Source organism: Peribacillus deserti (genome assembly GCF_002863585.1).
Classification (GTDB): Bacteria; Bacillota; Bacilli; order Bacillales; family DSM-1321; genus Paraperibacillus; species Paraperibacillus deserti_A.
Genome location: NZ_PGUY01000027.1, coordinates 57672 through 115342 on the forward strand (window position 1 = coordinate 57672; position 57671 = coordinate 115342).

Annotated in this window: 50 protein-coding genes, 1 tRNA gene, 1 riboswitch and 1 other annotated feature (2 of these 53 cut by a window edge); of the genes, 2 read left to right on the top strand and 49 right to left on the bottom strand. The window is 42.7% G+C overall.

Annotation, left to right across the window (positions count from 1 at the left end; all coding sequences use genetic code 11):
* The 8 genes from CUU66_RS09035 to hemA all read right to left on the bottom strand — a co-directional run.
* On the bottom strand, positions 1 to 798 hold the 5' portion of the coding sequence (locus CUU66_RS09035) for an ABC transporter ATP-binding protein (RefSeq protein ID WP_101641360.1). Its footprint begins 171 nt before the window's first position; the window shows 798 of its 969 coding nt (coding positions 1-798); its start codon is at positions 796 to 798; the stop codon falls past the left edge of the window.
* On the bottom strand, positions 779 to 1789 hold the full coding sequence (locus CUU66_RS09040) for an ABC transporter ATP-binding protein (protein ID WP_101641361.1): 1011 nt from the start codon (positions 1787 to 1789) through the stop codon (positions 779 to 781). Before CUU66_RS09040 ends, CUU66_RS09035 begins: the two co-directional genes overlap by 20 nt.
* A 192-nt stretch (positions 1790 to 1981) precedes the next feature.
* Positions 1982 to 3271 (bottom strand): glutamate-1-semialdehyde 2,1-aminomutase, encoded by a 1290-nt coding sequence (gene hemL / locus CUU66_RS09045; RefSeq protein WP_101641362.1) that lies wholly within the window; start codon positions 3269 to 3271, stop codon positions 1982 to 1984.
* 34 nt (positions 3272 to 3305) lie between these two features.
* A complete protein-coding gene (hemB, locus tag CUU66_RS09050; protein ID WP_101641363.1) occupies positions 3306 to 4295 on the bottom strand; it encodes a porphobilinogen synthase in 990 nt (329 codons plus the stop codon).
* Positions 4295 to 5074 (bottom strand): uroporphyrinogen-III synthase, encoded by a 780-nt coding sequence (locus tag CUU66_RS09055; RefSeq protein WP_101641364.1) that lies wholly within the window; start codon positions 5072 to 5074, stop codon positions 4295 to 4297. Before CUU66_RS09055 ends, hemB begins: the two co-directional genes overlap by 1 nt.
* Positions 5074 to 6006 (bottom strand): hydroxymethylbilane synthase, encoded by a 933-nt coding sequence (gene hemC / locus CUU66_RS09060; protein WP_101641365.1) that lies wholly within the window; start codon positions 6004 to 6006, stop codon positions 5074 to 5076. Before hemC ends, CUU66_RS09055 begins: the two co-directional genes overlap by 1 nt.
* A 12-nt stretch (positions 6007 to 6018) precedes the next feature.
* On the bottom strand, positions 6019 to 6852 hold the full coding sequence (locus CUU66_RS09065; protein WP_101641366.1) for a cytochrome C assembly family protein: 834 nt from the start codon (positions 6850 to 6852) through the stop codon (positions 6019 to 6021).
* Positions 6853 to 6865: 13 nt separating this feature from the next.
* Positions 6866 to 8206, bottom strand: coding sequence for a glutamyl-tRNA reductase (gene hemA, locus CUU66_RS09070; RefSeq protein WP_101641367.1), 1341 nt, complete (start codon positions 8204 to 8206; stop codon positions 6866 to 6868).
* Between the two features lie 188 nt (positions 8207 to 8394).
* Between hemA and CUU66_RS09075 the strand changes: the two genes are divergently transcribed.
* A complete protein-coding gene (locus CUU66_RS09075; RefSeq protein WP_101641368.1) occupies positions 8395 to 8883 on the top strand; it encodes a LiaF transmembrane domain-containing protein in 489 nt (162 codons plus the stop codon).
* A 357-nt stretch (positions 8884 to 9240) separates the two neighbouring features.
* Here the strand turns inward: CUU66_RS09075 and yihA are convergent, their stop codons facing one another.
* The 30 genes from yihA to CUU66_RS09220 all read right to left on the bottom strand — a co-directional run bounded on the left by yihA (position 9241) and on the right by CUU66_RS09220 (position 42540).
* Positions 9241 to 9822, bottom strand: a complete 582-nt coding sequence (yihA, locus tag CUU66_RS09080; RefSeq protein WP_101641369.1) for a ribosome biogenesis GTP-binding protein YihA/YsxC — start codon at positions 9820 to 9822, stop codon at positions 9241 to 9243.
* Positions 9823 to 12144, bottom strand: coding sequence for an endopeptidase La (gene lon / locus CUU66_RS09085; protein ID WP_101641370.1), 2322 nt, complete (start codon positions 12142 to 12144; stop codon positions 9823 to 9825). It lies immediately after the preceding gene.
* 342 nt (positions 12145 to 12486) lie between these two features.
* Positions 12487 to 14151, bottom strand: coding sequence for an ATP-dependent protease LonB (gene lonB, locus CUU66_RS09090; protein ID WP_101641371.1), 1665 nt, complete (start codon positions 14149 to 14151; stop codon positions 12487 to 12489).
* Between the two features lie 633 nt (positions 14152 to 14784).
* Positions 14785 to 14919 (bottom strand): hypothetical protein, encoded by a 135-nt coding sequence (locus CUU66_RS24780; RefSeq protein ID WP_257967941.1) that lies wholly within the window; start codon positions 14917 to 14919, stop codon positions 14785 to 14787.
* Between the two features lie 435 nt (positions 14920 to 15354).
* The gene (locus CUU66_RS09095) at positions 15355 to 15999 is read right to left on the bottom strand and encodes a response regulator (RefSeq protein WP_101641372.1); all 645 of its coding nucleotides are present in this window, start codon (positions 15997 to 15999) and stop codon (positions 15355 to 15357) included.
* Positions 15989 to 17128, bottom strand: a complete 1140-nt coding sequence (locus tag CUU66_RS09100; protein ID WP_101641373.1) for a GAF domain-containing sensor histidine kinase — start codon at positions 17126 to 17128, stop codon at positions 15989 to 15991. Before CUU66_RS09100 ends, CUU66_RS09095 begins: the two co-directional genes overlap by 11 nt.
* 412 nt (positions 17129 to 17540) lie before the next feature.
* Entirely contained in the window at positions 17541 to 18809 is a 1269-nt protein-coding gene (gene clpX / locus CUU66_RS09105; RefSeq protein ID WP_101641374.1) for an ATP-dependent protease ATP-binding subunit ClpX, read from the bottom strand.
* A gap of 422 nt (positions 18810 to 19231) precedes the next feature.
* Entirely contained in the window at positions 19232 to 20515 is a 1284-nt protein-coding gene (gene tig / locus CUU66_RS09110; RefSeq protein ID WP_101641375.1) for a trigger factor, read from the bottom strand.
* A 157-nt stretch (positions 20516 to 20672) separates the two neighbouring features.
* Complete coding sequence (locus CUU66_RS09115) at positions 20673 to 21704, bottom strand: tetratricopeptide repeat protein (RefSeq protein ID WP_101641376.1); 1032 nt, start codon at positions 21702 to 21704, stop codon at positions 20673 to 20675.
* A 445-nt stretch (positions 21705 to 22149) separates the two neighbouring features.
* On the bottom strand, positions 22150 to 22734 hold the full coding sequence (gene leuD, locus CUU66_RS09120; RefSeq protein WP_101641377.1) for a 3-isopropylmalate dehydratase small subunit: 585 nt from the start codon (positions 22732 to 22734) through the stop codon (positions 22150 to 22152).
* Between the two features lie 24 nt (positions 22735 to 22758).
* Positions 22759 to 24183 carry a 3-isopropylmalate dehydratase large subunit gene (gene leuC, locus CUU66_RS09125; protein ID WP_101641378.1) on the bottom strand — a complete coding sequence of 475 codons (1425 nt, stop codon included), beginning with the start codon at positions 24181 to 24183 and terminating at the stop codon, positions 22759 to 22761.
* Positions 24184 to 24411: 228 nt separating this feature from the next.
* Positions 24412 to 25524: a 3-isopropylmalate dehydrogenase gene (gene leuB / locus CUU66_RS09130; RefSeq protein ID WP_101641379.1), complete on the bottom strand. Its 1113-nt coding sequence runs from the start codon at positions 25522 to 25524 to the stop codon at positions 24412 to 24414.
* 26 nt (positions 25525 to 25550) lie between these two features.
* A complete protein-coding gene (locus CUU66_RS09135; protein ID WP_101641380.1) occupies positions 25551 to 27086 on the bottom strand; it encodes a 2-isopropylmalate synthase in 1536 nt (511 codons plus the stop codon).
* On the bottom strand, positions 27073 to 28104 hold the full coding sequence (gene ilvC, locus CUU66_RS09140) for a ketol-acid reductoisomerase (RefSeq protein WP_101641381.1): 1032 nt from the start codon (positions 28102 to 28104) through the stop codon (positions 27073 to 27075). Before ilvC ends, CUU66_RS09135 begins: the two co-directional genes overlap by 14 nt.
* 40 nt (positions 28105 to 28144) lie before the next feature.
* Positions 28145 to 28660 carry an acetolactate synthase small subunit gene (gene ilvN, locus CUU66_RS09145; RefSeq protein ID WP_101641382.1) on the bottom strand — a complete coding sequence of 172 codons (516 nt, stop codon included), beginning with the start codon at positions 28658 to 28660 and terminating at the stop codon, positions 28145 to 28147.
* A gap of 3 nt (positions 28661 to 28663) precedes the next feature.
* Entirely contained in the window at positions 28664 to 30373 is a 1710-nt protein-coding gene (gene ilvB, locus CUU66_RS09150; RefSeq protein ID WP_101641433.1) for an acetolactate synthase large subunit, read from the bottom strand.
* A gap of 90 nt (positions 30374 to 30463) precedes the next feature.
* Positions 30464 to 30717, bottom strand: a binding site (T-box leader).
* Between the two features lie 213 nt (positions 30718 to 30930).
* Entirely contained in the window at positions 30931 to 31260 is a 330-nt protein-coding gene (locus CUU66_RS09155) for a hypothetical protein (protein WP_101641383.1), read from the bottom strand.
* Positions 31261 to 31467: 207 nt separating this feature from the next.
* Positions 31468 to 31541, bottom strand: a tRNA-Arg gene (locus CUU66_RS09160).
* A 151-nt stretch (positions 31542 to 31692) separates the two neighbouring features.
* Positions 31693 to 32202 (bottom strand): metallophosphoesterase, encoded by a 510-nt coding sequence (locus tag CUU66_RS09165; RefSeq protein ID WP_101641384.1) that lies wholly within the window; start codon positions 32200 to 32202, stop codon positions 31693 to 31695.
* Entirely contained in the window at positions 32199 to 32810 is a 612-nt protein-coding gene (locus CUU66_RS09170) for an XTP/dITP diphosphatase (RefSeq protein ID WP_101641385.1), read from the bottom strand. Before CUU66_RS09170 ends, CUU66_RS09165 begins: the two co-directional genes overlap by 4 nt.
* A gap of 6 nt (positions 32811 to 32816) precedes the next feature.
* Positions 32817 to 33560: a ribonuclease PH gene (gene rph, locus CUU66_RS09175; RefSeq protein WP_101641386.1), complete on the bottom strand. Its 744-nt coding sequence runs from the start codon at positions 33558 to 33560 to the stop codon at positions 32817 to 32819.
* A 105-nt stretch (positions 33561 to 33665) separates the two neighbouring features.
* Positions 33666 to 34727, bottom strand: a complete 1062-nt coding sequence (locus CUU66_RS09180) for a GerMN domain-containing protein (protein WP_101641387.1) — start codon at positions 34725 to 34727, stop codon at positions 33666 to 33668.
* A gap of 169 nt (positions 34728 to 34896) precedes the next feature.
* On the bottom strand, positions 34897 to 35697 hold the full coding sequence (gene racE, locus CUU66_RS09185) for a glutamate racemase (RefSeq protein WP_101641388.1): 801 nt from the start codon (positions 35695 to 35697) through the stop codon (positions 34897 to 34899).
* Positions 35698 to 35707: 10 nt separating this feature from the next.
* Entirely contained in the window at positions 35708 to 36157 is a 450-nt protein-coding gene (locus tag CUU66_RS09190; protein WP_101641389.1) for a MarR family winged helix-turn-helix transcriptional regulator, read from the bottom strand.
* Positions 36158 to 37242: 1085 nt separating this feature from the next.
* A complete protein-coding gene (locus CUU66_RS09195; RefSeq protein WP_026693730.1) occupies positions 37243 to 37467 on the bottom strand; it encodes a helix-turn-helix domain-containing protein in 225 nt (74 codons plus the stop codon).
* A 178-nt stretch (positions 37468 to 37645) separates the two neighbouring features.
* Positions 37646 to 38131: an acyl-CoA thioesterase gene (locus CUU66_RS09200; protein WP_101641390.1), complete on the bottom strand. Its 486-nt coding sequence runs from the start codon at positions 38129 to 38131 to the stop codon at positions 37646 to 37648.
* Positions 38132 to 38525: 394 nt separating this feature from the next.
* A complete protein-coding gene (locus CUU66_RS09205; RefSeq protein ID WP_101641392.1) occupies positions 38526 to 39002 on the bottom strand; it encodes a hypothetical protein in 477 nt (158 codons plus the stop codon).
* A gap of 336 nt (positions 39003 to 39338) precedes the next feature.
* Complete coding sequence (sdhB, locus tag CUU66_RS09210) at positions 39339 to 40097, bottom strand: succinate dehydrogenase iron-sulfur subunit (protein ID WP_101641400.1); 759 nt, start codon at positions 40095 to 40097, stop codon at positions 39339 to 39341.
* 3 nt (positions 40098 to 40100) lie between these two features.
* Positions 40101 to 41858 carry a succinate dehydrogenase flavoprotein subunit gene (sdhA, locus tag CUU66_RS09215; RefSeq protein WP_101641403.1) on the bottom strand — a complete coding sequence of 586 codons (1758 nt, stop codon included), beginning with the start codon at positions 41856 to 41858 and terminating at the stop codon, positions 40101 to 40103.
* Positions 41859 to 41931: 73 nt separating this feature from the next.
* Complete coding sequence (locus tag CUU66_RS09220; RefSeq protein ID WP_101641407.1) at positions 41932 to 42540, bottom strand: succinate dehydrogenase cytochrome b558 subunit; 609 nt, start codon at positions 42538 to 42540, stop codon at positions 41932 to 41934.
* Positions 42541 to 42880: 340 nt separating this feature from the next.
* On the opposite strand from CUU66_RS09220, the gene CUU66_RS09225 reads away from it, so the two are divergent.
* On the top strand, positions 42881 to 43390 hold the full coding sequence (locus CUU66_RS09225; RefSeq protein ID WP_257967942.1) for a YslB family protein: 510 nt from the start codon (positions 42881 to 42883) through the stop codon (positions 43388 to 43390).
* A gap of 150 nt (positions 43391 to 43540) precedes the next feature.
* On the opposite strand, the gene CUU66_RS09230 is transcribed toward CUU66_RS09225, so the two are convergent.
* From CUU66_RS09230 to polX, 11 genes are all read right to left on the bottom strand, one after another.
* The gene (locus tag CUU66_RS09230) at positions 43541 to 44764 is read right to left on the bottom strand and encodes an aspartate kinase (protein ID WP_101641408.1); all 1224 of its coding nucleotides are present in this window, start codon (positions 44762 to 44764) and stop codon (positions 43541 to 43543) included.
* Between the two features lie 123 nt (positions 44765 to 44887).
* Positions 44888 to 45064: riboswitch (Lysine riboswitch) on the bottom strand.
* Positions 45065 to 45128: 64 nt separating this feature from the next.
* Positions 45129 to 46901 carry an excinuclease ABC subunit UvrC gene (uvrC, locus tag CUU66_RS09235; RefSeq protein ID WP_101641409.1) on the bottom strand — a complete coding sequence of 591 codons (1773 nt, stop codon included), beginning with the start codon at positions 46899 to 46901 and terminating at the stop codon, positions 45129 to 45131.
* A 187-nt stretch (positions 46902 to 47088) separates the two neighbouring features.
* On the bottom strand, positions 47089 to 47403 hold the full coding sequence (gene trxA / locus CUU66_RS09240) for a thioredoxin (protein WP_101641410.1): 315 nt from the start codon (positions 47401 to 47403) through the stop codon (positions 47089 to 47091).
* A gap of 371 nt (positions 47404 to 47774) precedes the next feature.
* Entirely contained in the window at positions 47775 to 48755 is a 981-nt protein-coding gene (locus CUU66_RS09245) for an electron transfer flavoprotein subunit alpha/FixB family protein (RefSeq protein ID WP_101641412.1), read from the bottom strand.
* A gap of 37 nt (positions 48756 to 48792) precedes the next feature.
* Positions 48793 to 49566, bottom strand: coding sequence for an electron transfer flavoprotein subunit beta/FixA family protein (locus tag CUU66_RS09250; protein WP_101641414.1), 774 nt, complete (start codon positions 49564 to 49566; stop codon positions 48793 to 48795).
* 58 nt (positions 49567 to 49624) lie between these two features.
* The gene (locus CUU66_RS09255; RefSeq protein WP_101641416.1) at positions 49625 to 50398 is read right to left on the bottom strand and encodes an enoyl-CoA hydratase; all 774 of its coding nucleotides are present in this window, start codon (positions 50396 to 50398) and stop codon (positions 49625 to 49627) included.
* 110 nt (positions 50399 to 50508) lie between these two features.
* Positions 50509 to 51111: a TetR/AcrR family transcriptional regulator gene (locus CUU66_RS09260; protein ID WP_101641418.1), complete on the bottom strand. Its 603-nt coding sequence runs from the start codon at positions 51109 to 51111 to the stop codon at positions 50509 to 50511.
* A gap of 154 nt (positions 51112 to 51265) precedes the next feature.
* The gene (locus tag CUU66_RS09265; protein WP_101641420.1) at positions 51266 to 52963 is read right to left on the bottom strand and encodes an AMP-binding protein; all 1698 of its coding nucleotides are present in this window, start codon (positions 52961 to 52963) and stop codon (positions 51266 to 51268) included.
* A gap of 246 nt (positions 52964 to 53209) precedes the next feature.
* Positions 53210 to 53617, bottom strand: coding sequence for a DUF350 domain-containing protein (locus CUU66_RS09270; RefSeq protein ID WP_101641422.1), 408 nt, complete (start codon positions 53615 to 53617; stop codon positions 53210 to 53212).
* Positions 53618 to 53631: 14 nt separating this feature from the next.
* The gene (locus tag CUU66_RS09275; protein ID WP_101641423.1) at positions 53632 to 55986 is read right to left on the bottom strand and encodes an endonuclease MutS2; all 2355 of its coding nucleotides are present in this window, start codon (positions 55984 to 55986) and stop codon (positions 53632 to 53634) included.
* A 28-nt stretch (positions 55987 to 56014) separates the two neighbouring features.
* Positions 56015 to 57671 carry the 3' portion of a DNA polymerase/3'-5' exonuclease PolX gene (polX, locus tag CUU66_RS09280; protein WP_101641424.1) on the bottom strand. 62 nt of this gene lie beyond the right edge of the window, so the window shows 1657 of its 1719 coding nt (coding positions 63-1719); the start codon falls outside the window, past its right edge; its stop codon occupies positions 56015 to 56017.

Genomic DNA, 57671 nt, shown 5'->3' on the forward strand with positions numbered 1-57671 from the left:
ATGCTCGACATCAGGTATAGGGACCGCCGATAATAACGCTTGTGTATATGGGTGCTTAGGGCTGCTGTAAATGTCTTCACTATCTGCAAGCTCTACAATATGGCCGAGATACATCACACCCACTCGGTCGCTGATATGCCGGACTACTCCCAAGTCATGAGCGATAAAAAGGTATGTCAGGTCGAATTCTTTCTGCAAATCCTGCAAAAGATTCAGGACCTGTGATTGTATAGAAACGTCGAGAGCCGAGACTGGCTCATCTGCAATGATTAATTTGGGGTTTACTGCCAGCGCACGGGCAATCCCGATTCTCTGCCTCTGACCGCCGCTGAACTGATGTGGGTAACGATTGGAATGATAGCTGCTGAGACCTACAATCTCAAGTAATTCATTGACCCGTTTTTTCCGTTCAGCCTTATCCTTCACACCATGAACGATTAATGGTTCCTCGAGTATTTTCCTTACAGTATGCCTTGGGTTTAGCGATGCATATGGATCCTGAAAAACCATCTGCATTTCACGCCGCATCTTTCTCATATCAGCAGCCGGCAGCTCCGTGATATCTGTTCCCTCAAAAAATATTTTCCCTTCACTCGGGTCTAACAGCCTAAGCAGCATCCGGCCGGTTGTAGATTTCCCGCAGCCGCTTTCACCTACAAGTCCAAGCGTCTCACCTTTATTGATAAAAAATGAAATTCCATCAACAGCTTTTACTTCACCAATTGTTTTGCCCAGAAGTCCTCCTCTGATCGGGAAGTGTTTCTTTAAGTTTTCTACCTTAACTAATGGCTGTGTCATTCAGCTTTACTCCTTTTCCATCCTCATACAGCCAGCACCTGACTTTCTGGCCATCGCTTAAACTTTTCAGCGAAGGAGTTTTGGTTACGCACTTGTCCATCGCATGGGCACAGCGGGGTGCAAATGGGCAGCCGGGCTGGGCAGCCCCGGGCTTTGGTACATTGCCGGGTATGGAGTATAATCGTTCTTTTTTATCCCTCATATCAGGTACAGATTGAATCAGCCCGATCGTATAGGGATGTTTTGGATCCTGGAAAATAGTTCTGACATCTGCTTCTTCCACAATTCGCCCTGAATACATCACTGCAACACGTTCACAAATTTCAGCCACTACACCCAGATCATGGGTGATCATCATGATGGCTGTCTCTGTTTCTTTATTTAATTTCTTCATTAGCTCCAGAATTTGTGCCTGTATCGTTACATCGAGTGCGGTTGTTGGTTCATCAGCTATTAATAGTGCCGGGTCGCAGATCATAGCCATGGCTATCATAACACGCTGTCTCATTCCTCCTGAGAGCTGGTGGGGATATTCCCTGATCAGGTCCTCGGCTCTTGGCAGGCCGACAAGCCTAAGCATCTCTACAGCCCTGGCTTCAGCCATTTTTTTATTCCATTTTCTATGTATTCTTATAGATTCGATTAACTGCTCGCCAATTGTAAACACTGGATTTAAGCTGGTCATCGGTTCCTGAAAAATCATTGCAATGTCATTCCCGCGAATCTTTCTCATTCGGGATTCCGGGGCATCAGCAAGGTTTTCTCCCTTAAAAAGAATCTCTCCTTCAACCTTTCCGGAGGGTGAAGGAACAAGGCCCATGATCGATAAGGATGTAACGCTTTTCCCGCATCCGGATTCTCCCACTATACCGAGGATCTCCCCAGGATTAATGTGAAAACTAATTCCGTTGACTACAGGTACTTCGGCTTCATCCGTCCGAAAGCTGGTTTTCAGCTCTTTCACTTCTATGATTGGTTTGTTCAAGGACATAACTCCTTTCTCTTGGGGATATATGTAATTTATAGAATATGATTGAATTATGACATTTTTCTGATTACTTCACAATATTTAATTGGAATAATTTGAAATCTCACCGGTTTTCTTTTAGTCAAAAAACAAAAAAACAGTCGATTCCATAAGGAAATCGACTGCTTTTTTAAGAAATATTTTCCGCCCCAAAAATTATTTATTCAATGCAGAAAAAGCTTTTTCAGCTGCCTGTATCGTATGCTGTATATCCCCATCGGTATGAGCGGTCGATAAGAATAATCCCTCGAATTGTGACGGAGGAAGGAATACACCCTGCTCAGCCATTTCACGGTAATAGGAAGCAAAGAACTCCAGGTTAGAAGTTTTGGCCTTTTCATAGTTGATGACGGTCTCATTAGTAAAAAAGAAACCAATCATAGAGCCGGCACGATTAAATGTTACTGGTATGTTGTATTTTTGGGCAGCCTTGCTGATGCCTTCCTCCAGCAGATCACCTTTGCGGTTGAACTCTTTATAATCCTCAGGAGTCAGCTGGCTCAGTGTCTCGTAGCCTGCTGTCATGGCAAGAGGATTACCAGATAATGTTCCTGCTTGATAGATAGGCCCGCTTGGAGCAATCTGGTTCATAATTTCGGCTTTCCCGCCGTAAGCCCCTACAGGCAGACCGCCGCCGATTACTTTACCCAGACAGGTTAGATCAGGAGTAATACCATAGTACCCTTGGGCACAGTTATAGCCAACCCGGAACCCAGTCATAACTTCATCAAAGATTAGAAGTGCGCCATATTGTTCAGTAATCTCACGCAGGCCTTGAAGGAAGCCTTCAACAGGAGGAACGACCCCCATATTGCCCGCCACAGGTTCAACAATTATTCCTGCAAGATCGTCTCCATACTGTTCGAATGCAAGCTTCACACTGTCAAGATCATTGTAAGGAACAGTAATGGTGTTTTTGGCGACACTTTCAGGCACACCTGGGCTGTCTGGCAGTCCAAGCGTCGCCACACCAGATCCAGCTTTGATTAATAGGGAGTCTCCATGGCCATGGTAACTGCCTTCAAACTTCAGAATCTTATTTCTGCTTGTATATCCTCTTGCAAGGCGGATGGCACTCATCGTGGCTTCCGTTCCTGAGGAAACCATTCTGATGACCTCGATAGATGGAACTCTCTCAATAACAAGATCTGCGAGCTTGTTTTCTAAAAGGGTCGGCGCGCCAAAGCTTGTGCCCGTCTCTGCCACCTTTTTAATGGCCTCCACAACTCTTTCATTCGTATGCCCAAGAATGAGAGGTCCCCATGACAGAACATAATCAATATATTCGTTGCCGTCTAAATCATAGATTTTAGATCCTTTTCCTTTTTCCATGAAAATTGGATCCATATCTACTGATTTAAATGCACGGACCGGACTGTTTACGCCGCCCGGCATCATTTCCTTCGCTGCTTTAAAGGCCTCTCTGGATTTTTCATATGAACGCATCGCTATTCCCCCGTTCGAGAGTGATTGGTTTGTTTTATTGTTCTTCTTTTATCCATCTGGCTGCATCTTTTGCAAAGTAAGTAATAATTAAATCGGCACCCGCACGTTTCATGCTGGTCAATGTCTCCATGACGATACTTTTCTCATCAATCCAGCCGTTGATCGCCGCAGCTTTGATCATGGAGTACTCACCGCTCACATTATAAGCAACAACCGGCAGATTAAAGTTATTTTTCACATCTCGCATGATATCCAGATAGCTTAGAGATGGCTTGACAATCAAGAAGTCAGCTCCCTCTTCCACATCAGATTCTGCTTCACGGATTGCTTCAAGACGGTTAGCCGGATCCATTTGATAGGTCTTTCTATCACCAAATTGAGGAGCGCTGTTTGCAGCATCCCTAAAAGGCCCGTAATAGGCAGAAGAATATTTTACAGCATAAGACATTACGGGTATATCCGTGTAGCCAGCTTCATCAAGTCCAGCGCGGATAGCCGCGACAAATCCATCCATCATATTGGAAGGTGCAATAATATCCGCGCCGGCTTCTGCCTGGCTTACAGCCGTTTTTGCAAGAAGCTCCAATGATTCATCGTTCAAGATTTTTCCATTTTCCACTATACCGCAATGTCCATGGCTTGTATATTCACATAAGCAGGTATCCGCAACAACGATGATCTCTGGATGGCTCTTTTTTACAACACGGGTTGCTTCCTGAACAATTCCATTATGTGAATAAGCACCTGTGCCGCATTCGTCCTTATGATCTTCCTCAGGTACACCGAATAAGATGACAGATTTAATGCCAAGGCTGACCACTTCGTTCATTTCAGCTTCAAGAACATCAAGGGAAATCTGATATACACCCGGCATTGAAGAGATTTCATTCTTAACATTCGTGCCTTCAACTACAAAAATGGGATAAATAAAATCTTCAGTACGAAGAAAGGTCTCTCTCACTAACGCTCTCATATTTTTACTTGTACGCAGGCGGCGGTGCCTGTTAAATTGTAATTCATTCATTATAGCTTCCTCCTGCTCATATCATTTTTGTAAAAAGCAATAATAGCCTGTAACATGCCGTCAACCGTGTAAGTATCCGGGCATATTTGGACAGTCAGCCCCAATGCTTCCGCTTTATTTTTTGCGGCGGGGCCGATACAGGCCACAACACTTTCCTGGATCGCTTCTTCAAGGTTATTTTTACGGACGATTTTCATAAAATTTGCTGCCGTTGAGGCGCTGGTGAACGTAAGTACATCCGCTTTATTCGTTTCAAAGAATTCAATTAACCCGCTTTCACTTGAAGGAGGCATTTTGTTTTCATACATAATGATTTCGGTACATATATGGCCCTCGCTTGTCAGGGTCTCATAGATTATATTCCGTGCAAGATTTCCTTTTGGCAGGAGAACCTTCTCCTGCTGTTTTAATCTGCCGGTAAATTCCCGGACAAAAGCCTCCGCAATAAAACTTTCAGGAATAAAATCAATCCTGAATCCCAATCTCTCGATGGCTTCCTTTGTTTTTTCGCCAATGGCTGCAATTTTAGGATGTCCAAGTGCAGCTAGCCGTTCTTTGGTTAAACAAGCAAACTTAAAAGCATTTGCACTGGTAAAGATGATCCAATCATACTTGCCGTCCGGTAAAGATTTTCCGGTCTTCTTAAAAGAGATCATCGGAATAGAAACAGGAATACCTCCCAGTCTTTCAACACTTTTAATAAGCGGGTCAGCCTGGCCTTCTGCTCTTGTTATTAAAACCTTTATTCCGGCAAGCGGTTTATCGAATCCGGCTGACATCAGCTCTGGTCTAGTTCCTTCTTTACAGCGTCTATCAGGTCTTTTCCGCCTTTTGCCGCTAAGAGGGCAGCTGCTTCAATACCGATTGCAGCAGGATCGTTCCCTGTAAGAGTCTCTTTCAAGATGACAGAGCCATCTGGCTTTGCCACAAGTGCAGTTAATGAAATCTGGCCTGAGGATTCTACTGCATACCCGGCGATAGGCACCTGGCAGCCACCTTCCATCTTATCCAAAAATGCCCGTTCAGCTTTTACCGTGTTTTCGGTTACCGCACAGTTCAGTTTCGCTAGTCCTTCTAACAGCTCGGTATCATCCTCACGGCATTCAATAGAGAGCGCCCCCTGCCCGACAGCAGGAAGACAAAGATCAGGTTCTAGATATTCAGTTACAACCTCAGACTTCCAGCCCATCCTGGCAAGCCCAGCCGCAGCAAGGATGATAGCATCGTACTCTTCATCCTTCAGCTTTTGAAGTCGGGTATCAATGTTTCCTCTGATCCACTTAATCTCAAGATCAGGCCGGCTTGCAAGCAGCTGGGCGCTCCGGCGGAGACTGCTTGTACCTATCACGGCACCAGATGGCAGATCTTTAAGATTGATATTACCTTTGGAAATGAGAGCATCCCTATGGTCTTCACGGGGAGGAACACAGCCTATCGTTAATCCTTCTGGCAGGACTGCAGGCATATCCTTCATACTATGTACAGCCATATCTATTTCTTTATCGAGCAATGCCTGCTCAATTTCCTTGACGAAAAGCCCTTTACCGCCTACTTTCGACAGTGTTACATCAAGAATCTGGTCACCCTTTGTTACAATTTCCTTAACTTCAAATTCGTATGGAACCCCCAGGCTTTTCAGCTGATTGATTACCCAGTTTGTTTGTGTCAGAGCCAATTTGCTCCGTCTAGATCCTACAATAATTTTTCTCATAAAAGCCTCCTGTTACGAATACCAAAAATGGAATCCTGATAAACTGCCGAATAATAAAAAGTTAACAAGAACGATCAAAAAGGAACCCAGGTTCCAGAATGCAAGAGTCCTGCCGTATACCTGTCTTCTAACCTTGCGATATAAGTAAATGCTGTAGGCAATTAATACTATGAAAGAGCCGATAATTTTTGGGTCAGCCCAGGGAATGGCCGGGAGTTTAATATTAGCCCACTGCAGTCCTAGAATCAATGAAAGCAGCAGCAATGGGACCCCTATTACATTTAGAATATACGATGTTTTTTCAAGCTTGGATAAATCCCCTAGACGGGTCAGCCTTTTTCCCCATTTTTTCCGTTTCAATAAATCATACTGAATTAAATAGAGAAGCGAGAAAACGAATGAAAGAGTAAAAGCTCCATAAGAAAGGATGGCCATTGTTATATGAATCAGCAGAAGCTCAGATACTAATCTCTCGGCAAGTGCGTGTGATTCTACCTGTACAGGGGCAAATGTGTGGACAGCCATCACGATGAACCCTAATACATTGGTAAAAAAAACGGTAAAATCAATTCTCAATAGCCTATTAATTCCTAAAGAGAGTGTAATTAATACCCATGCATAAAAATATAATCCCTCAAAAATCGTTAAAACAGGGAATCTGCCAGTTTTGACCACATAAAGGCATAAAAAAATGGTTTGAAGGAGCCAAACAAATGCAAGTAACCAGAAGGCAATTCTGTTTGCCTTCCGGTTATTATTAAGGAAATCTATAAAATATAAGAGCACGCTCAAAGCATATATAACAACGGTGGCCTCGTGAAGCCTGGTCATGGATAATTCAAGCATGGAATTCCCTCACTTACCCTTGAACCGTTATCGGTTTAAGCTCTTTTGAATGTCCCCTGCTTACATCTCTGTCCGTATGTTTCTTTACTTCATCACCAATGTTAAAAATTTTCACGAAACTGTCGAGAGCTTCAGAAGAGTTCTGGCTGCCTGCGAGTTCCTTAGCATAAGAAATTGGATCCTTTAACATCTGGTTGATGATGCTCTTTGTATGCTTATTAAGAAGTTTCACTTCCCTCTCCGACAGGTCAGGAAGCTTTCTCTGGATGCTTTCCATTGTTTCGGACTGAATAGCCAGTGCTTTTTCTCTTAGAGAAGAAATAACCGGGACTACTCCAAGCATATTGATCCATTGATTGAAGCCGGATATTTCCTCTTCAATCATGAGCATGATGGTTTCAGCTGCCGCTTTTCTTTCTTGAAGGTTTGCTTGCACAATTCCTTCCAGGTCATCAATATCATAAAGGAAGACATTTTCGAAATCTGCTATGGCAGGCTCTAAATCCCTAGGTACAGCAATATCCACCATAAATATAGGGCGGCCTTTACGCATTTTTGTTACCTGTTCCATTGTATCCTTAGAAATCACAAAATCCTTTGCGCCCGTAGAGCTGATAAGGATGTCCGCTTCCACCAGGGCACACTGAAGCTCCTGCAGCTGTTTAGCCTCTCCATTGAAACGCCCGGCTAGCGATACCGCCTTTTCAAAGGTACGGTTGATAACCGTGATTTTTGTGGCTCCGCTTCCGTGCAGGTTCTGAATCGCTAATTCACCCATCTTGCCGGCACCAAGAATCAATACATGTTTGTCCTTAAGAGATCCAAATATTTTCTTGGCCAGCTCCACCGCAGCATAGCTTACAGAAACAGCATTCGTATTAATTTCGGTCTCAGCATGCGCCCTTTTAGCCAATGTCAGGGCTTGTTTAAATAAACGGTTAAAAATAGAACCGACTGTTTGTTCCTCCTGTGCGAGCAAAAAGCTTGACCGTACTTGTCCAAGAATCTGGGTTTCCCCAAGCACCATGGAATCAAGTCCGCATGCAACTTTAAATAAATGCTCGATGGCCCCTTCCTGCTCATAAATAAACAAGAAAGGAGAAAACTCTTCTTTCTCTATATTAAACCATTCGGATAAGAATTCTTTTATATAGTAACGGCCAGTATGGATCTGGTCGACTACAGCATATATTTCAGTTCTGTTGCATGTAGAAATAATTACATTTTCTAATATGCTTTTTTTAGTTTTAAGGGCTTTCATCGCCGAATCAAGCTCCGATTCATTGAAGGAAAGTCTTTCTCTTATCTCGACAGGGGCAGTTCTAAAGTTAAGGCCGACTGCTAAAATATGCATGATCCACTTGCACCCCCAAAAAATTTACGTATTTATAATTATTATTAACAATAAACATTATAGCATGTATTAAAAGCTTTATCGCGATATAATTATGAACAGATGATGAAAACTTTGCCTGTTTGTTTTTGCCTGCTCTTTTAAGTTTTCTATTATCATTTATAGACTTATGAATAAGGGGGGGAACCATGAAATCTCAATCGTTATTTCCCGGGTTTATACTAATGGGATTCGGACTATATTTCTTTCTTGAACAATCTAATATCGAACCTTTCCAGGGCTTCTTTACCTGGCCAACGCTGCTCATGATTGTAGGGATCGCTTTTCTTGTACAGGCGTATGGAGCAAGAGATTATGAGGCAATCCTGCCGGGTGTCACTCTCACGGGATTCGGCATTCATTTTCATATTGTCACAAAACTAAAAATATGGCCGGATCATATCGGCATCTTTATTCTTATTATCGGGCTTGGCTTTATCCTTCGAGCGAGGGAGACAAAGTCCGGGATGATTCAGGGAGTATTGTTGCTGCTCATAGCTGTTTTGCTGCTTTTTTATGACAGGATCACATCGTGGATGGGTCTGCTTGAGTCGAGCGCAGCGACTGCCTGGAAATTCTGGCCGTTTTTATTGATTGGATCAGGTCTATTTTTTATGCTTCAGAAAAAAAGAAAGTAATACCTTTCTATTTCCCATACAAATGCAGATTATGTCTGTCTATACACAAATTATGAAAATAAGCAGCAATATTCTTCAGGGCAATTAGCCTCTTTTGTTATAAAACTATGCCCGATTGAATAAAGCTGCAGTTTGTTAACATAGCCTTTTACATAGGCGAAGACTAAAAGCATAATGGGTGAAAATGCCATAAACATAAGCATAATTGGCAAAAGCAGGATAAGGCATAAATGTTTGCAGCTCTTTTTATACCCATACCGGTTCTAAGAAGCTGACACGGTAATTTAGATCAGTTCTAAAATCTTAGAAAAAGGGCGGCTTCATGTCAAAACAGACATCTTAAGCCGCCCTTTCCATTTACATCATGCTTTCTAATATTGTCCAGGCCTCTTCTTTTCCCAGACCTGTTTCTGAAGAAAACAAAACGATGTTATCGTCTGGATCGAAATCCAGTGTTTGCTTCGTAACTTTTAAATGCTTCTGCCATTTCCCTTTAGGGATCTTATCGGCCTTGGTGGCAATGACTACGCATGGGATTTCATAATGCTTGAGAAAGTTATACATCATCACATCATCACTGGTTGGGGGATGACGCAGATCAACAATCAGCAGAACTGCTCTGAGCTGTTCTCTTGTTGTAATGTATGTTTCAATCATTTTACCCCAGGCTTCCCGTTCTGACTTGGAAACCTTCGCATAGCCATATCCCGGAACATCCACAAAATGAAGAGCTTCGTTTAACAGATAAAAGTTCAAAGTCTGCGTTTTACCAGGCTTTGAAGAAATTCTTGCAAGGGCCTTCCGGTTTATCATTTTATTAATAAAAGACGATTTGCCAACATTCGATCTGCCGGCGAGTGCAAACTCTGGCAGATCTCCCTCCGGATATTGAGCTGGCCTAACAGCACTGATGACGATTTCTGAGGAGGTAATATTCATTTACTTTTCACCTGCCAGTGCATGCTTCAGAACCTGGTCAACATGGGAAACAAGTACGAATTCCAGTTGATTTCGGACACTTTCAGGGATATCATCGATGTCTTTTTCATTATCCGCTGGAAGAATGATCTTAGTCAAACCTGCGCGGTGTGCACTTAAGGTTTTTTCCTTCACGCCTCCGATCGGGAGAACCCTCCCTCTTAAGGTGATTTCTCCTGTCATTCCTACTTCGCGCTTGATCGGCCTGCCAGTGAGTGCAGAAACGAGAGCCGTTGCAATCGTGATTCCTGCAGAAGGCCCGTCTTTTGGAACGGCCCCTTCTGGCACGTGTATATGAATATCATTCTTTTCATGGAAGTTTTCATCTATGGATAATCCTTTAGCTTTGGAGCGTACATAGCTGAACGCTGCCTGCGCAGATTCCTTCATCACATCACCGAGCTTACCGGTAAGCACAAGCTTTCCTTTTCCTGGAGCAAGGCTGACCTCAATCTGAAGGGTGTCTCCTCCAACCGTTGTGTAAGCAAGACCGGTAGCTACACCCACTTGATCCTCAAGTTCTGCCTGCCCATAGCGGAATTTCCGTTTGCCCAGGAAGTCCTCCACGTTCTTTTCGCTCACAATGACTTTCTTCTTTTCACCTGAAACGATGATTTTAGCTGTTTTCCTGCAGACCGTCGCAAGCTGCCGCTCAAGGCTTCTTACTCCTGCCTCCCTGGTGTAATACCTGATAATGCTCATCAATGCATCATCTTTCACCTGAAGCTGGGACTTCTTCAGACCGTGTTCTTCCAGCTCTTTCACCAGCAGATGCTCTTTAGCGATATTCAATTTTTCAAGCTCTGTATAACCGGCAATTGAAATAATCTCCATCCTGTCTCTAAGCGGGCCCGGGATGGTAGCCAGATTATTGGCCGTTGCTATAAACATGACCTTGGAAAGATCGTATGTTTCTTCAATATAATGATCGCTAAAGCTATGATTTTGCTCAGGATCCAGCACTTCCAGCATAGCTGCAGAAGGGTCACCCCTGAAGTCATTCGACATTTTATCGATCTCATCGAGCAGGAACACAGGATTGACGGTACCTGCCTTTTTCATTCCCTGAATGATCCTGCCGGGCATGGCGCCTACATAGGTTCTTCTATGACCGCGGATTTCAGACTCATCCCTCACTCCGCCAAGGGACACCCGGACAAAGTGGCGGTTAAGTGAGGATGCAATCGATTTGGCAAGACTCGTTTTCCCTACCCCTGGAGGTCCAGCCAGGCATAAAATAGGTCCTCTTAAGGAGTTCGTAAGCTTCTGGACGGCCAGATATTCTAATACACGCTCTTTAACCGTTTCCAGTCCATAATGGTCTCGGTGGAGGATTTTTTCCGCTTTGGCAATGTCTAAGTCATCTTTTGTAGAATTCGTCCAAGGAAGAGACACAAGCCACTCGATATAATTCCGGATTACAGCGCTCTCTGCAGAGCTTGCAGGAATCTTCTCATAACGGTCCAATTCCTTGGCCGCCGTTTCCTTGACATGATCCGGCATTCCGGCTTGATCAATTTTCTCTTGAAGTGCAGCCACTTCTCCTGTCTTGCCTTCTTTATCTCCCAATTCCTTCTGGATGGCTTTCATCTGCTCACGCAGATAGTATTCCTTTTGGGTCCGTTCCATGGAACGTTTCACACGCTGGCCGATCTTTTTCTCTAAATTCAATACTTCCTTCTCGTTATTGATGGTTTCGAGGACTTTAGCGAGACGCTCCTTCACATCAATCGTTTCGAGGATTTCTTGTTTTTCCTTCAGCTTTAACGGAAGATTGGATGCAATGATGTCTGCCATTCGTCCTGGCTCTTCTATATCAGCGGCCGATGAGAAGGTTTCAGAAGAAATTTTCTTGGACATTTTTATGTATTGCTCAAAATATTCAAGAAGAGATCTCATTAAAGCCTGATGCTCTACGTCCTTCTCAGTGCTGTCTTCAAAGGTTTCGAGCTTGGCAGAAAAATGTGTTTCTTCATCAAAGAACGTAAGGATACGAGCTCTTTTCAAGCCTTCCACAAGCACTCGGATCGTACCATTTGGAAGCTTGAGCATCTGCTTTACTTTCGTGAGCGTTCCCATTTCATATATATCCTGTTCCGCAGGCTCATCTATCGATACATCCTTTTGAGTTGTCAAAAAGATTAAATGGTCATCCACCATTGCTTTTTCAAGTGCATGGACCGATTTATCCCGCCCTACGTCTAAATGCAGAACCATGGTAGGGTATACAAGCAATCCTCTAAGCGGAAGGAGGGGAACGAGAATTTCGTTATTATTCTCCATTTTCACTGACACCTCCTGTATAATTACAGTTTTCTTTTACTAGGTAAACTTACCTTTTAACTCAGCTTTTTACAATTCTATCTTATTTGAATAAATGTGTCTATTGTTCGAGATGGGTGCTTTTATTATCTCCAAAACGGGCATGAAAAGCACGCAATAAGTAATAGGTATTTTTTCTTCCTCTATCCAAGCTTATGCGGGGAGGATCAACACTAGTTTCTATATATATACATTCCCTGATTTATTTCCCTTAAGCTGCTTCTTACCGACTAATTAAAAAATCGGCCATTCCGGTTCATAACGCTCACGGTTCGCGTCAATGTTACCGGCAGCCGAATGGAACTATACACTTTCTTTTTTGCTCAAGTCTGGATGTGTCAGGATATCGTCAGGAATAACCTCTTTTAAGAGGGCAATGTCAAATACCTGTGATAAATGCTTCACAGGAATCACTTCAATTCCTTTGACATCCTTTAGAATTCCCTGCATATTCTCTTCGGGAATGATTACTTTTTCAGCACCGGCTTTTTTAGCCGCTTTGATCTTAGGAAGCACTCCGCCAATGGCTTTTACATTGCCATGGATGCTGATTTCACCTGTCATGGCCACCTTATGGTCTATCGCTATCTTATAAACCGATGAATAGATGGCTGTCGCCATTGCAATCCCAGCTGATGGTCCATCTATCGGAACCCCGCCTGGGAAATTCACGTGTATGTCATATTGATCGGCGGGCACCCCCATCGCCCGGAGAACAGTAATAACGTTCTCGATCGATCCTTTCGCCATGCTTTTTCTTCGGATCGATTTGCCTGAACCGCCGATACTTTCTTCTTCCACGATTCCTGTTATATTAATTGAACCTTTTTCAACTGCAGGAAGGACAGTAACCTCTATCTCAAGAAGCGCCCCGCTATTTGGTCCATACACTGCCAAACCATTAACGATCCCAACCTTTGATTTACTTAAAATCTTCTTTTCTAGCCTTGGAGACAACTGGCTGGAATGAATAACCCATTCCATATCCTCATCTTTTATGTAATCCCTATCTTCTGTTATCGCGAGTCCTGCTGCGATTTGAATAAGATTCACAGCTTCCCGCCCATTTCGCGCATAATTAGCGAGAGTGGTTAACCCATAATCACTAATTTTGAGACTTACTTTGTCGGCTGCATTTTTAGCAACTGCTGAGATTTCTTCTTCATCCAATTCTCTGAAGAAAACCTCCATGCATCTTGACCGAATAGCCGGCGGTATTTCGCTGGGTGTCCGTGTTGTGGCTCCGATCAGCCGGAAATCTGCTGGCAGCCCATTTTTGAATATATCATGAATATGTGCCGGTATCTGGGTGTTTTCTTCTTGGTAGTAAGCACTTTCTAAGTGAACTTTACGATCTTCAAGAACTTTTAAGAGCTTGTTCATCTGGATTGAATGCAATTCTCCAATCTCGTCAATAAATAATACGCCTCCATGGGCATTTGTAACAGCACCCTGCTTCGGCTGCGGGATTCCTGCCTGTCCCATCGCACCAGCTCCTTGATAAATGGGATCATGGACAGACCCAATCAATGGATCAGCAATTCCCCGTTCATCAAAACGGGCTGTAGTTGCATCTAATTCGACAAAAACAGAATGTAACTGAAAAGGGGACTTGGGGTTTCTTTTTGCATCTTCAAGCACAAGTCTGGCCGCTGCCGTTTTACCTACCCCAGGAGGGCCATATATGATCACATGCTGAGGATTGGGACCGCAAAGTGCAGCCTTCAACGATTTAATCCCATCCTCCTGCCCGACTATATCACTGAAGCTTTTTGGCCTGACTTTCTCCGCCAAAGGCTCGGTAAGCTTAATGGATCTCATCTTCCTTAGCTGATCCATTTCCTTTCTTGATTCCCGGTCTATTGACACCTTCTGGGTCCGCTGACCTTTGAGAAGATTTAAAAAATACATCCCAATAATAACCCCAAAAACCAATTGGATTATCAACGCAATTCCTGTCCAACTCATCCTTTTCCCTCCCGCAAATACCTTGCTGATTTGTATTGCTAGTATCTCCCTCATTGAAAAGGAATAAACCATTTATTTAAGGTACACCGGACAGATTTAACGGGGAGAGGGTGAGTATGCCAAATTAAATACACCTGCTTAATTTGACAGGTGCTTTTTTAATCTGAATTTTTGTATGTTTACAGAGTTTAACTTTAATTTTATTCAGGGAGGTATTGCAGTTTAGCGGCTGACTGGCTTAAGTATAGATATATGCACAATGGCCCTTTGGTTAAGCTTCAAAGTGTCTTGTAGCAGTCCAGCCTGTATCAAAGGAGACATGCGAAGAAAAGAGGTGAAATTTCACTTGATCAAACACACCCTTCTAATAGATTTTGTGTTTTATAGTCTGACCGTTATGAGGGAATATGGGGACCAGGTAGGCATTCGAGTGTCCTTCCGCTATAAAAATCTTCCTTTCTGGACTGAGACTGCTTCATTACCTCATCGGGAAAGCTGCAGAATCAAGTATTTACTTCATCATAATCATCGTGTACGATATCTGACAGAGTACTATATGCTTCCTGACGAGTCTCATCAAACTTGTCAGCCATGCTGCTTGTCCAAAAGATCAGGCTGGATAATGAGGCGTATTTAATGAAGGCTTTCCTTCTGCTCCCGGTCTATTCCTCCTTTTGTCCTTTGAAGCCTACCCATTTTTTCTTCCACATCTGCTGATTTTCCCGAGATAGCACTATATATCTGATTAAGCTCATCGCCAAGTCCCATGAAATTCTCCTAAATACGGTTCTAGGATCAGGCAATTATGTATTATTTCATTTTATAGAAATTTCACCATCTACTAGAAATGGATGTACCTGTATAACCTAAACAAATAGTAATAATTTACCACTTGTTTCTTTACCAGCATCTCTGTATTCAAACTCAGTACTTATGATTATTTTACATATAAAATGCTTTCAACTGTTACGCTTCCTATTCTCACCCCTGCTGCATCTCATGAATACTTTCCCTGAGGAGTATTCCAATTTAATCCAATTAAGAGAGGTGCATAACCTTCTTCCGCTTTTCGATCAGGTGAGACCCCACAGTCGGAGCGGGGAGAATCAGGCGCCCGCCCCGCGAAAAAGCGAGAATCCTCACATTCCAATCAACCCCCTTATTCCATAACAACAAAGTTTTTCACAAAATGCCTAAAGGACTTCAGGGTTTTTTCAATCCATTTCTGACCGCATATAAAGCCGCCTGTGTCCGATCGGCCAGCCCAAGCTTTGACAAGATGTTTGATACATGTGTTTTCACCGTTTTTTCAGTAATAAAGAGGGCAGATGAAATTTCTTTATTGCTCTTGCCGCTTGCAATTTCCAATAAAACTTCCTGTTCTCTTTTTGTCAATTCATTGATCAGCGACTTTTCGTTGCGACCGCTTCCCGAAAGAGCGGAGATTAGCTGGGATGTTGCTTTTGGGTGAATTTGATTTTCTCCGTTCACTATTTTCTTAATGACAAGAACTAATTCATCCGGTTCTATATCCTTCAGCTGATATCCTAAAGCCCCGGCTTCGAGTGCAGGCAGAACATGATCCTGGTCGGAGAAGCTCGTTAGAATCAGGATACGGGATTCTTGCTGATGTTGTTTAATCTGTTTTGTTGCCTCAATTCCATTTACCCCCGGCATATCCAGATCCATTAAGATGATATCCGGCTGCAGCTCCATGGACATTGCAACGGCTTCAGTGCCATCCTTTGCCTCCCCTGCCACCTCAATTCCGTCCTGTGTCTGCAGAAATAGCGCCAGGCCTCTTCTTACGACATGGTGGTCATCTGCGATTAATACCTTAATAGCCATGCTTGCCCTCCTGAATAGGAATTTCTACGATAATACGAGTCCCTTTTTCTGTGTTACTCTCAATTCGAAAGATACCATTTAATGATTCAGTCCGCTCCTTCATCGTTACCAGGCCCATGGATGTCAAATGTTCATTCCCATGTAAAAGACAGCCTCTGCCTTCATCCCAAATTTCCAGAAGAATAGTGGGTGTACTTACATGAATCCGTACAAATACCTGATTTTGACCGGAATGTTTTTTGCAATTATTCAAAGCTTCCTGACCAATCCTCCAGACTGCTTCTTCAACTCTAGAAGGAAGAGTGATCAAACCCTGAACTTCAGTATATACTTTTAATCCAATCAGGGTCCCATAGCTGGTTAATGCATGAACGACTCCATTTTCCAGCCCTTTGGGACGCAGCTGCCATATTAATGCTTTCATTTCAGCCAGTGCCGTCTGGGACATTTCCTGTATATATTGAAAAGTGTCTTTAACCTGGGGCTCCTTTGACATTTCTCTTCCGGCCCGGGCAGTTAATGAAACGGAAAATAACAGCTGATTTACCGAATCATGAAGATCCCTCGCAAGACGATTCCTTTCAGCAGCAACTGCTGCTTCCTGTTCCAATTCATGCAGCTTAATTCTTTTGACAGCCGTACCTATTTGATAGGCCACTGATTCGAGCAGGTCTAGTTCCGTTTCATTAAAATGAGTTTTATAAGGTGAAGCCACATTCAAAAGGCCGAATTGCTCATTACCTGCTCCTAATGGCACCGTAGCGTGATGCGTTAAGCCGCAAGCATCTCCGGAATTAGATAGGATGGCATCCTCCAGTCTTTTACACTCCATGATATTTGAAGCTTTGTGCAGTGTCCCTCTGGTAAATTTACTTACACACCAGCAGTTATTAGAACACATTGGTTTTAAATGATCCTGGGTTAGTGCTGAAGGGAGATTCTGATAAGCTGCCAATTCATTCTTACCGCTTTTATCTATTAAAAAAATCCAGCCAGTCTTAAATTCTGTAATACGGAGAAGCATCGCCAGTACTTCCTGAAGCACCTCGCGGAGATTGGTACCCTCATTTAACTTTTCTGCAATATCTTTAAGGATTTTTAATTTAGAAAACTTTTCCTGCTCTGCCACCGTAATCCTCCTCGGGTACCGTTCTTTCCTCTATTATCATTAATATGAAGTAGTTTGGAAAGGAATTATTTGCGAGGAACACATCCAGCCTGGGCATTCACTGAATTCTCTTGGGGATTTTATCCTTATCCCATTTATAGGAAAATTGGATTTGAAAAAGGTTTGCAGGATTTTTGAGATATATGCAGGATTTCGGAAACTTATGCAGGATTTTTAAGATATTTGCAGGATTCCAGAAACTTTTGCAGGATTTTTGGGATATTTGCAGGATTCCAATAACTTAGGCGGGATTCTTATAATCTCTGCCGGCGCCTTATCCAAACAGTAAAAAACAAAAAAGCTGCCGGCTCACATAAAGCCGGCAGCTGATATTTAGACCCTGAAAGAGCTTGTCTTTCACCAAGGTTTCTAATTAAGCAGAAGTTTTCTTTTCTTTCCCTGTTACAAGTGTCCCGTCTGTAAGAAGCAATTTAGGCGGCTTGTTTTCGGTAATGGTTTCTGCTGTGATGATGCACTTGTCGATATCATCACGAGACGGCAGATCAAACATAACCTCAAGCATAATGCCTTCGATGATGGAACGAAGTCCACGGGCACCTGTTTTGCGCTCGATTGCTTTCTTAGAGATTTCGTTTAATGCTTCCGGCTCGAATTCTAAATCGACATTGTCGAGCTCAAGCATTTTCTGATATTGCTTAACAAGCGCATTCTTTGGCTTGGTAAGAATTTCGATTAATGCCGCTTCATCCAGCTGTTCCAATGTTGCAATGACTGGAAGACGTCCGATGAATTCCGGAATAAGTCCAAACTTCAGCATATCTTCTGGAAGGACCCTTGTAAGAAGAGACTTTTGATCGACATCTTCTTTTTTCTGATCCCCGCCAAATCCGATTACTTTTTGGCCTAAACGGCGTTTGATGATCGGCTCGATGCCATCGAATGCCCCGCCGCAGATGAACAGAATATTCGTCGTATCAATCTGGATGAATTCTTGATGCGGATGCTTGCGCCCTCCTTGAGGCGGAACGCTTGCAGTTGTACCTTCAAGAATTTTAAGAAGTGCCTGCTGAACACCTTCACCAGAGACATCACGTGTAATGGATGGATTTTCAGACTTTCTGGCAACCTTATCGATTTCATCGATGTAAATGATGCCTTTTTCGGCTTTTTCTACATCATAGTCTGCAGCCTGGATCAGCTTCAAGAGAATATTTTCGACATCCTCACCCACATAACCAGCCTCAGTCAAGGAAGTCGCGTCAGCTATGGCAAAAGGTACATTCAATAGTCTTGCCAGGGTCTGAGCAAGGAGGGTTTTACCGCTTCCTGTAGGCCCGATTAAGCAGATATTACTTTTAGCAAGTTCTACATCATCAATTTTGCTGTTGGAATTAATACGTTTATAATGATTGTAAACGGCAACTGCAAGCGATTTCTTTGCCTGCTCCTGGCCAATTACATATTCGTCTAAGATTTCACGGATCTCTCTTGGTTTGGGAACGTCTTTGAATTCTACTTCTTCTTCCGTCCCAAGCTCCTCTTCCACGATTTCCGTACATAATTCTATACACTCATCACAGATATATACTCCAGGCCCGGCAACCAGCTTACGAACCTGTTCTTGAGTTTTGCCGCAAAAAGAGCATTTCAGCTGCCCTTTTTCATCGTTAAATTTAAACATTAAAATTTCACCCCTTTAAATACTATCCCTCAAAAAAAGCTCAGATGCATCAACTATACTCAGGAAAAGGGTCTACATTTGCTGTCAGCATTTTTCTCTATGTAAAGTACATAGTACCATACTTTGTATTCAAATAAGAAATAAAAATGCTTAGCCCTTAAACTGGCATGGTCCCAGAGCCAATAAACTTTAATATGTATATTGCCCTTTACAAGCATTTCCAAACTAGGCGATTTCAAACCGATAATAGTTAGATTGTAATATGTATATGCATTATTAGAATTAATCTACACTGATTCGGGCAAAAAATCAATTCTAAACCTTCTATAAGTATGAATCAATATGTATAAAAATTATTATATGTATGGAGTGGATAGTATAAAACAAGGCACGAGTATGTCGTGCCTTGCCAGTATAAAAAATTAAACTGTTTTGCTGTTTTCTACCAAGAAGTCGATAGCTTTGCGGTTTTTAAGGTCAGACTTAATGCCATCAAGGCTTCCAAGAGCCTGTTTAATGCTTTCAACATCCATATTGTACATTTCAGCCATTTTGCTTAGTTCTTCATTTACTTCTTCTTCAGATACTTCAAAGTTTTCAGCTTTGCTGATTGCTTCAAGCGTCAAGTTTACGCGTACGCGTTTTTGAGCTTCCTCAGTCATTTGGCCGCGAAGAGCTTCTTCATCCTGGCCTGAGAATTGGAAGTACATTTCAAGATTCATACCCTGCATTTGAAGGCGCTGGTCAAATTCGCTCATCATGCGGTCAACTTCGCTGTCGATCATCACTTGAGGGATTTCAACTTCAGCATTTTCAGCAGCCTTTTCCACTACAGTATCGCGGACATGATGTTCTGCTTCATGCTTTTTGCTGTCAGCAAGACGGTTTTTAGTTTTTTCTCTCAACTCAGCTAATGTTTCAACTTCGTCGTCTACATCTTTAGCAAATTCATCATCTAGTTCTGGAAGCTGTTTAGATTTGATTTCATGAACAGTAACTTTGAAAACAGCTGGTTTTCCAGCAAGCTCAGCAGCGTGGTATTCTTCTGGGAAAGTGACTTCTACTTCCTTTTCTGCTCCAGTCTCAACACCTACTAATTGTTCTTCAAATCCTGGGATGAAAGAACCTGAACCTAATTCAAGCGAATAGTTATCGCCTTTTCCACCTTCAAAAGCTTCGTCGTTAACGAAACCTTCGAAATCGATAACAACAGTGTCGCCGTTTTCAGCTTGTCCTTCTTCTTTAACGACAAGCTCAGCCTGGCGCTCCTGAAGAGATTTGATTTCATTTTCAACTTCTTCATCTGTTACTTCAGCATCGAACTTTTCAACTTCAAGTCCTTTGTAATCGCCAAGTGTTACTTCAGGCTTAACAGTAACAGTTGCTTTAAAGATGAATTCTTTTCCTTTTTCAAACTGATCCACATCAATTTCAGGGCGGTCGATTGGATCGATGCCTGCTTCTTCAACAGCGCTGCTGTATGCTTCAGGAAGAAGATAATCAATAGCATCCTGGTATAAAGATTCTACACCGAAACGTTTTTCAAACATCTGGCGAGGCATTTTTCCTTTACGGAATCCTGGAACGTTGATTTGTTTTACAACTTTTTTAAATGCAGCGTCAAGACCTTCGGTAACTTTAGCTGAATCTAATTCAACTGTAAGAACACCGCGGTTCCCTTCTAATTTTTCCCATTTTACAGACATGCAGTTCCCTCCAAAAAATCTATATTACTAACTTTAATAACATCTGGATGAATATAAAGTCTTTTTAATTTTACAAGTCATCCTAAATTAGGGCCTAAAAGGCTGATTACAACCACTATATTATAACATAGGTTATCTTTCTTTCAACAGCAGGAGCTTAAATAATAGGATAAGAAATTTCTTCAAACTTTCTGATTCTATTTATTATCTCATTTATGTTTTCAGGGTCCCCGGAATATTTCTTGGCGAGCCCCGCTATGGCTGCTGGTTCACCCTGATATTCAGCAGTGAGAAAATGGTAAGCTGCCGCCCAATCGTTAAAGCCCTGCTCATGAGGCTCGAATGGATATAAAACAAAATTATGGCGTTCGATCAGACTCTGGGCAAATTCCATAAGAGTTGGATTTTCATGTGAAAGCCTTGACTCCAGCTCTTCCAATGTTTGAATTAAGAACTCAGTGTGCATCACATCAGGCAAGTGATCCGGGTTTACCTTCATACTCCTGCCAAACTTATGAATTTCAGTTTCTTCCTGCACCGACTGTTCTTTCAGAATGTTAAGCAATAATGTTTTTAAAAAAGGATGAGCATCCGGATTGCCGAGAAAACTCTGCACTTCCATTAAATACGGGCGTATATTCGTATGTGCAAGCTGTGAAATCAGCAAAAGCTGTTCTTGTTCGGATTTTTGGGCTAAAAAGTCCAGTTCCCCCGTTAATGTATCATCATCCAGATCAGCTGTTACATCAAGGATATCGGTTTCTTCTAAAGCACGTTCGCAGAATTCAAGCATTTTATAGAACTGTTCCTCTTTATCAGGAGGTACCTGTTTTTCTTCCAGCAATGCCTTTATGGTATGAATCATTTCCTCATGTTCATTCAAGTTAAGCAGGATCATTAAATAGATGTTTACAACCTGGAAATAGTCGCCGATACCTTTTAGAAGCAGCTCTCTGCACAGTTCCTTAGCTTCCTTGTAAACTCCGAGCTCCACCCATGACACCACCAGTCCAATGTTAAGCTCTGGATTGTCAGGGTCAAGTTCCCTTGCCTGATTGAAAAGTTTCGCTGCATTTTTATATTCTTTGTCTTTTAGTGCATCCAGGCCCAGATCGATTAACCGCTTAGCAAGTCCGGGAAAAGGAATGACCTTTCGATCCCTTTCTGCCTTTTTGTTTTTTCCTCTCATAAATGAAACCGCCTTAGACGTTTATGGTTTATTGTGAATCAGTGTAGCATGTAATGTTTGGAAAAACAAAAAATTACAGGTCCAAGAATTAATATTATGCTATGAATGCTTGGCACGATTTTAACATGAATGCTCTTTAAATTTGCCTTTTGAAGATATTGCAGGGCGCCCGGTGTGAGATGTTCAAGTCTCTTAACCAGCTTTTCCCGCAGGATTCCAAGTATCCATCCATGCCGTTCAAAATATAAGACAACCTCTACAATGATTTTTATAGATCTAAAATAAAGGCTATGTTAAAAGTCATTGTTGATTTTTGCACGATGTTGATTGGAACGGATATGCGAGACTCCCGCGGAAAGCGAGTACCCTGCTAGCTGAAATCAACAGCCATGTTTAACAGAGCTAAAATAAAAGGGATCCCTCTTATGAAGGGATCCTCCTCGTACTATATTCCAGAAGCTTTTTCAAAAGCATCAATCTGGGGACCATAGCGCAGTGTGATTGATATTTCATCCCAACCGTTAACCAGAAGCTCTTTCCAATAAGGATGAATATCAAAATGAGCGTTGAATCCGGTTCCCGATTTCACGTGCTGGTTTGGCAGATCAACTGTGATTGCCTGATCCCCAGCACAGACAGCCATTAAGGTTTCTACTTCTTCATGATTTAATTTAATAGGAAGAATCCCATTCTTAAAGCAGTTTTGATAGAAAATGTCAGCGAAAGAAGGTGCGATAATGATACTGAACCCGTAATCCAGAAGAGACCATGGAGCATGCTCTCTTGACGAACCGCAGCCAAAGTTTTCACCCGCAATCAAGATGGATGCGTTCTTATTCTGGGGCTGATTCAGTTCAAAATCCTCCCTTTCTGTCCCATGTTCATCATAGCGCCAGTTATAAAATAGAAATTGCCCAAACCCCGTTCGTTCAATTCTTTTTAAAAATTGCTTTGGAATGATTTGATCTGTATCCACGTTTACCCGGTCCAGAATTGCCGCTTTTCCTGTTACAATAGTAATAGGTTTCATCAAAAATCCCCCTACCAAGTTTGATTAAGAGTGTACTGTTTCAACCCGTGAATACTCTTCTTTTCTGATATCTACAAATCTCCCATAAACCGCTGCTGCTGCGGCCATTACAGGACTGACAAGATGTGTCCTGGCCCCAGCCCCCTGCCTTCCTTCAAAATTACGGTTTGAAGTAGAGGCACAATGTTCACCTGGGGGAACGACATCAGGATTCATGCTCAAGCACATACTGCAGCCTGAATCTCTCCATTCAAAGCCAGCATCTCTAAAGATGTCATCCAGGCCTTCAGCTTCTGCAAGCTTTTTAACATTTTGAGATCCTGGAACAACCAGAGCCCTTACACCCTCTTTGACCCTTCTCCCTTTTACCCAGTGTGCTGCCGCACGCAAATCTTCCATTCTAGAATTGGTACAGGAACCTATAAACACATGCTGAACAGGTATGGCCTCTATATCCATTCCCTCGCTTAGCCCCATATATTGAAGGGCTGAGGCAAGAGACTTCTTATCTGTAGGAGATACCGCGGACTCTAGTACAGGAATTTGTTCATCAACAGGACTGCTCATGCCTGGATTTGTCCCCCAGCTTACCATTGGAGAGATATCTGCCCCTTCAATTTCAAGGATTTTATCATATTCAGCGTCATCATCACTGGCAAAACTTCGCCATTTATTTGCCGCCTTTTCAAATTCTATTCCTGCAGATACATACTTTCTCCCTTTTAAATACGAGATTGTAGTTTCATCCGGACTTACCAGACCAGCCCGTGCACCGCCTTCGATTGACATATTGCAGATGGTCATCCGTTCTTCCATAGACATGGAGGATATAACTGCTCCACAATATTCGATTACATAACCGGTACCAAAGGTTACGCCAAACTTGGAAATTATGTATAAAATAACATCCTTGGCCGTAACACCTTCTTGAAGAGTACCGTTAATCTGCAATTTCAGCGTTTTAGGCTTCGTCTGCCAGAGAGTCTGTGTTGCCAGCACATGTTCTACTTCACTGGTACCAATTCCAAATGCCAGGGCACCAAATGCACCATGAGTGGATGTATGGCTGTCTCCACAGACGATTGTCATTCCCGGGTTTGTAAGACCCAGTTCCGGTCCGATTACATGGACAATCCCCTGTTCTTCACTGTTTAAATCAGCCAGTCTGATCCCGAAATCCCTGCAGTTTTTAGCCAGCGCATCCAACTGATTTCTGGCAATTTCATCCTGGATAAAGTAGCGGTTATACGTAGGAACATTATGGTCCATTGTTGCAAATGTACGATCCGGCCTGCGGACACTTCGCTCCTTGATCCGGAGTCCTTCAAAGGCCTGCGGGGAAGTGACTTCATGGATATAATGCAGATCAATATAAAGTAAGTCAGGTTTGTTTTCTTCCTGCACCACCTGGTGGGAGTCCCAAATTTTTTGGATAATCGATTTCCCCATACGATCCTTCCTCTCTTTTATAGGATAAGGTCCTGCGCTTTCCGGCAAGCTCTGTTAAACGTAGCTATTGATTGCAGTTAACGGCACTCGCTTTCCACGGGAGTCCGCATTTTCCATCCCCATTAACATAGTGGCAAAAATTCACCAATGTTCTTTAACACAGCCCCTTCCTTAAAAAAGGCATACTTTCCGTTTAAACCAGGGAAAATATGCCTATGGATTCAACAATTACGCATATGCTCCCATAATCTGTGAAATAGCTTCATCACCAAGCATTGAAATTTTTATCTCTTCCGTCATCTGTTCAGTTGTTAACGATTTTGTTCTGCCGCCTGCCAGGTCTGCCGTCCGGTATCCGGCTTCCAGGACGCTTTCCACCGCAGCCTCCACCGCCTTCGCTTCCTCTTCAAGACTGAAGCTGTTGCGCAGCATAGATGCTGCAGAAAGTATAGCTGCAATTGGATTAGCTTTGTTTTGCCCGGCAATATCCGGAGCTGAACCGTGTATAGGCTCATATAGATTAGGTCCTTCAGAAGAAATACTTGCAGAAGGAAGCATTCCGAGAGAACCCGTTAATACTGAGGCTTCGTCGCTTAAGATATCTCCAAACATATTCTCCGTTACGACTACATCGAACTGTCTTGGATTTCTGATCAGCTGCATGGCTGCATTATCGACCAGCATATGCTCTAATTCGACAGCAGGAAAATCCTTAGAAACCTCTTCAGCAACTTCTCTCCACATTCTGCTGGACTCCAATACATTCGCTTTATCGACAGAAGTCACCTTTCCCCTTCTTTTCTCTGCAAGGGTAAAAGCTAATTCAATAATTCTTTTAATCTCGTATCTGTGATATACAAGAGTATCTACAACGGTTTCCTGGCCATCTTCCACACGCCTGCCGCTCGGTTTCCCAAAATAAAGGCCGCCAGTTAACTCTCTTACAATAACAAAATCCGCATCTTGAATGACTTCCTTCCGCAGCGGGGAAGCTTCACTTAGACTGGCATAAAAGGATATGGGCCTCAAATTTGCATATAAGCTCAGATGCTTTCGAATAGAGAGGAGCCCTTTTTCAGGCCTTAAGTGCGGTGGGTTGTGATCCCATTTAGGTCCGCCCACCGCCCCTAATAATACGGCATCACTATCCTTGCAGAGAGTCACTGTTTCCTCCGGGAGTGGATGGCCGGTCTTGTCTATGGCAGTCCCGCCGATCAATCCATAATTAAATTGAAATTCATGGCCGTATCTGTCAGCCACGGCCTTTAAGATTTCAACAGCACCCCTTGTTACTTCTGTTCCAATTCCATCACCAGGTAAAACAGCAATTTTCTTTTGCATATATGCCAGCCCCTTCCCGTCTTGTGTTATGCGTTTAATACAGCCGTTTTTTCATTCATATACAGAACTCGGTTTACAGCATTGAGATAAGCTTTTGCTGATGCTTCGAGAACATCCTGCGCTAATCCGCGTCCGCTTGTTTCTTGTTCCTGATATCTCATCTTTACATATACCTGCGCCAAAGCATCTCTGCCTGCACCTACGGATTGAATTCTATAGTCCAGCAGATTAACCGGTCCATCGACACATCTCTCGAGAGTGTTATATAAAGCCTCAATGCTTCCTGCTCCTGTCGCGGCTTCCTGTATCGCTTCATTATTGAATCCTTTTAGAGTGACCGTCGCCGTAGGAACCTGGTTTGTACCATATTGCACCTGAATGGATTCAAGCTGAAGGAAGTTCTCTCCTTCTGATAATGTTTCTTCAAGGACAAGTGCCACCAGATCTTCGTCAGTCATTTCCTTTTTCTTATCAGCCAGTGCTTTAAAGGTGATGAAAAGTTTATTCGCTTCCTCTTCAGAGACCTTGAGCTCCAGTTCCTGAAGCCTGTTCCGGAAAGCATGCCTGCCTGAGTGCTTGCCAAGCACCATGGAATTTTCAGATACCCCGACCAAGTCAGGTGAAATGATTTCATAAGTCGACTTTTCTTTTAAAACTCCATCCTGGTGAATTCCTGATTCATGAGCAAAAGCATTTCTGCCTACAACAGCCTTATTTGGAGGGATGATCATACCGGTCAGCTTGCTGACAAGGTCACTGGTTCTCTTGATTTCTTTAAGGTTCAGGCGGGTTGAAGCCTTGTAATGATCAGCTCTTGTATACAGGGCTACAGCCACTGCTTCAAGCGCCGCATTGCCTGCCCTTTCTCCAATACCATTTATTGTTCCTTCTATTTGATTGGCCCCCGCTTCAACTGCCGCAAGTGAATTTGCTATGGCCATTCCCAGGTCATCATGGCAATGAGCTGAAAGCTGGACTTTATCGATGGAAGGTACATTTTCCCTTAGGTATCTAAATATGTTGCCATATTCGATGGGAGTAATGTAACCAACTGTATCTGGAATATTAATGATTTGTGCTCCCGCACGAATGACTTGCTCAACAATATGCGCAAGATAATCCAATTCAGTCCGGCATGCATCTTCTGCAGACCACTGAACGATAGGAAATCTGGCGGCTGCATACTTTACCGCGCTTACCGCCGTTTCTACTACCTGCTCCTTTGTCTGCTTTAATTTAAACTGCCGGTGTATCGGGGATGTAGCCAGGAACACGTGGAGCCGGGGTTCTGCGCCATCTTTCAGCGCTTCCCAGGCAGCATCCATATCACCCTTCACGGATCTTGCCAGTCCTGTTACGGATGAATTCCGCACCACATTTGCAATTTCAGCCACTGAAGCAAAGTCACCCTTTGATGCAGCCGGGAATCCAGCTTCAATGATATCGACACCTAGCTTTTCCAATTGTTTGGATATTTCCAGTTTTTCTGAAAAATTCAGGTTCACTCCTGCAGACTGTTCTCCGTCACGTAATGTAGTGTCAAATATTTTAATTTTTCGCAAGTGCAGCCACTTCTTTCTTTTGTGCTTGCTTTTGATTGACGAACGGCATCATGGCACGAAGCTCACGGCCCACTTTTTCAATCGGATGTTCTTTTTCACTTTCATTGATCGCATTAAAGACTGGGCGGTTTGCCTGATTTTCCAGGATCCATCCTTTTGCAAACTGGCCTTGCTGGATATCGGTTAGAACCCGCTTCATTTCTTTCTTAACTTCTTCGTTCACGACTCTAGGCCCTGATACAAAGTCACCCCATTGAGCGGTATCCGAAATGGAATATCTCATTCCTTCGAGTCCGCCTTCATACATCAGGTCAACGATCAGCTTCAATTCATGCAAACACTCAAAGTAGGCCAGTTCAGGCTGATAACCAGCTTCTGTCAATGTTTCAAACCCGGCTTTTACCAGGGAAGTCAATCCCCCGCAAAGAACTGCCTGCTCCCCGAATAAGTCAGTTTCCGTTTCTTCCTTAAATGTCGTTTCAAGACCACCTGCACGAAGGGACCCAATTCCGTAAGCATACGCAAGGGCAAGCTCTCTTGCATCTCCAGTAACATCCTGGTGGATAGCGAACAGCGCCGGTACTCCCGCCCCCTGTTCAAAGGTTCTGCGCACAAGATGTCCCGGACCTTTTGGTGCTACCAGAAGTACATCCACATCCTGCGGCGCTACAATCTGGTTAAAATGAACATTAAATCCGTGAGCAAACATTAATGCTTGGCCTGGTCGCAGCACCGGAGCAATTTCTTCGTTATAAACCTTTGTCTGCCTTTCATCAGGAAGGAGAATCATAATTACATCTGCCTGCCCTGCTGCCTCTCTTACATTGTATACAGCGAAACCGTCGTTTACTGCGCTATTCCATGACTTCCCTTCCCGGAGTCCGATTACTACTTCAACCCCGCTGTCACGAAGGTTCTGTGCATGTGCATGTCCCTGTGAGCCGTAGCCGATCACTGCAACCTTCTTATTATTAAAATACTGTTGATTTGCGTCTCCATTGTAATAAACCTTTGCCATTTTTCATTCTCTCCCTTTATTTCAATTTTTTATGTTTTTGTTATACAATTGACAGGCTCTTCGAACCCTGTGATTTCTGGGTTCCTCTTAAAAAGGCTGTAGTTCCTGTACGGGCAAGCTCTTTAATTCCATATGGCCTCAATAATTCGATAAAGGCTTCAATTTTTTCCGTTTCACCCGTTATTTGGATGATAAGACTATCCCTGCTTATATCTACAACCGAACCCCGAAACGGCTCGATCAGTGAATAAATTTCGCTCCTTGTCTGCGTGGAAGCTGATACTTTAACTAATGCCAGTTCCCTTGCTACAATCGCCTGATCCGTTATATCCATTACCTTTATGATGTCAATCTGCTTATTAAGCTGCTTGGTTATTTGTTCAAGCTCTTTATCGTTTTCAACCTGCACTACGACAGTTATCCTTGAAATTTCCGGCTGTTCGGAGCTGCCTACAGTGATACTCTCAATGTTATAGCTTCTTTTTGAAAACAAATTAGTGATTCTGTTTAGAACTCCCGGTCTATTCATGACGGTGAGTGTTATAATTCCTTTCATTTCTTACACACCCTCCATTTCATGGAGTCCCTTCCCTGGGGCAACCATAGGATAGACATTTTCTTCCTGCAAAACACGGAAATCTAGGAGTACAGGTTCATTTAGTGTAAAAGCTTCCTTCATCTTATCCCGTGCTTCCTGTTCGGTATGAATCTGAAAGGCTTTAATTCCATAAGCTTCCGCCAGTTTTACAAAGGATGGTTGAGAATGAAGCAGGCTGTGTGAATAGCGTTCATTATAGAAGGTCTGCTGCCACTGCCTAACCATGCCCAGCGCATGATTATTAATGATGATAATCTTGATTGGGAGCTTTAACTCAGCAATCACTCCCAGTTCCTGAAGAGTCATCTGAAATCCTCCATCACCAACGACTGACACTACTTTTGCCTCCGGCTTGGCCAGCTGGGCTCCAATCGCCGCAGGAAGCCCAAATCCCATCGTTCCTAATCCTCCTGATGTAACCCAGGCATGCGGTTTATTGAACCTGTAAAACTGTGCCGCCCACATCTGATGCTGGCCAACATCTGTCGTAATTATGGCTTCACCTTTAGTTTCTTTATGAAGCAGTTCCAATACAAATTGGGGTTTTAAAGAATCTCCCTTCTGCTCATATCGGAGCGGAAACTCTTTGTTCCATTGATGAAGCTGCCTGATCCATTCTTCTGATTCCGCTTTTTCTTGATCTTGTTCGTTAAGCATATCCAGGGCTTCTTTTGCATCCCCTACAATCGGGATCTTCGTAGGCACGTTCTTCCCTATTTCTACGGGGTCAATATCAATATGTGCCACAGTTGCTAAAGGAGCAAAATCTTTTAAATTACCTGTCAGCCGGTCATCAAAGCGGGCTCCTATATTTATGAGCAAATCACAATTTGATAAAGCCATATTTGCTGCATATACTCCATGCATTCCAGCCATCCCGATAAAAAGAGGATGTTCTGCCGGAAAACCGCCTAGGCCGAGGAGAGTATGCACAACGGGAATCTGCTGTTTCTCGGCAAAGCTTTTAAGCTCTTCATGCGCTTTGGAGATTAAAACTCCAGCACCCGCAAGAATCAATGGCCTTTTAGCTTTTGTAATCTCTTCACAAAGTTTTTTTATCTGCAGATAATTAGGAGTCAGCTTTGGCTGATAGCCTGGAAGATTCAACACCGGGTCTTCATCGACTTCCGCTGACAGTACAGCCATATCCTTTGGAACATCTATTAATACGGGACCTGGCCTTCCGCTTGATGCAATATAAAAAGCTTCCTTAATGATCCTTGGAAAGTCTTTTGGGTTTCTTACCTGGTAATTGTGTTTCGTTATGGGAGTAGTGATTCCCAAGACGTCTGCCTCTTGAAAAGCATCCGTACCGATAACCCCTGTTGCTACCTGACCGGTCAGCACCACAAGCGGTATGGAATCGATTAAAGCATCAGCAAGTCCTGTTACAATATTGGTTGCACCAGGACCAGAAGTTGCAATCACCACCCCTGGTTTTCCTGTGATCCTTGCATATCCTTCCGCTGCATGTATGGCTCCCTGTTCGTGCCTTGCTAGAATATGAGGAATTCCTGCATTGTAAAGACTATCGTAAATGGGAAGAACCGCTCCCCCTGGATATCCGAAAATCACTTCGACATTCTCTCTCTTCAAGCTGTCCATGAGTATGTCCGCACCGCTTTTCATCAGTGCTTCGCCTTTACGTTCTGCAAGAGCCGTTTTTTGCATCCCTTCTCCTTCCTCCCAATCAATCTTCTTAATTTTTAAAAACAAAAAGCCTTTTCACCACCTGCATCCTCCATTTGAACAACAGAAGAATAAAGGGGTGAAAAGGCATTAATCCCATCCACGGTACCACCCTAATTCGCACAAAGTAATGTGCGCACTTACTGGAAGCATAGCTTCCGATTTTGGTAACGGGTAATGGCGATTACCCGTTCAGCTCTACTTGGTAAAACCTTTCAAGCTGAAACTCTGAGGTGAGTTCATCAAAAGGGCAGTACCGGTTCCCAGCTGCCCGGCTCTCTGTACCTGCTTTACTCCTGACTACTTTTCCTCATCAACGCGTTACATGTATAAGTTATGAGATTTGGACCGCCATTTACTTGGCTGACCAAGTTATATTTGTTGATTATATTACGCCCTCTGCCAGCGCGAGTCAATCCCTATTTTTCAAATTTTTAGACTATTTAGATTTATTGGAAAGGTTGTATCCGCTTACATAATTGATATAAAGCGTTTTTTCAAAGAAGGAATTTTTTTATATTTTCCTTCATTTACTTTATTTATTGCTGATAGTGGGAAAATGTTCCTGTCGCCTGCTGGAAAGGAGAACCTGTCATGGATTGCTGTCTACTCAATTCCTGCTGCAGTTGGTTACACATATTTAAAACTTGCTGACATCCTTGCAATGCAATATCGTGTGCACGAAGAGATTGCTGCAGATTGCGTGCTGCCTGTTCTTCGCGTGCAACCAACTGCTGGAGCATCTGTGCGTTCTGCTGCTCTTGGCGCATCATTTGGTTGTACATTTGATTGCTTTGCTGTGTTTGCTGCATTAATTGAGTTGCAATCTGACGGCACTGATTGATCATCTGGATGCTGTTAGTATTCATAACGGGAACCCCTCCAGGTACATATTTTTGGAATCACCCGGCTGCCTGCACGTTTAATTCCTGTCTTAATGTGTGACTTAACCCGGATAGTCATGTACTTCACGAAACATTACAATTATTTACCGAACGGTCCTTAATCTCCGGTCCGCAAAAATAAAAAAGCCGGCATACCAGGTGAATGGTATATCGGCTTTTTACTTAGGTTAGCGTCCCAGGAGAGATTCGAACTCCCGACCGACGGCTTAGAAGGCCGTTGCTCTATCCAGCTGAGCTACTGGGACATAATAAGAAGTAATTTTTTTAATGTTTTTCTTGAGGACATTTTTTATTATAGTGCCATAACGTTCGAAAGTCAACAATCTTTTTAAAACTTTTTTGAAAAAGTTTCAGGGAGAGGATTTTCGGTTTCTCCCTGATTTATTATACACAACTCTACTCGAAATGATAAGTCCTACTTAAATTTTTTATTAAGTTTCCATCCATGCTGTAGAATTGCACAGTTACATGGCGGCTTTGCATATCGAGCAGCACATACGTCTTATCACGTATTCCTTTTGGCAGCCTTATGCTTCCAGGGTTAATGAACAGCCTTCCCCCGATCATTTCTGAACCTGCGATGTGAGAATGGCCGAAACATACGATTTCTGCCTGTTCCTCCTCCGCCTGGTAGGACAGATTCATAAGAGTCATTTTTACATTATAAAGGTGGCCATGCGTAACAAAGAACCTATAACCTAACATTTCCTTAGAAATTGATTTTGGAAATCTGGAATCAAAGTCGCAATTTCCCCGAACGTACTGAAATCCATCGAGCGCCTCATGTCCAAAATCCAGCTCTGAGTCGCCGCAGTGAATAAAGACGTCCGCATCCTTATGCCGGATTTTTAATTCCGTCAGCTCATCAATCAGCCCATGACTGTCGCTTATGATTAGAGCTTTCATGATAATCTTTCTCTTTCTAAAAATGAATCGAGAAGGCTTTCTAATTCTTTCAACGCATGAGCCCGGTGGCTAATTTTGTTCTTTTCCTGAGATGAAAGCTCTGCCATGGTCTTCCCTAAATCTTTTACAAAGAAAATCGGATCATACCCAAAGCCGCTATCTCCTCGCGGCTCATTAATGATCAGTCCTTCTACACTGCCTGCTACGGTTATGGTTTCCTGATTAGGAGACGCGAGCGCCAATGAACAATAAAACCTGGCTGTCCTTTCACCTTCCGGAACTCCTCTGAGCTCTTCAAGCACTTTTTCAAGATTCGCCTGGTCATTCTTGTCCTCACCGGCATACCTTGCAGAAAAAATTCCGGGTCTGCCATCAAGGGCATCCACAATAAGGCCTGAATCATCTGCCACTACAAAATGTCCTGCCTGTCTTGCAATGGCTTCTGCCTTAATTACAGCATTCTCTTCAAAAGAGGATCCTGTTTCCTCTACATCCGGAGCATTCGGGATATCTAAGAGTGTAAGAACCTCGTATCCCTTTGAAGCAAATAGACTTTCAAATTCCTTTGCCTTCCCCTTATTTTTAGTGGCAATCAATACTGTTTTCACCGTTTCTCACCCTTTACCGATTTTAGAAGCTATTTCACCCAGAGCTTCCTGCTGAACGCCAATCAGGCTGTCGATGCCTTCACGGGCCATACCAAGAATAGTTTGCAGCTGATCATAGGTAAATGTCGCTTCTTCGCCAGTTCCCTGTAGTTCGACAAATTCTCCGCTCCCGGTCATAATCACATTCATATCAACGGAAGCCTGGGAATCTTCATGATAGTTCAAGTCTAACACAACCTGATCGCCAGAGATAATCCCCGCACTTGTGGCAGCAAGGAATTGCTTGATCGGAAAAACTGGCAGTTTCTTTTCACTATGAATCTTATTAACAGCAAGTGCCATAGCTACAAATGCACCTGTAATCGAAGCAGTTCTCGTGCCTCCATCCGCCTGTATCACATCACAATCGATCCAGATTGTTCTTTCTCCCAATGCTTCCAGACTTACCACCGCCCGCAGCGCCCGGCCGATAAGTCTTTGAATTTCCATCGTTCTTCCTGTCACTTTCCCCTTTGAAGATTCCCGGATATTGCGCTGTTCTGTAGCCCGGGGAAGCATGGAGTATTCCGCATTGATCCACCCTTTTCCCTGTCCCCGCAAAAAAGGAGGGACTCTTTCCTCAATACTGGCAGAACAAATAACTTTAGTATTTCCGACAGAAATGAGCACCGAACCTTCTGGATGCATAATATAATCCTTTTGTATATGTACGGGTCTAAGTTCATTACTATTTCTTCCATCTATTCTCAAGTTGGTATGCCTCCTGATATAATGCATGTACTATTAATAAAATAAGAGGCGGAAATCAGTCCCGCCTCTAGCCTTATATCCTATAGTATATCAAAAAAAGCATTTTTAAAAACTGCCTGTGTTTACTTTTTCAGGTCTCGTGACCGGCTCAGTAAGGGATTTTCCATTATCAGTGGTAAGTTTTTCTTTACCATCTACCAATACTTCAACACTTTTAATGTCTTTTTGTTCTGTTAGAGATAGAACTAATGAATCCAGCAAATAACTGGATATCTGATTGTTCTTGGTGCTGTTAAGGACAGATTTATTAAAGTTTAACGTTACTTTCCCATCATCTACTTTGGGGTTATCAAGCAGAGCTATTTCCGGTACAAAGTCAGAAATCAAATTGGATGAATAAGCCGGTCCTTTGATCAGCTCATTAACTGCAGCTGTGACTGGGTCTGCCTTTGTATCTGTTATTCTGCGGGTCACAGGTACATAATAATATTCGCCCTCATCTCCGCCCAGATAGTAGACTGTAATGGATTTGGTATTTGAAATATCCGTGATTCCTGATGTATCGAGGTTGATTCCTACCGATCTTGTCATATCCTTTGTAATCGGAGTATGATTCACAGGCATCTGCGTTAATGCTTTTCCGTTCACTCTGATATTAACCTTCTTAATTGAATCAAACTGTGTCAGTGTCCATGTAATAGACTGTAAAATCTTCTTTTCATCGGCAGCTTTATAATTTTTGAATTCATTAGAGAAGTCAGCGGTGGCCACACCGTCCTTGCTGATATTTAAGTCCACCTTTGTATCAGCTGGCAGGACCGCTCTGAAACCATTAGGAAGCAGCTCTTGTACCGGCCCTTCTGAAACTAGATATTCGAGCGCTTGTTTAGCCACCCCTTCAGAAGTAGGGAGCTCCAGTGTCTGAGGTACAACATAGCCATTTTTATCAATCAAATACAGCTCTGTCTTAATCTCAGCCTTTGCTTCTTTTGCCTCTTTAGCTGAAGTCGTGCCCTTCTCTTTCAGACCTGAAGCATCTTTCAGGTAGGAAACATCTTGCGGCGGGTCTATCTTCTTATCCTCACCGCCAAATAATCCACAGCCTGAAAGCAAGACAGAGGAAGCAAGAACAGTAAAGCAGATTGCTTTTTTTGTATTTTGAGACATTTCAATCCCTCCAAAGACAGTTTGTACTACTATTTATACGAGCCTTCTTATAAAATAGACCGCTGTGGAAAATTAAATTTGGACAAAGAAAGTCTTTGGGTTAAAAATTCTTCTGCATATAAAAAAGGCCTATTCCAAGAGAGAAAAATTTCTCACTTAGAACAGACCTTTACGCATCGATTTTTACAGTTTCGACTTCATCGATTGGTCTTTCAAGCCAATCAGAAGCGATTTGCTGAAAGATCCCTTTTGAACCTGTTGTATAAAATTTATAAACGGGAGGCTCCGTACTCTTATTCATCTGGCCGTTGTAATGAAGGATTACACTTGCTTCGCTTGCTGTTTCCTCACCTGAAGAAATAACTTCAATGTTTTTACCCATATAGCTGCTGATGACCGGCCCCAGCAGAGGATAATGCGTACAGCCTAAAATAAGAGTATCGAGTTTTTTGGTTTTTAAAGACTTGAGCGTTTCTGCTACAACTTTTTTTGCAATCGGACTTTTAAACTCTCCGCTCTCTACGATCGATACAAATTTTGGACATGCTAAACTCTCTACTCTCGTAAGCGGATTTATATTTTTCAATGCTGTTTCATACGCACCGCTTTTAATCGTCCCGTCCGTTCCGAGAACACCTATATGCAGGTTGCGGGTCAGCTTCAGTGCAGCCCGTGCCCCTGGATAAATGACACCCAGGACAGGTATCGAAAGTTCATTTCTTATTTCATCTAATACAGCAGCAGTGGCAGTATTGCAGGCAATGATCAGCATCTTAATATTTCGCTTCAATAAGAACCTCGTCATCTGCCATGTAAACTGTTTTACCTCTTCCATTGGCCGAGGCCCATACGGACAGCGTGCCGTATCCCCAAGATAGATAATATTTTCATGGGGAAGCTGTCTCATTACTTCTTTGGCCACAGTCAAGCCGCCTACCCCTGAATCTATAATACCAATTGGATATTTCAAAAATCCCGCCTCATTCTTGTTTCATTTCTTGATGCAGCTTGCTTAAGCTGGATTTTAACTGAAGCACTTCCTGATCAGAAAACTGCTCAAATATATCTTTCAAATAATCCTGGCGCTTTACAATCACTTCATCTATAATTTGTTTTCCCACTTCCAGCAGATGGATCCTGACCACCCGGCGGTCGTTTGTATCTTTGACCCTCATTACCAGCGTGTTCTTTTCCATGCGGTCTACTAGATCTGTAGTCGTGCTGCACGCAAGAGCCAGCTTGTTTGAGAGTTCGCCAATCGTCATATCACCCTCTTCAAGCAGCCACTGAAGCGCATAAAATTGCGGAAGCGTGATTGGATAATGATTTAATATCTCTCTGCCTTTCTGCTTAATGATGGCAGATATATATCGCAGATCTTTTTCTATATCAACGACAAGGTCCTGGTTCAATTCATTCTCAATCTTCATTTTTACAGCTCCCACTTTTACATCATAACAAGCTTACACTATCATTTATTGTCTATCAAATAATAACAAATTTCAAGAAGAAAAGCGGAGTACGGTGCTTTTCTTAGATAGTATGTAAAGAGCTGAATGTAAAAGATACTTTTCAGAAGCACAGATAATTGCAAAAAAGCAGACATCTGACTTGCTGATTGGCAAGCGATAGCAAAGACAGAAGCTTAGCCACCCTTATGCGTTACCAGCATAAGAAAAAGCGGCAGCGGAAGGCCGCTTTTTATCTTCGTATGCCGGGAGCAAAAACATCCTTCATCAAAGCTATGAAGGACTAATCTTCGTTGGCGAGGAGTCAAAATGTCCTTCATCAGGGCTATGAAGGACTAATCTTCGTTGCCCAGGAGCCAAAACGTCCTTCATCACAGCTATGAAGGACTAATCTTCGTGTCCCAGGAGTCAAAACGTCCTTCATCAGGGCTATGAAGGACTAATCTTCGTTGGCCAAGAGCCAAAACGTCCTTCATCAGGGCTATGAAGGACTAATCTTCGTTGCCCAGGAGCCAAAACGTCCTTCATCACAGCTATGAAGGACTAATCTTCGTGTCCCAGGAGTCAAAACGTCCTTCATCACAGCTATGAAGGACTAATCTTCGTGTCCCAGGAGTCAAAACGTCCTTCATCACGGCTACGTTGGCCGGAAGCCAAAACATCCTTTATCAGAGCTAAAAAGGGCAAATTTTCGTGTCCCGGGAACCAAAATGTTCTTTCTCACCTAGGAAGAACGCATCTCGTTTGCCGGAAACCAAAGGGACAGTCTTACTTTTTAATGGCGATTGGCTTATGTCCGAAGGTTTCAGTCTGCAGTTGGACCACCCGAAAAGCGGTGCTTTTCATAAATTCCATTCATTTACGAATGATACAAAAGATCAAGGGTTACTAATATTCCTCTAAAAAAAATAGCAATCAGTGAACAGGCAAATAAAAGGAAGTACATTTTCCTTTTATCTGCCATATTCACTTGACTGCTTTTAGCGGTATTTCTAGGTTGAAAAAGTGACAAGCTTGCAGAGGCCGGCAGCTAATTTCATGTATGGTTAAAGCTTTAACTCACCCATACGCAAGAGCTCAACTACAGCTTGAGAACGCCCCTTAACTCCAAGCTTCTGCATGGCATTCGAAATATGATTTCTTACGGTTTTCTCACTAATGAATAACTCACCTGCGATTTCTTTGGTCGTCTTATCCTGCACTAACAACTCGAATACTTCTCTTTCTCGTTTGGTGAGCAATGGCTTATGAGTATATTCGTTCTCCTTCAAGTATGGTAACCCTCCTTGCCTTTACCAGCTATCACCTAGGAATGGGTATATATTTAGTCACCATATCTTATGTTATGGATAGTACGAAAGTGACTGGTTTTAAAGGAAGAGGCAATAAAAAAATGAACTATATTACTACTATGACATACTTGGAAAATTTAAGCCTATTTATTTTAGACTAACCAGCTGAACAAGCATGAGCAGCATGTTGGAGCTTCTCTGCCTCTAATTTATTTTTTTGCTGTTCTGACCAAAAAACGGGTTTCCCAGTATGCCGCGAAATCTGAACTATAGTACCTCTGCCGGTAAATACTATAGTGTCATCCTGACGCGTCCCTTTATAGTGGATATCCACAGAAGAATTGCCAATCGAATGTGCCTTGACATGTATAAGAAGTTCCTCACCAAAATAAACCTGGGCTAAAAAATCACACTGCAGGTCAGCCACTACTGGAATACGGTCATGCTCCGGATTCAGCCAGTCTGCCATAAAGCTAATTGCTTTAAGATACTCAATCCGCGCTTCTTCAAAATAAGTAAAAGGCACCGTATTATTTAGATGCCCGAACATATCTGTTTCTGAAAAGCGGACAGAAACGCTATGCGCAAAGTGGAAAGAATCGCTCCATTCTTTCATGTTTTCAATATAAGCTATACGGGCCATTCTTGTTCCTCCTGAAAAATGAATAGTTATTCATTTATTTTAATGCAATTCTGACTATTTATAAAGCCATATTTTATTATTAACCTCACTTTGGACAGTTGTTGGCAGCCTTGATGTTTGCCATCCAACAATATCAAAATCAGCAGGTTCATAGCGCTGATATAACTACAACACAATTTGCTCAAGTTGTTAATTCTATTAGATGCATGATACTAACTCGTTCAAAATTACTTTTTTCTGCAGCGAGTCCTAAGTAGGCGGTCGTGTTATCTCCATACTAAAACGATCCTCCTAAATGAAGGACCGTACTAGCAATATATCCTTCAAGTTACACAGAAAGACATAACTAAGGAACAAAGAGCATGGAGATTTATTAGGACCTAGCAGGTAAAGATTAAGGCAGAAAAGTACTTCCATCTGCCAGTTCTTCCTGTATCACCTTCATTTGTCCTAACGCTTCAACGGCACTGCCAAACGACTGAATCCAGTCTGACATAATTAAGAACTTTTGAATCTCGATTAACTCTGCTTTATTTGCTGCTTTAATTTCTTGTGTTGCTCCTACAGCCTCTGCAATCTGACCGATGGTTTGTATCCATACTCCGGTTAGAATCTCTGCAGTGCTGGGTAGGTCTGACTCACCATTTACCGAATAAAATTTTGACAAAAGTACCAGTTCGACAATCTGAGCTATTGTTTTAACCCAGATTACATCTACAATCTGCCTTTCAAGCCTTGTCTTCAATTCTTCATTCACCTTATACTTTGTACTGCCATTCCATGAATTGCTACCGTTTGACTTTGGGTCTTCATTATCCTGGAACTTTTTATCATCATTATTTAGATTATTAGCGTTTTTTTCATCCGGCATATATTTACACTCCATTTCAGGAATTACTAAATGTATGTTATTCCTGATGAAGCATTCCTGATACAATAGCCCATCCAGCTTAGTGAGCACAATCTTGTTTACTAGTATCTTTTATCTAAATCGCATAAGCCAGGCATTAGCCAATCGCCACTGTCTGCTGATTATTAGAAAAAACTTCTTAAGAGGGGACAGCAGCTAAATCCTAAGGACGTTCATTTTTTCTTGCCTAATGGGACAACAGGTATCCCAGAGTATTCCTCAAATCTATGTATTTATAAAAACCGGAAAATAAAAAGGGATTTAAAGACTAAATGCTTTAAATCCCTTTCTTTATTTTTATTGATCGCTGCCGAAGAAGTTTCGGAAGGATTGAATGGTGGTATCTCTGTTAAGAGCTGCAATGGAAGTGGTCAATGGAATGCCTTTAGGGCAAGATTGAACACAGTTTTGTGACATACCGCAGCTGGCGATGCCTCCATCCCCCATGATTGCATTTAAGCGCTCTGGTGCGTTCATGGCACCTGTTGGATGCGCATTGAATAGACGGACTTGAGAAAGCGACTGCGGCCCAATGTAATCAGAGTTGCTGTTTACATTTGGACAAGCTTCCAAGCAGACTCCGCAAGTCATACATTTGGAAAGTTCATATGCCCACTGACGCTTTCTTTCCGGCATACGCGGTCCAGGTCCGAGGTCATACGTCCCATCGATTGGAATCCATGCTTTTACCTTTTTTAAGGAATCGAACATTCTGCTTCTATCCACCTGAAGGTCACGGACAACAGGGAATGTTCTCATTGGAGCAAGCTGTATAGGCTGTTCAAGCTGGTCCACCAAAGCCGTACACGATTGACGGGGCTTGCCGTTAATTACCATTGAACATGCGCCGCATACTTCTTCAAGACAGTTCATGTCCCAGGTAATTGGAGTTGTTTTTTCCCCTTTTACGTTAACTGGATTCCTGCGGATTTCCATCAATGCAGAAATCACATTCATGTTTGGACGGTAAGGAAGTTCAAATTCTTCCTGATAAGGGGCTGATTCAGTATGATCCTGGCGGGTAATGATAAAACGAACTGTTTTGTTCTCAGCCATACCTTAACTCTCCTTTTTCTTAGAATAGTCTCTCTTACGAGGCTGGATCAGTGAAACATCGATGTCCTCATAATATAGTTCAGGAGCAGAGCCGGCTCCGGTAAATTTAGCCATTGTTGTTTTCATGAATTCTTCATCATTACGCTCTGGGAAATCCGGTTTGTAATGAGCTCCGCGGCTTTCATTACGGTTATAAGCACCAAGCGTAATAACGCGTGCAAGCTGAAGCATGTTCTGGAGCTGGCGCGTGAAGGAAGCACCTTGGTTGCTCCATCTTGCTGTATCGTTGATATTAATATTTTTATAACGCTCTAGTAATTCTTGGATTTTGGCATCAGTTTGAAGGAGCTTGTCATTATAACGAACTACTGTCACGTTATCTGTCATCCATTCCCCAAGCTCTTTATGGATCACATAAGCATTCTCGGTTCCATTCATGGACATGATGCTGTTCCATTTTTCTTCCTCTTGTTTGACATGTCTGTCAAATACAGAAGATGAAATATCTTCAGACCTCTTATTCAGCCCGTTCACGTACTTAAGAGCATTAGGTCCCGCTACCATCCCGCCGTAAATAGCAGAAAGAAGGGAGTTTGCTCCCAGGCGGTTTGCGCCGTGCTGTGAATAATCACATTCACCAGCTGCAAACAATCCAGGTATGTTCGTCATCTGATCATAATCAACCCAAAGGCCGCCCATGCTATAATGGACCGCTGGGAATATTTTCATTGGGACTTTCCTTGGATCTTCACCCATGAATTTTTCATAGATTTCAATGATACCGCCAAGCTTGATATCAAGCTCTTTAGGGTCTTTATGGGAAAGGTCAAGATATACCATGTTTTCACCATTAACCCCTAGCTTTTGGTTCACACACACATCGAAAATTTCACGGGTTGCTATGTCACGCGGAACAAGGTTTCCGTATGCCGGGTACTTTTCTTCAAGGAAGTACCAAGGCTTACCGTCTTTGTACGTCCAGACACGTCCGCCTTCACCACGGGCAGATTCACTCATTAAACGCAGTTTATCATCGCCAGGCAGTGCAGTAGGATGAATTTGGATGAATTCACCGTTTGCATAAACCGCACCCTGCTGATAAACGATAGAAGCAGCAGAACCGGTGTTTATAATGGAATTGGTTGATTTACCAAAGATAATCCCCGGTCCGCCGGATGCCATAATGACAGCATCAGCAGAAAATGACTTGATTTCCATAGTTTTAAGATCCTGCGCAGTGATTCCGCGGCAGACGCCTTCGTCATCAATAACAGCACCAAGGAATTCCCAGCCTTCATACTTTGTAACAAGTCCAGCCACTTCATGGCGGCGCACCTGCTCGTCTAGAGCATAAAGCAGCTGCTGTCCAGTGGTAGCGCCTGCAAATGCAGTACGGTGATGCTGAGTACCTCCGAAACGACGGAAGTCAAGAAGACCTTCAGGAGTACGGTTGAACATTACACCCATACGGTCAAACATGTGGATAATCGATGGTGCCGCTTCACACATTGCTTTTACTGGGGGCTGATTGGCTAGGAAGTCGCCGCCGTAGATAGTATCATCAAAATGGATATAAGGAGAGTCCCCTTCCCCCTTTGTGTTAACTGCTCCGTTTATGCCGCCCTGGGCACAAACTGAATGGGATCGTTTTACAGGAACTACTGAAAAAAGCTCTACTTTATGTCCTTGTTCAGCAATTTTTATAGTCGCCATTAAGCCAGCCAAACCGCCGCCGACTACAATGATTTTGCCATTGCTCAAGTCTGTCACTCCTTTTCGATATCAAAGCGTTTATGCTTTGAAAAACCTTGCATCGTATAAGTCTATAACTCTATTAAATGAAAGCGAAAATTGTACTGATTCCAACATAAGAAAGTGCTACAAAAATAACCATAGTTACATAGGTTGTGATTCTTTGAGCACGCGGAGATATGGTTAGACCCCATGTTACCAAGAATGACCATAAGCCATTTGCAAAGTGGAATGTTGTAGAAATAATACCAACTATATAGAAAGCAATCATGAATGGATTATCCAGAATGTTTGTCATCATTTCATAGTTGACTTCTACCCCTCTAGCTGCTGCAAGCCGCGTTTCCCAGATATGCCATACAACAAAAATCAATGTAATGATTCCAGTCAAGCGCTGGAACATGAACATCCAGTTACGGAAGTAGCTGTATCTGCCTACATTGTTTTTAGCTGTAAAGGCTATATAAATTCCATAAATTGCATGATAAGCTAAAGGAAGAAAAATAATGAAGGTCTCTAAAAAGATCCTGAAAGGGAGCCCTCCCATAAAATTTGCCGCTTTGTTAAATGATTCAACACCGTTTGTAGCATAATGGTTTACGATCAAGTGCTGAATAATAAATATTCCAAGCGGAATTACCCCCAGTAACGAATGCAGCCTTCGATTGGCAAACTCCCGATTTCCTGCCATAAACTTGTTATACCCCCTTGAGATTTGGCTGTTCCTGCACAAAAGTGAAATTTATCCTTGTTCAAAGGATATTCGCTACAAAACTACAAAAAAAACTATTTTGTAACATTTAATTAACATGTTCATTTTACTCCTCCCAAGATTTAGCGTCAAGAAAACGGATACACAAAATATTTGTCAAATATAAAAATTTTTATAAAAATTTCAAACTTTTAATCATATTCTCATAATCTTAGGTATTATTTTGACATAATTAATAATTTATAAGATTACATACATTTAGGGCTGTTTGCAGCCAAATAAAATTGTTATTATAGATTTAAAGAAAGAGGGGAGAACGTTGGGTAAAGAAGTCATGAATGAAACATCCGTAGAAACAGCCTCAGATCAAGACCTGAATGAACAGCCGCTCGAAGAAAAGGAGAGCCTGCCCCCTGAGAGCAAGCAGGTTCCTGTTTTTGGCTATGACCTAATCCGTGAATATCTTATGAGTGAAATCCTCGGCCAAGATGCACCGCAGCTCCTTTATTGGGGAGGGAAACAGCTAGCAAGAAAATTTCCTTTGAATACCGTTGAAGACATTTGCGGATTTTTTCATAGCGCCGGCTGGGGAGCCCTAAGCCAGAAGAAGCTATCAAAAGATGAATCCATATTTGAATTATCTGGTGATTCAGTAGCAAGACGGCTCTCTATAAATGATAAATGCCATTTTCAGCTGGAAGCAGGTTTCCTGGCCCAGCAGTTTGAACTCCAGAAAAGAGTATCCTCCGAGGCGATAGAAGAAATAAAAAAGCGAAACCGAAAAGTGACCTTTATTGTTAAGTGGGATCCTAAGGATTCGGTTTTTTAAAAAGGTATGAACCGCACCGATATTTAACGGCAAGCAGTCCCGGTCCGCCCGCGAAAAAGCAGATGACTTTTGCTGCAATCAACAGATATATGTAACAAACAAAAAAGCCAGCAGCCGGACTATGACCGACTGCTGGTTTTGTTTACGGCATTATTTTTGCTCAATGGCAAAAGCATCTGACAAATTAAAGGCTTCATGCAGGGCTCCTACCGCTTCAAGCATTTTATCCTGAGCAACAACAGTAGATACTTTGATTTCAGAAGTGCTTACCATTTTTATAGAAATTCCTTTTTGCGATAACACCTCGAACATTTCGGCCGCTACCCCTGGATTTGAAACCATTCCCGAACCAACGATCGATACCTTCGCCAGATTGCTTTCTGTTTCGATCGTTTCATACTGGATGGATTCTTTATGGCTGTTCAATACTTCCAGTGCTTCTTTAACATCTCCTGTTTTTACAGAAAATGAAAGACTCGTTTCATGTTCTGCCGTCATGCTTTGAATAATGATGTCTACGTTCACATGGCTTTCCGCTAAGGCTGTAAAGATGGAAGAAATACCTTTCTTAAGGCCAAATATAGATATTCTAGTGATGCTGTCTTCAAACGCAATTCCTCTGACAATCAAGTTTTGTTCCATAGATACTTCCTCCTCGATGATGGTTCCCGATACTCGATCCATGCTTGAACGCACTTCAAGCGGCATTTGATAATTCTTGGCAAACTCCACTGCCCTTGGATGAAGAACGCCGGCGCCAAGGTTTGCTAATTCCAGCATTTCATCATATGAAACAGAATTCAGCTTTCTTGCTCCTTCCACATATCTCGGATCTGTTGTATAAACACCGGTTACATCCGTATAAATATCACATTTCTCAGCATTCAAAGCTGCAGCAAGTGCTACGGCTGTTGTATCTGAGCCTCCCCTGCCAAGGGTTGTAATTTCTGGTCCTGATATTCCCTGAAATCCAGCCACTACCACAATTTTCCCTAAAGAGAGGGCTGTTTCAATCCGGTCAGTATCTATATCCGTAATTCTCGCGTTACCGTGAACAGACTCTGTATGTACACCGGCCTGCCAGCCTGTCAACGATATGGTTTCAAAACCTCTTTCATTCAGCTCCATTGAGAGAAGGGAAATGGTGATTTGTTCTCCTGTTGTCAGCAGCATATCCATCTCTCTTTTATTCGGAAAAGGAGAGATTTCTCTTGCCATTTCAACTAGCTTGTCAGTGGTTTTGCCCATGGCAGAAACAACGACTACGACCTCATTTCCCCGATTCACTTCTTCAAGAACACGATCCGCTACATTTTTAATTTTCTCTACACTGCCTACTGAAGTTCCTCCAAATTTCTGTACGATTCTTCCCAATTTTCCTGCCTCCCTGTTGTGGTTCCATCTGACTGTGCCTTCTTTTGTTAAGAACATACAAAAAGGCAATGAGAATGATCTCATTGCCTGTGAAGGACGTACTAAAAAAATAATACGTTAACACAGTGAGATAGCTCTCCAAGAATAAGATCTTGACAATCCTGCACTTATTCAATGCAGAACCAGCGTAACAGGTTGTGAGCCCTGTTTCGCTTCGGCGACTTCCCCTTTCCGGACTTTTCCATGAAGCTCAAACTTCTCCAAGTCCTTACTAATGAAACTCGCACCTCTATCATCACTTTAACATTGTAAAGTAATTTGAATTTATTGATGATTATAACATAGCCTGTTCAATCCAACAATACTACTCTTTTAATTTGTTAAAGAATTCTTCAGCCACATTTTTGGGAAGTCCGATTTTAATGAACTCTTCCAGTGGAGCCTCTTTCATTTTTTTCACGGAACCGAAATGTTTAAGCAGCAATTTCTTTCTCTTTTCCCCAATCCCCTGAATGTCATCAAGAATAGATTGGAAAACGTTCTTGCCTCTAAGCTGTCTATGAAAAGTAATGGCGAATCGGTGCACTTCATCCTGGATGCGCTGCAGCAGATAAAACTCCTGACTGTTTCTTTCCAGCGGCACTACCTCTAATGGATTGCCGATCATTAACTGCGAGGTTCTGTGTTTTTCATCCTTCACAAGCCCTGCCAGCGGAATCTCCAGGCCAAGCTCATTTTCAAGGACATCCCGTACACCTTCCACATGACCTTTTCCTCCATCTATAATAATTAAATCCGGTAGCGGCAGCTGTTCTTTAAGAACCCTGCTGTATCTCCGCCTGACGACTTCACGCATGGACTCATAATCATCCGGCCCTTTAACTGTTTTAATCTTATATTTCCTATATTCCTTTTTTTCCGCCTTGCCGTCTATAAAAACAACCAAAGCAGACACCGGATTCGTTCCCTGGATATTGGAATTATCAAAAGCTTCAATGCGGTGGGGTGTGAAGATGCCTAATTGATTACCCAGATTTTCAACTGCCTTAATTGTTCTTTCTTCATCCTTTTCAACTAGTGCAAATTTTTCAGAAAGAGCAATCTTTGCATTCTTGTTTGCCAGCTTTAACAAATCTTTTTTTGGACCGCGTTTAGGCTGAAGTACCTTCACTTCCAGCAGCCCTTCAGCCATTTCAGCATTCACTGAATCTGGCAGGAGAATTTCCTTCGGTTTGAAGTGATTAACCTTCGAGTAAAATTGGCCGAGATATGTCAGGAATTCCTCATCCGGTTCATTATAGAGAGGGAACATGGATACCTCGCGCTCGATCAGTTTACCCTGTCTCACAAAAAACACCTGCACACACATCCAGCCCTTATCATAAGCATACCCAAAAATGTCTCTGTCCGTAAAATCGGTCAGCGTCATTTTTTGCTTTTCCATCGTGGTTTCGATATGTGAAATTTTATCTCTGTACTCTTTGGCTCTCTCATAATCCAGCTCTTCGGCGGCAGCCATCATCTTTTCGGTAAGATCCTTCTTGATTTCCTTATAGCCGCCGTTTAGAAATCGGGTAATTTCTTCGGTGATATTTTTATACTCTTCTTCATTAATGTCATTGACACAAGGTGCAAGGCATTGTCCAAGATGATAGTATAAGCAGACACGGTCAGGAAGAGTGGTGCATTTTCTCAGCGGGTAAAGTCTGTCAAGCAGCTTTTTTGTTTCGTTCGCTGCAAACACGTTTGGATAGGGTCCAAAATATTTCCCTTTATCCTTCTTGACATTCCTGGTCGTAATCAGCCTCGGATGGCGTTCGGCTGTCAGCTTGATAAAAGGATAGCTCTTGTCATCCTTCAGCATGACATTATATTTGGGATCCCATTTTTTTATGAGATTCAGCTCCAGGATCAGTGCTTCCATATCTGAAGAGGTGACGATATACTCAAAGTCTTCTATTTCCTGGACCAGCCGGAAAGTTTTTCCGTCATGGGAGCCAGTGAAGTAGGATCTGACTCGGTTTTTTAACACCTTTGCTTTTCCTACATAAATAATCGTCCCCTGTCTGTCCTTCATCAGATAACACCCGGGCTGATCTGGAAGCAAAGCGAGCTTATGCTGAATAGTCTGGTTCACTAATTTTCACCTCAATTCTGTTTGAAATTCTTTATAAAATATGAAAACCCGCCCTAGGCGGGATTTTGTCGTTAAATAGAATATAAGTTCTATATATACAGTATAAAAAAAATCCCCTCTCCAGGCAACTGGCTAGTATTACTAACCTGTTCCCCGAAGAAGGGATATTGTAAAACAAATGCTGTCATTAAGCGTGCTTATTAATAAGCTCGGCCAAAGCTTCTTTAGGCTGGAAACCTACAACTTTGTCTACAGCCTCACCATCTTTAAATAAAATTAAAGTCGGGATACTCATGACGCCGAATTTACCAGCTGTTTCCTGGTTATCATCTACATCCAATTTTACGACCTTTACTTTGTCGCCTAATTCAGCGTCCAATTCTTCTAAAACTGGTGCTATCATCTTACAAGGTCCACACCAAGGTGCCCAGAAATCAGCTAATACTAAACCTTCGCCCGTTTCAGCTGAAAAGTTTTGATCAGTTGCATGTGTAATTGCCATGTCAAATCCTCCTAAAAAATTACTATTGATTCACTGCACACAGTATAGCATTAAATTAAATACATGCGTTAATCATTTGCCTCACAAGTAATTTACCCACAGATAATAAATAATATTCCACCCACAGCAGTATGGGGACTGTCCCCCTTTTCCCGAAATAAAACCCTGATTTAACGGGAATGATAGGCAGGTCATTTATTTCCCGAGCTTCTTTTCCAGCGCTCTGCAAGCCTGTACTATTTTTTTTTGCATATTGCGATAGTTTTCGCCAATGGAATTTGTATTCCTGTGTCGTCTATACAGTTTTATGGCTACCTAAATACAAATGAAAAACGGCCGGTTTGCGTCCGGCCGTCATTCCATGTACTTTATTAGTTAGCACTAACCTTCAGCTTCTTGAACTCTTCTGTCAGTAAAGGGAGTACTTCAAATAAATCGCCGACAATTCCATAATCCGCTACCTTAAAGATATTTGCCTCAGGGTCTTTATTAATGGCTACGATTACTTTGGAGTTCGACATTCCAGCTAAATGCTGAATGGCACCGGAAATACCGCATGCGATATAAAGATCAGGTGTTACAACCTTGCCAGTCTGCCCAATCTGCAGGGAATAATCGCAGTAATCAGCGTCACATGCACCCCGGGATGCACCCACTGCACCCCCTAGTACTTCGGCCAGTTCCTTAAGCGGCGCAAAGCCTTCTTCGCTTTTAACACCCCGGCCTCCAGCGATAATTACTTTAGCCTCGGATAAATCAACACCTTCACTCGCTTTGCGGACAACATCCTTTATGATCGTACGCAGGTTTTTAATCTCTACGGAAAGGGAAGAGGTTTCCCCAGTGCGCCCGCTGTCTTGCTGTAAGGATTCTATGTTATTAGGCCGGATGGTAATAAAAACAAGACCTTCTGTAATAATCTTCTTCTCAAATGCTTTACCAGAATAAATCGGGCGGGTAAATACGAGGTTTCCGCCAGCTTCCTCTAAGGAAGTTACGTCAGAGATCAGCCCTGAATTCAATTTACCTGCGATTCTGGGGGCGAGATCCTTGCCAAGTGCAGTATGTCCCATTACAATTCCTTCAGGGCTTTCTGATTCAATCACTGCAAGGAGTGCCTGAGAAAATCCATCAGACGTATATTGTCCAAGATCGTCATGCTCCACAGTCACCGCACGGTCAGCACCATATCGAATTAAAGCCTCAGCCAAACCGCTTACTTCTTTGCCAGCTACTACTCCAACTACTTCTCCGCCTTCTGAAATGGTTTTTGCAGCAGCAATTGCCTCAAAAGAAACATTACGTAATGATCCGTCACGAACTTCTCCTAAAACGAGAACCTTTCTAGCCATTTATATGACCTCCTGAACTTGATTTATATGCTGTCGATTAAATTACCTTTGCCTCTGAACGCAGCAAGCCCGTTAATTCTTTTACCTGATCTGCCAGATCTCCTTGAAGCACTTTGCCTGCTTCTTTCTTAGGAGGAAGGAATATCTCAATGGTTTTCGTTTTTGCTTCAACATCATCTTCTTCCAGATCCAAGTCATCCAGTTCAATCTCATCCAGCGGCTTTTTCTTAGCCTTCATGATACCTGGGAGAGAAGGATATCTAGGTTCATTCAGCCCCTGCTGTGCAGTAACCAGCAGCGGCAGCTGAGTTTCGATCGTTTCTGAATCCCCTTCAACATCCCGGATAACGCTTACATTTTGTCCTTCAATCGTTAACTTAGTGATGGTTGTGATGTATGGGATATCCAGCAGTTCAGCCACTCGGGGTCCTACCTGTCCTGACCCTCCATCAATGGCCACATTTCCGCCGATGATTAAATCAGCATCCTTATCCTTTAAGTATTCAGAAAGGACCTTAGCGGTTGTATACTGGTCACCGTTTTCTACATCATCTTCAATATTTATCAATACGGCTTTATCCGCACCCATTGCAAGGGCAGTTCTTAACTGTTTTTCTGCTTCTTCATTTCCTACAGTTACAACGGTTACTTCACCGCCATGTGCATCTCTGACCTGAATAGCTTCTTCCACAGCATATTCATCATAAGGATTGATGATAAATTCGGCACCATCTTCATTGATTTTGCCATTTGATAATGTTATTTTTTCTTCTGTATCAAATGTTCTTTTTAATAAAACATAAATATTCATGATTTTCCCTCCATTTGTGCATTATTTAAAAGATTAAGAATTTTTGTTAGAAAAAAATTTATTTACCCTTGAAATTGGGTTCTCTTTTCTCAATAAAAGCGGCTATGCCTTCTTTTGCATCTTCACTCACGAAGACTGTTCCAAAGGACTCAGCCTCTTTCTCTACTCCCTTGTAGAAGTTTTCGTGTTTTGAATAGTTTATAAGATTTATGGCTGTTTTTAAGGCAATAGGACTTTTTCTTGCAATCTTGGAAGCTAGTTCATTTGCTTTTTCGAAAAGCTCTTCTTCTTTATATGCATGGTTGGCCAAGCCAAGAGCTGCAGCTTCAATACCGGTTATGGGTTCGCTGGTAAACAGCATTTCTGCCGCTTTTGCGCTTCCTACAAAATGTGGAAGCCGCTGTGTACCTGCGAAGCCCGGCACCAATCCGAGCTGAAGTTCAGGAAGCCCGAGTTTAGCAGTTTCAGATACCAGCCGGATATGGCAAGCCATAGCAAGCTCCAGGCCTCCTCCAAGTGCTGCTCCATGAATGACTGCGATCACCGGTTTTGGGAATTGTTCGATTCTTTCAAACAGCTCCTGACCGCGGGCAGCTAATCCTGAAAACTCTTCTCCAGTTTCAATGCCCGTAAACTCTTTAATATCTGCCCCGGCTGAAAAGAATCTTCCTTCTCCCCTTAAAATGACTGCCCTTGCCCCATCATTCACTTCCAATTCATCCAGCAGGCTGGAAAGCTCCTGGAGAACTTGGGAAGAAAGGGCATTAGCCGGAGGTTTATTGATGGTAACCACGGCAACGCGTTCTTCAACGGAATAAGATAAAAATCCCATAAAAGCAACCCCCAATATGTATGATTATCATGAAAGCGAGGCGATCAGCTTCACAGCCCTATGGTTTGTAAACGCCTTTCGCCTATCAACCCCTTCCACGAATAATCTTATTATACCTTCTTTTCAAATATTTGGCTTCCGCAAGCCCTGGCCATCATATGGTGAATGGGCTTTGCCAGCTGGTTAAGATTGTATTTTTGTTCATTCATGACCCAGGTTGTAACCGTCTCATCAATAGTGCCAAAAATCATCTGGCGAGCAAGCTTCTTATCCAGTTCCTCAGAGAACTCGCCCTCTGTAATACCTTCCTGGATGATTTTCTCCATAAGGTCCAGATATCCTTTTAGAACATCATTGATCTTGATTCGCAGCTCCTTATTCGACTGCCTTAGCTCTAACTGAGTAACGATAGCTAAATGCGTGTCTTCAGATAGCTGGGCAAAATGCTGCTGTATGAGAACGAGCAGCTTATCAGAAGCTGTTTTCACCTGCTTCAGCTCAGTTTCAATGGTCTCCACGAAGGTACCCATTTTTTCTTGGAATAAAGAAATAAGGATGTCTTCTTTATTTTTAAAGTAGAGATAAATCGTTCCGTCAGCAACCCCAGCCTGTTTGGCGATTTTCGATACCTGGGCCTGGTGGTAGCCATTTTCAGCAATGACTACGACTGCTGCATCTATAATTTGTTTGAATTTCGGCCTATTGCGTTTCACAATAATCCCCTTCCAGAAAAAACTGAATGAATCATCATTCATATTTCTATAATAGTTAATAGACCCAATCATGTCAAGCAATAGCCGGAAATTTATTAGATGGAACTTGTCCCATTATCTCCAAACTAGAGCCAGGATCGGCTCAGGTCCCTAGCTATGCATTTTTCTGGTCATCCATTTTTTTCTTCTCTTCATCAACCAGAGCACGCCTCAATATCTTCCCTACAGCTGTTTTCGGCAGCTCTTCTCTGAATTCGTAGATTCTCGGGACTTTATATGCTGCAAGATGCTTCCGGGCATAAGCATTCATTTCCTCTTCCGTAAGCTGTTTTCCCTCTTTAAGGACAATGTAAGCCTTGACCGTTTCACCACGGTAAGGATCTGGAACCCCTGCAACCACAGCTTCCAATACAGCTTCATGTTCATATAGTACCTCTTCGATTTCTCTCGGATAAATGTTAAAGCCCCCTGCTATGATCATGTCTTTCTTTCTATCAACGATATAAAAATATCCCTTATCATCATAGTACCCTATATCACCTGTTAGAAGCCAGCTATCCTTAAAAGTCTGTTCTGTATCTTCCGGTCTGTTCCAATATCCTTTCATCACCTGCGGGCCTTTTACTGCCAATTCTCCAATTTCGTTTGGGCCGAGTTCTTCGCCAGTTTCCATCGATAATATGGCAGCAATGGTATCAGGCCACGGAACACCTATACTTCCCTTTACCCTTGGACGGTCCCAGAGAAAATTAGAATGTGTGACTGGTGAGGTTTCCGTCAATCCATATCCTTCGACCAGCTTTCCGCCTGTGAGTTTCTCAAACCTTTCCTGCACTTCAACTGGAAGGGGCGATGACCCGCTTATGCAGGCTGTAATAGAGGAGACATCAAATTTATGAAGATCCGGATAATTAAGTATAGCTATATACATGGTTGGTGCTCCAGGAAATAACGTCGGCTTTTCCTTGTGTATAGTCTTTAAAGTGGTTAAAACATCGAATTTAGGAAGAAGGGTCATCTTACGGCCTTCCATAATTGAAAAAATCATCACGGTTGTCATTCCAAACACATGAAAAAAAGGCAATATTCCTAAAATATTGTGGCCTTTTTCTTTATCCTTGTACAGCCATGCCGAACACATTTCCGCATTGGCCACAAGATTTTTATGTGTAAGCATTACGCCTTTAGGATAACCAGTCGTGCCTCCGGTATATTGCAGCAGGGCTAAATCCTCGTCTACATCAATATCAAGGGCTGGTTCGTCAGGAACGCCCATTTTCATAATTTCCGTAAATAAATGGTGATTGCCCTCATGCTTAACCTTAACCACCAAACCATATTGCTTCTTTTGAATAAATGGATAAACGACATTCTTCGGAAAAGGCAGATAATCTTTTATTGCGGTTACAATAATATGCTGAAGACTGGTTTGCGGCATTATTTTGGCTGCTCTGGGAAACAGGATATCAAGAGTAAGGATCACTTTAGCTCCAGAATCTTTCATTTGATATTCTAATTCACGTTCCATATACAAGGGATTAGTCTGTACAACCACTGCACCAGCCATTAATGAACCAAAATACGCAATGACGGATTGTGGAGTATTTGGCAGCATAATCGCGACCCGGTCTCCCTTTTCAATACCGAGACTTTTTAAATAACACGCAAATTTTAGAGCTGACTCATAAATGGATTTATAAGATATTTCTTTTCCCATAAAATGAATAGCACTCTTCTCGGGAAACTTTGCCGCTGACTGCTTTAAATAATTCTGCAAAGGCTCTCCGCTATACTCAAGTTCAGCAGGTATTTCTTCGGGGTAATGCTGCAGCCATAATTTCTGTTCGTTCAAATAATTCGCCTCCTTTTCATACAAGTTATTCAAATTTTCTAACTTTTCTACGTTTAATTATATTATATGGTTGAATTCTTTGACAATTGTTTGAGGATATTTACCTATAAAAAATCCCTTGGTTCTATAGACCAAGGGACCCTTAATTAGTTTGCAAAGAATAGCATATAAACGATTCCTATTACCATAAATGTTCCACAAAGCATAAGCAAAATTTTAGCCAGCTTCTCCAAGTGCCTCTCCCCTTTATGATATGCCGGCACCAATCACATAGGATAATCCAACGGAAATAACCATGGATATCAATCCTACAGCCCGGTTGTCTTTAGCAATCTGTTCATCAATATTAAAGCTTGGAGTCAGAAATTCAAAAATGAAATAACCGGCAAGTAAAAGAAGAAAACCGAAAACACCCCAGCCAATCATGATGACTAACGAGTCATTTTGAAGGATGGAATGGCGGAAGATGTTAGCAATCCCAAAAATTTTCCCTCCCGTTGCCATTGCAACAGATAAATTTCCTTTTTTGATCTCTTCCCAGTTCTGGTACTTCGTTACGAGTTCAAAGACTGCGAGAAAAACAATGCAGCATAATACTACAACACTGTAGTATGCGGTAAGGTAAACAAACTCATTGCCCCATAATTTATCCATAATATATCCCCTGCTTATTTAAACTCGACAACGGTTACTCCGCTGCCGCCTTCACCAGCTTCTCCAAATCTGATCCTTTTCACAGAACGATGATTCTTCAGATATTCCTGGACTCCCTGTCTCAATGCTCCGGTCCCTTTTCCATGGATAATGGAAACCCTCGGATATCCGGCAAGGAGGGCATCATCGATATATTTCTCTACTCTTAGCAAGGCATTTTCATACCGTTCACCACGGAGATCAAGTTCAAGGCTGACATGGTAATCCTTCCCTCTCACAGTTGCCAGAGGCTTAGTTTGTACCTGCTTGGGAGTACCTAGATATTCAAGATTAGCTTCATTCACTTTCATCTTCATAATGCCAATCTGTACCTGCCACTCCGCAGCAGAAACCTTTTCAACCAAATGTCCTTTCTGGTCAAAGGTCACTACCTTAACCTCATCACCTGGCTGGAATTCCTTTTTCTTCGAAGGTGCTGCTGCCTTTTTAGATTTCTTAATCAGCGGAGCAGCCTCTTCAAGCCGTTTTCTGGCATCAATCAGCTCATGCTCTTTCACTTCAGCATTTTTCTCAAGCCGCAGCCTTCGAAGATCGTTCATAACTTCTTCTGCCTCGGCCTTCGCTTTGTTAACCACTTCTACCGCTTCCCGCTGTGCCTTTTCGGTAAGCTCGTCTTTCCTGCTGTAGTATTCGGCCATCTGTTTTTGAAGGTCCTTATGAATCTTTTCGGCATCCTTCAGGAATTCATTCGCTTCCTCGCGATCTCTTTCTGCTTGTTTGCGGCTTTCTTCAAGAGAAGCTATCATGTTTTCCACTTTGTTCGTTTCGGTTCCGATATAGCCTTTAGCATCCCTGATGACCTTCTCATCTAACCCAAGCCGCTTAGAAATTTCAAAAGCGTTGCTGCGTCCTGGAATACCTATAAGCAGCTTATAGGTGGGGCTGAGGGTCTCCACATTAAATTCGACACTCGCATTGACTGCGCCCTTCCGGTTATAGCCATATGCTTTCAATTCCGGATAATGAGTGGTCGCAATGACTCTCGCTCCCTTTTCATATACGGTGTCAAGAATCGAAATAGCCAGGGCTGCACCTTCTTGAGGATCCGTCCCTGCACCTAATTCATCAAAAAGAACCAGGCTCCGATGATTAACGGATTTCAATATATCTACAATGTTCACCATATGGGAGGAAAACGTACTCAAGCTCTGTTCAATGCTCTGCTCGTCCCCGATGTCAGCATACACTTCTTCAAATACAGCAGCCTCCGAGCCATCGAGCACAGGAATCTGAAGGCCTGCCTGAACCATGAGGGTACAAAGTCCAATGGTCTTTAGAGTTACGGTTTTTCCTCCTGTATTCGGCCCTGTGATAACAATGGATGTATAATCCTCGCCTAAAATGATGTCATTGGGAACTACAACTTTAGGGGAAATCAGCGGATGCCGTGCCTTAAAGAGCTTTACCCTGCCCTCACTATTAAGCTTGGGCTTAGAGCCTTTGATCTCGCTGCTATACCGTGCTTTGGCAAACATAAAATCCAGGATGGCCAGCACTTCAACGTTTGCCAGCAGCTCCGAAGCATGTTCCCCCGTCAGCGCTGAAAGCTCGGAAAGAATCCGCTCTATTTCCTGCTGCTCTTTAATCCTGATTTCTTGAAGGCCATTATTCAAATCCACCACTGTTTGCGGCTCAATAAACAAGGTCTGTCCCGAAGATGATTGGTCATGGATGATTCCGCCATACACACTGCGGTACTCCTGCTTTACCGGTATAACAAAGCGGTCATTACGGATGGTAATGATTGCATCGGAGAGCATTTTCTGTGCATTTGAGGATCTGATCATACTCTCCAGCTTTTCTCTAACCCTTGCTTCGTTCGTTCTAAGCTGGGTTCTTAAAGATTTCAGCCTGTCGCTTGCTGAATCCATCACTTCGCCTATATCGCTTATAGCATTCACTATTGGACGTTCAAGATCTGGCAAAGGTGTGATCGATTGGATATATTCTGCTGTAAGCGGCAGCTCCGTTCCATTCTCAATCATTTCTTCGATAAACTTAGTCAGGATTCTTCCTGCCCGGAGCGTGCCTGCGATCTCATTCAGCTCACCGGGACTGAGTATACCTCCAATCTGGGCACGCTTTGCATGCGGTTTTATATCAAAGATTCCGCCAAGCGGAACATTTCCTCTTAAACGAATGATCTTTGCAGCTTCATCTGTTTCTTCATGCAGTCTGACTACTTGCTCAAAGTCGGAAATAGGCAGCAGCCTGCCTGCCTTTTCTTTACCTAAAGAAGACGAAGCGAATTTAGCAAGTTGTTCTATGATTTTATGAAACTCCAGGGTTTTTAACGCTTTTTGGTGCATGGAGTTCAAGCCCCCTCCTTATGTTCTGTTAATCGTTTCTTTTTAGAAACGCCAATAATTCATCTGGTGTCTTAGTATTTAATATCGTATCCTTTTTCAGCCAGCCCTTCATTGCAGCGGATACCCCTATCTCCATATCATCAAGCATGGAGATGTTATGGGCATCGGTATTAACTGCAATGGTCACACCTGCCTCCTGTGCTTTCTTTAAATGCTCAGCGGCAAGGTCCAATCTATTCGGGTTTGCATTCAGTTCCAGCGCCGTATTGGTTTCCTTTGCCAGCTGAATCAGCATGTCCATATCGACCGCGTAACCCTTTCTCCGGCCTATGACTCTGCCTGTTGGATGAGCAATTAGATCCACATGCGGATTCATTAGCGCCGTTTTGAGACGTTCCATAATTTTTTCCTTAGGCTGGGAAAAAATAGAGTGAATGGACGCTATGACGATGTCCATCTCCTTCAGGAGCTCATCATCATAATCAAGAGTGCCATCTGGAAGGATATCCATCTCAATTCCAGATAGAATCAATATATCGTCATATTTATCATTTAATCTGCGTATGATTTCCTTTTGTTCTCTCAGGCGTTCTGGTGTTAACCCGTTAGCCACTTTGAGATATTGGGAATGATCAGTGATGGCCATATATTTATAGCCTTTCGCCCTGCACGCTTCTATCATTTCTTCAATAGAATGGCCGCCGTCACTCCAGGTAGAGTGCATGTGAAGATCCCCCTGGATATCTTCGGACCTAACCAATCCATAACCTTCTTTAAATAGATCCACCTCTGTTCCATCTTCACGAAGCTCCGGAGGAATGAGCGGCAGGCCAAAGTGACGATAGAACTCTTCTTCAGATTGAAAGGTCCGTACTTCGCCTGTTTCGATATTTTCGACTCCATACTCACTGATTTTTTCTCCACGTTCCTTCGCAAGCTGCCTCATCCGGACATTATGGTCTTTGGAACCTGTAAAATGATGGAGTGTTGTGATGAATTCCTCCGGCTTTACCAATCTGAAATCAACAGATATTTCATAATCGTAAGCTAATGTAACAGATACTTTGGTATCTCCCGCCGCTATCACATTCTTTACCTGAGGCATGGCTAAAATCTGATCCTTAACAATCCCTGGTTGGTTTGTAGCAATAATAAAATCAAGGTCTTTTACCGTTTCTTTCACTCTTCTGATACTGCCTGCTTTTGAGTATCTCTCAATCGCCTTCATGTTTTGAACAGAAATTTCAACTTCCTCCACAATCGGCAGCATCATGGCAAGCGGAAGCCGTTCAGGCCTGCTCCCAAATTCTGCAATAGCAGCAAGTATTTTTTCTTCGGTTTTCTTACCGAAGCCGGCAAGATGCTGTACCTTCTTTTCTTCGCAGGCTGCTTTTAAATCTTCTATACTTTCAATATGGAGTTCTTTATAAAGCTTAGCGATTTTTTTACCGCCCATTCCTGGCAGCTGCAGAAGCGGTATTAATCCTTTTGGCACTTCTTCCTGCAGTTCAGCGAGTACAGCCGACTTGCCGTCCCTTATAAATTCATCTATAACAGCAGCTGTACCTTTCCCGATTCCTGAAAGCGCTGTAAAATCACCAATTTCAAATAGGCTACGATCATCCGTTTCCAAGGCGCCGGCAGCTTTTCGGAATGCAGCTACTTTAAACTGGTTCTCACCCTTA

Bases quoted from the DNA above. Each gene is read 5' to 3' on its own strand.
- CUU66_RS09040 (WP_101641361.1), bottom strand. From the start codon at position 1,789: ATGTCCTTGAACAAACCAATCATAGAAGTGAAAGAGCTGAAAACCAGC.
- hemL (WP_101641362.1), bottom strand. From the start codon at position 3,271: ATGCGTTCATATGAAAAATCCAGAGAGGCCTTTAAAGCAGCGAAGGAA.
- hemB (WP_101641363.1), bottom strand. From the start codon at position 4,295: ATGAATGAATTACAATTTAACAGGCACCGCCGCCTGCGTACAAGTAAA.
- CUU66_RS09055 (WP_101641364.1), bottom strand. From the start codon at position 5,074: ATGTCAGCCGGATTCGATAAACCGCTTGCCGGAATAAAGGTTTTAATA.
- hemC (WP_101641365.1), bottom strand. From the start codon at position 6,006: ATGAGAAAAATTATTGTAGGATCTAGACGGAGCAAATTGGCTCTGACA.
- CUU66_RS09065 (WP_101641366.1), bottom strand. From the start codon at position 6,852: ATGCTTGAATTATCCATGACCAGGCTTCACGAGGCCACCGTTGTTATA.
- hemA (WP_101641367.1), bottom strand. From the start codon at position 8,206: ATGCATATTTTAGCAGTCGGCCTTAACTTTAGAACTGCCCCTGTCGAG.
- CUU66_RS09075 (WP_101641368.1), top strand. From the start codon at position 8,395: ATGAAATCTCAATCGTTATTTCCCGGGTTTATACTAATGGGATTCGGA.
- yihA (WP_101641369.1), bottom strand. From the start codon at position 9,822: ATGAATATTACCTCCTCAGAAATCGTCATCAGTGCTGTTAGGCCAGCT.
- lon (WP_101641370.1), bottom strand. From the start codon at position 12,144: ATGGAGAATAATAACGAAATTCTCGTTCCCCTCCTTCCGCTTAGAGGA.
- lonB (WP_101641371.1), bottom strand. From the start codon at position 14,151: ATGAGTTGGACAGGAATTGCGTTGATAATCCAATTGGTTTTTGGGGTT.
- CUU66_RS24780 (WP_257967941.1), bottom strand. From the start codon at position 14,919: ATGGGACTTGGCGATGAGCTTAATCAGATATATAGTGCTATCTCGGGA.
- CUU66_RS09095 (WP_101641372.1), bottom strand. From the start codon at position 15,999: ATGGCTATTAAGGTATTAATCGCAGATGACCACCATGTCGTAAGAAGA.
- clpX (WP_101641374.1), bottom strand. From the start codon at position 18,809: ATGTTTAAATTTAACGATGAAAAAGGGCAGCTGAAATGCTCTTTTTGC.
- tig (WP_101641375.1), bottom strand. From the start codon at position 20,515: ATGTCTGTAAAATGGGAAAAATTAGAAGGGAACCGCGGTGTTCTTACA.
- CUU66_RS09115 (WP_101641376.1), bottom strand. From the start codon at position 21,704: ATGAGAGGAAAAAACAAAAAGGCAGAAAGGGATCGAAAGGTCATTCCT.
- leuD (WP_101641377.1), bottom strand. From the start codon at position 22,734: ATGAAACCTATTACTATTGTAACAGGAAAAGCGGCAATTCTGGACCGG.
- leuC (WP_101641378.1), bottom strand. From the start codon at position 24,183: ATGGGGAAATCGATTATCCAAAAAATTTGGGACTCCCACCAGGTGGTG.
- leuB (WP_101641379.1), bottom strand. From the start codon at position 25,524: ATGCAAAAGAAAATTGCTGTTTTACCTGGTGATGGAATTGGAACAGAA.
- ilvC (WP_101641381.1), bottom strand. From the start codon at position 28,104: ATGGCAAAGGTTTATTACAATGGAGACGCAAATCAACAGTATTTTAAT.
- ilvN (WP_101641382.1), bottom strand. From the start codon at position 28,660: ATGAAAGGAATTATAACACTCACCGTCATGAATAGACCGGGAGTTCTA.
- ilvB (WP_101641433.1), bottom strand. From the start codon at position 30,373: ATGCAAAAAACGGCTCTTGCAGAACGTAAAGGCGAAGCACTGATGAAA.
- CUU66_RS09155 (WP_101641383.1), bottom strand. From the start codon at position 31,260: ATGAATACTAACAGCATCCAGATGATCAATCAGTGCCGTCAGATTGCA.
- CUU66_RS09165 (WP_101641384.1), bottom strand. From the start codon at position 32,202: ATGAAAGCTCTAATCATAAGCGACAGTCATGGGCTGATTGATGAGCTG.
- CUU66_RS09180 (WP_101641387.1), bottom strand. From the start codon at position 34,727: ATGTCTCAAAATACAAAAAAAGCAATCTGCTTTACTGTTCTTGCTTCC.
- CUU66_RS09190 (WP_101641389.1), bottom strand. From the start codon at position 36,157: ATGAAGATTGAGAATGAATTGAACCAGGACCTTGTCGTTGATATAGAA.
- CUU66_RS09200 (WP_101641390.1), bottom strand. From the start codon at position 38,131: ATGGCCCGTATAGCTTATATTGAAAACATGAAAGAATGGAGCGATTCT.
- CUU66_RS09205 (WP_101641392.1), bottom strand. From the start codon at position 39,002: ATGCCGGATGAAAAAAACGCTAATAATCTAAATAATGATGATAAAAAG.
- sdhB (WP_101641400.1), bottom strand. From the start codon at position 40,097: ATGGCTGAGAACAAAACAGTTCGTTTTATCATTACCCGCCAGGATCAT.
- CUU66_RS09220 (WP_101641407.1), bottom strand. From the start codon at position 42,540: ATGGCAGGAAATCGGGAGTTTGCCAATCGAAGGCTGCATTCGTTACTG.
- trxA (WP_101641410.1), bottom strand. From the start codon at position 47,403: ATGGCAATTACACATGCAACTGATCAAAACTTTTCAGCTGAAACGGGC.
- CUU66_RS09245 (WP_101641412.1), bottom strand. From the start codon at position 48,755: ATGGCTAGAAAGGTTCTCGTTTTAGGAGAAGTTCGTGACGGATCATTA.
- CUU66_RS09250 (WP_101641414.1), bottom strand. From the start codon at position 49,566: ATGAATATTTATGTTTTATTAAAAAGAACATTTGATACAGAAGAAAAA.
- CUU66_RS09255 (WP_101641416.1), bottom strand. From the start codon at position 50,398: ATGGGATTTTTATCTTATTCCGTTGAAGAACGCGTTGCCGTGGTTACC.
- CUU66_RS09270 (WP_101641422.1), bottom strand. From the start codon at position 53,617: ATGGATAAATTATGGGGCAATGAGTTTGTTTACCTTACCGCATACTAC.
- CUU66_RS09275 (WP_101641423.1), bottom strand. From the start codon at position 55,986: ATGCACCAAAAAGCGTTAAAAACCCTGGAGTTTCATAAAATCATAGAA.